The sequence below is a fragment of the Streptomyces sp. NPDC092952 genome (assembly GCF_044754785.1).
Taxonomy (GTDB): Bacteria; Actinomycetota; Actinomycetes; order Streptomycetales; family Streptomycetaceae; genus Streptomyces.
Genome location: NZ_JBIVPT010000023.1, coordinates 1 through 57,671 on the forward strand (window position 1 = coordinate 1; position 57,671 = coordinate 57,671).

At 70.1% G+C, this 57,671-nt stretch carries 36 protein-coding genes and 6 pseudogenes; 28 read left to right on the plus strand and 14 right to left on the minus strand.

Annotated elements, in window-relative coordinates:
* Nucleotides 1-99, minus strand: a pseudogene (locus tag ACIQGQ_RS32820) (IS5/IS1182 family transposase); the annotation flags it as partial.
* Between the two features lie 410 nt (nt 100-509).
* Between ACIQGQ_RS32820 and ACIQGQ_RS32825 the strand changes: the two are divergent.
* Complete coding sequence (locus tag ACIQGQ_RS32825; RefSeq protein WP_402402945.1) at nt 510-941, plus strand: hypothetical protein; 432 nt, start codon at nt 510-512, stop codon at nt 939-941.
* Between the two features lie 112 nt (nt 942-1,053).
* Nucleotides 1,054-1,287, plus strand: a complete 234-nt coding sequence (locus ACIQGQ_RS32830; RefSeq protein WP_402402948.1) for a hypothetical protein — start codon at nt 1,054-1,056, stop codon at nt 1,285-1,287.
* A 30-nt stretch (nt 1,288-1,317) separates the two neighbouring features.
* On the opposite strand, the gene ACIQGQ_RS32835 is transcribed toward ACIQGQ_RS32830, so the two are convergent.
* The 8 genes from ACIQGQ_RS32835 to ACIQGQ_RS32870 all read right to left on the minus strand — a co-directional run bounded on the left by ACIQGQ_RS32835 (nt 1,318) and on the right by ACIQGQ_RS32870 (nt 12,355).
* Entirely contained in the window at nt 1,318-1,896 is a 579-nt protein-coding gene (locus ACIQGQ_RS32835) for a hypothetical protein (protein ID WP_402402950.1), read from the minus strand.
* Entirely contained in the window at nt 1,883-2,020 is a 138-nt protein-coding gene (locus ACIQGQ_RS32840; protein ID WP_402402953.1) for a hypothetical protein, read from the minus strand. The genes ACIQGQ_RS32835 and ACIQGQ_RS32840 overlap by 14 nt, the downstream gene beginning before the upstream one ends.
* 632 nt (nt 2,021-2,652) lie before the next feature.
* A complete protein-coding gene (locus tag ACIQGQ_RS32845; RefSeq protein ID WP_402402956.1) occupies nt 2,653-3,549 on the minus strand; it encodes an ACP S-malonyltransferase in 897 nt (298 codons plus the stop codon).
* Between the two features lie 466 nt (nt 3,550-4,015).
* Nucleotides 4,016-4,837 carry a hypothetical protein gene (locus tag ACIQGQ_RS32850; RefSeq protein ID WP_402402959.1) on the minus strand — a complete coding sequence of 274 codons (822 nt, stop codon included), beginning with the start codon at nt 4,835-4,837 and terminating at the stop codon, nt 4,016-4,018.
* A gap of 26 nt (nt 4,838-4,863) precedes the next feature.
* Nucleotides 4,864-5,844: a LysR family transcriptional regulator gene (locus tag ACIQGQ_RS32855; protein ID WP_402402961.1), complete on the minus strand. Its 981-nt coding sequence runs from the start codon at nt 5,842-5,844 to the stop codon at nt 4,864-4,866.
* A 767-nt stretch (nt 5,845-6,611) separates the two neighbouring features.
* A complete protein-coding gene (gene car, locus ACIQGQ_RS32860; protein ID WP_402402964.1) occupies nt 6,612-10,055 on the minus strand; it encodes a carboxylic acid reductase in 3,444 nt (1,147 codons plus the stop codon).
* Between the two features lie 137 nt (nt 10,056-10,192).
* Complete coding sequence (locus ACIQGQ_RS32865; protein WP_402402967.1) at nt 10,193-11,389, minus strand: cytochrome P450; 1,197 nt, start codon at nt 11,387-11,389, stop codon at nt 10,193-10,195.
* A gap of 159 nt (nt 11,390-11,548) precedes the next feature.
* Nucleotides 11,549-12,355 (minus strand): oxidoreductase, encoded by an 807-nt coding sequence (locus ACIQGQ_RS32870; RefSeq protein ID WP_402402969.1) that lies wholly within the window; start codon nt 12,353-12,355, stop codon nt 11,549-11,551.
* A gap of 336 nt (nt 12,356-12,691) precedes the next feature.
* Between ACIQGQ_RS32870 and ACIQGQ_RS32875 the strand changes: the two genes are divergently transcribed.
* Complete coding sequence (locus tag ACIQGQ_RS32875) at nt 12,692-13,780, plus strand: NADH:flavin oxidoreductase (RefSeq protein ID WP_402402972.1); 1,089 nt, start codon at nt 12,692-12,694, stop codon at nt 13,778-13,780.
* Nucleotides 13,781-14,034: 254 nt separating this feature from the next.
* Here ACIQGQ_RS32875 and ACIQGQ_RS32880 read toward each other — a convergent pair whose 3' ends face one another.
* Nucleotides 14,035-14,406: a nuclear transport factor 2 family protein gene (locus ACIQGQ_RS32880; RefSeq protein ID WP_402402975.1), complete on the minus strand. Its 372-nt coding sequence runs from the start codon at nt 14,404-14,406 to the stop codon at nt 14,035-14,037.
* A gap of 292 nt (nt 14,407-14,698) precedes the next feature.
* Here ACIQGQ_RS32880 and ACIQGQ_RS32885 point away from each other — a divergent pair, with 292 nt between their 5' ends.
* Nucleotides 14,699-15,916, plus strand: a complete 1,218-nt coding sequence (locus ACIQGQ_RS32885; protein ID WP_402402978.1) for a cytochrome P450 — start codon at nt 14,699-14,701, stop codon at nt 15,914-15,916.
* Nucleotides 15,917-15,984: 68 nt separating this feature from the next.
* Here ACIQGQ_RS32885 and ACIQGQ_RS32890 read toward each other — a convergent pair whose 3' ends face one another.
* On the minus strand, nt 15,985-16,647 hold the full coding sequence (locus tag ACIQGQ_RS32890; RefSeq protein ID WP_283855560.1) for an NADPH-dependent F420 reductase: 663 nt from the start codon (nt 16,645-16,647) through the stop codon (nt 15,985-15,987).
* Nucleotides 16,648-17,053: 406 nt separating this feature from the next.
* Between ACIQGQ_RS32890 and ACIQGQ_RS32895 the strand changes: the two genes are divergently transcribed.
* The 20 genes and pseudogenes from ACIQGQ_RS32895 to ACIQGQ_RS32990 all read left to right on the plus strand — a co-directional run bounded on the left by ACIQGQ_RS32895 (nt 17,054) and on the right by ACIQGQ_RS32990 (nt 52,181).
* Nucleotides 17,054-17,302: an acyl carrier protein gene (locus tag ACIQGQ_RS32895; protein WP_402402980.1), complete on the plus strand. Its 249-nt coding sequence runs from the start codon at nt 17,054-17,056 to the stop codon at nt 17,300-17,302.
* Nucleotides 17,290-19,281, plus strand: coding sequence for an asparagine synthase (glutamine-hydrolyzing) (asnB, locus tag ACIQGQ_RS32900; protein WP_402402983.1), 1,992 nt, complete (start codon nt 17,290-17,292; stop codon nt 19,279-19,281). The genes ACIQGQ_RS32895 and asnB overlap by 13 nt, the downstream gene beginning before the upstream one ends.
* Nucleotides 19,278-39,068, plus strand: coding sequence for an SDR family NAD(P)-dependent oxidoreductase (locus ACIQGQ_RS32905; RefSeq protein WP_402402985.1), 19,791 nt, complete (start codon nt 19,278-19,280; stop codon nt 39,066-39,068). Before asnB ends, ACIQGQ_RS32905 begins: the two co-directional genes overlap by 4 nt.
* A gap of 507 nt (nt 39,069-39,575) precedes the next feature.
* Nucleotides 39,576-40,831 (plus strand): annotated as a pseudogene (locus tag ACIQGQ_RS32910) (IS256 family transposase).
* 305 nt (nt 40,832-41,136) lie between these two features.
* Nucleotides 41,137-41,649, plus strand: coding sequence for a methylated-DNA--[protein]-cysteine S-methyltransferase (locus ACIQGQ_RS32915; protein WP_402402988.1), 513 nt, complete (start codon nt 41,137-41,139; stop codon nt 41,647-41,649).
* Nucleotides 41,650-41,698: 49 nt separating this feature from the next.
* Nucleotides 41,699-42,208 (plus strand): RNA polymerase sigma factor, encoded by a 510-nt coding sequence (locus ACIQGQ_RS32920; RefSeq protein ID WP_402402991.1) that lies wholly within the window; start codon nt 41,699-41,701, stop codon nt 42,206-42,208.
* Nucleotides 42,195-42,803, plus strand: a complete 609-nt coding sequence (locus tag ACIQGQ_RS32925) for a methylated-DNA--[protein]-cysteine S-methyltransferase (protein WP_402403061.1) — start codon at nt 42,195-42,197, stop codon at nt 42,801-42,803. Before ACIQGQ_RS32920 ends, ACIQGQ_RS32925 begins: the two co-directional genes overlap by 14 nt.
* Entirely contained in the window at nt 42,800-43,540 is a 741-nt protein-coding gene (locus ACIQGQ_RS32930; protein WP_402402993.1) for a 2OG-Fe(II) oxygenase, read from the plus strand. Before ACIQGQ_RS32925 ends, ACIQGQ_RS32930 begins: the two co-directional genes overlap by 4 nt.
* Before the next feature lie 20 nt (nt 43,541-43,560).
* Nucleotides 43,561-43,851, plus strand: coding sequence for an Ada metal-binding domain-containing protein (locus tag ACIQGQ_RS32935; RefSeq protein WP_402402996.1), 291 nt, complete (start codon nt 43,561-43,563; stop codon nt 43,849-43,851).
* On the plus strand, nt 43,839-44,363 hold the full coding sequence (locus ACIQGQ_RS32940) for a hypothetical protein (RefSeq protein ID WP_402402998.1): 525 nt from the start codon (nt 43,839-43,841) through the stop codon (nt 44,361-44,363). Before ACIQGQ_RS32935 ends, ACIQGQ_RS32940 begins: the two co-directional genes overlap by 13 nt.
* The gene (locus ACIQGQ_RS32945; protein WP_402403001.1) at nt 44,360-45,031 is read left to right on the plus strand and encodes an alpha-ketoglutarate-dependent dioxygenase AlkB family protein; all 672 of its coding nucleotides are present in this window, start codon (nt 44,360-44,362) and stop codon (nt 45,029-45,031) included. The genes ACIQGQ_RS32940 and ACIQGQ_RS32945 overlap by 4 nt, the downstream gene beginning before the upstream one ends.
* A 4-nt stretch (nt 45,032-45,035) precedes the next feature.
* Entirely contained in the window at nt 45,036-45,671 is a 636-nt protein-coding gene (locus ACIQGQ_RS32950) for a DNA-3-methyladenine glycosylase I (RefSeq protein ID WP_402403004.1), read from the plus strand.
* Between the two features lie 105 nt (nt 45,672-45,776).
* A complete protein-coding gene (locus tag ACIQGQ_RS32955) occupies nt 45,777-46,577 on the plus strand; it encodes a DNA-3-methyladenine glycosylase family protein (RefSeq protein WP_402403064.1) in 801 nt (266 codons plus the stop codon).
* Nucleotides 46,574-47,449 (plus strand): menaquinone biosynthetic enzyme MqnA/MqnD family protein, encoded by an 876-nt coding sequence (locus tag ACIQGQ_RS32960; protein WP_402403007.1) that lies wholly within the window; start codon nt 46,574-46,576, stop codon nt 47,447-47,449. Before ACIQGQ_RS32955 ends, ACIQGQ_RS32960 begins: the two co-directional genes overlap by 4 nt.
* A 244-nt stretch (nt 47,450-47,693) precedes the next feature.
* Nucleotides 47,694-48,272 (plus strand): hypothetical protein, encoded by a 579-nt coding sequence (locus tag ACIQGQ_RS32965; protein ID WP_402403010.1) that lies wholly within the window; start codon nt 47,694-47,696, stop codon nt 48,270-48,272.
* Nucleotides 48,273-48,508: 236 nt separating this feature from the next.
* A complete protein-coding gene (locus ACIQGQ_RS32970) occupies nt 48,509-48,958 on the plus strand; it encodes an ester cyclase (RefSeq protein ID WP_402403012.1) in 450 nt (149 codons plus the stop codon).
* 213 nt (nt 48,959-49,171) lie between these two features.
* Nucleotides 49,172-49,684, plus strand: coding sequence for a methylated-DNA--[protein]-cysteine S-methyltransferase (locus ACIQGQ_RS32975; protein ID WP_402403014.1), 513 nt, complete (start codon nt 49,172-49,174; stop codon nt 49,682-49,684).
* A 55-nt stretch (nt 49,685-49,739) separates the two neighbouring features.
* Nucleotides 49,740-50,279, plus strand: coding sequence for a hypothetical protein (locus ACIQGQ_RS32980; RefSeq protein WP_402403017.1), 540 nt, complete (start codon nt 49,740-49,742; stop codon nt 50,277-50,279).
* The gene (locus ACIQGQ_RS32985; RefSeq protein ID WP_402403019.1) at nt 50,225-50,920 is read left to right on the plus strand and encodes a hypothetical protein; all 696 of its coding nucleotides are present in this window, start codon (nt 50,225-50,227) and stop codon (nt 50,918-50,920) included. The genes ACIQGQ_RS32980 and ACIQGQ_RS32985 overlap by 55 nt, the downstream gene beginning before the upstream one ends.
* Nucleotides 50,921-51,569: 649 nt before the next feature.
* Complete coding sequence (locus ACIQGQ_RS32990; protein ID WP_402403067.1) at nt 51,570-52,181, plus strand: lipase; 612 nt, start codon at nt 51,570-51,572, stop codon at nt 52,179-52,181.
* Nucleotides 52,182-52,316: 135 nt separating this feature from the next.
* Here ACIQGQ_RS32990 and ACIQGQ_RS32995 read toward each other — a convergent pair.
* Nucleotides 52,317-52,660: pseudogene (locus ACIQGQ_RS32995) on the minus strand (alpha/beta hydrolase); the annotation flags it as partial.
* Between the two features lie 357 nt (nt 52,661-53,017).
* On the opposite strand from ACIQGQ_RS32995, the gene ACIQGQ_RS33000 reads away from it, so the two are divergent.
* From ACIQGQ_RS33000 to ACIQGQ_RS33010, 3 genes and pseudogenes are all read left to right on the plus strand, one after another.
* Nucleotides 53,018-54,415 (plus strand): hypothetical protein, encoded by a 1,398-nt coding sequence (locus ACIQGQ_RS33000; RefSeq protein WP_402403021.1) that lies wholly within the window; start codon nt 53,018-53,020, stop codon nt 54,413-54,415.
* 326 nt (nt 54,416-54,741) lie between these two features.
* Nucleotides 54,742-55,412 (plus strand): annotated as a pseudogene (locus tag ACIQGQ_RS33005) (transposase family protein).
* Between the two features lie 11 nt (nt 55,413-55,423).
* Nucleotides 55,424-55,609, plus strand: a pseudogene (locus ACIQGQ_RS33010) (transposase); the annotation flags it as partial.
* A 21-nt stretch (nt 55,610-55,630) separates the two neighbouring features.
* Here ACIQGQ_RS33010 and ACIQGQ_RS33015 read toward each other — a convergent pair.
* Nucleotides 55,631-55,777, minus strand: a pseudogene (locus ACIQGQ_RS33015) (tetratricopeptide repeat protein); the annotation flags it as partial.
* A 294-nt stretch (nt 55,778-56,071) separates the two neighbouring features.
* Here ACIQGQ_RS33015 and ACIQGQ_RS33020 point away from each other — a divergent pair.
* Complete coding sequence (locus tag ACIQGQ_RS33020; RefSeq protein ID WP_402403024.1) at nt 56,072-56,860, plus strand: transposase; 789 nt, start codon at nt 56,072-56,074, stop codon at nt 56,858-56,860.
* A gap of 178 nt (nt 56,861-57,038) precedes the next feature.
* Here ACIQGQ_RS33020 and ACIQGQ_RS33025 read toward each other — a convergent pair whose 3' ends face one another.
* Entirely contained in the window at nt 57,039-57,470 is a 432-nt protein-coding gene (locus tag ACIQGQ_RS33025) for a hypothetical protein (RefSeq protein WP_402403027.1), read from the minus strand.
* Nucleotides 57,471-57,671: the final 201 nt, after the last annotated feature.

A 57,671-nucleotide genomic window follows, 5' to 3' on the forward strand; every position in this document is an offset into this window, starting at 1 on the left:
CGGCAGTCGGCCCGGATACCGCCGACGCCTCGGCGGTCGAGTAGGAAGCAGCGGGGCGACACGCTCCCACAGATCATCAGGCACAAGATCATCCGGCACTCGCAAAACTCTGCCGCCCGCCAACCTAACTGCCAAGACCCTGAGCCGAACTCATTCTGAAATGATCAGTAAGTGAGTGCCGCCAACCACTTGGGCGGCGCACTGACCAACTACGAGGGCACTCGCCGCAGGTGATTCGGCACATGGATGGGCGGCTTGTCCGCGGATGGTCTGTCGTCGCCGCCGTGGCTGTGCGCGCTGTCGGATTCGCCATGCAGCAAGCGCCGAGCCCCGCCCAGGAACGTACCGCCCGTGCCGAGCGGCTGGCCGTCCTTCGCTGCCCCAAAGTCGGGGCCATGAGCAAAGCCGTACGTGATGGGCCGCACGGCACTTCGAGATCGCACTCCGCGATCCGGCAGTTACCGCGATGTAGTTCGCCGGGCCGGTGGGTGGTGGCAGGATGCCTCGTCATGGCAACGAGAGATGGCCGCGACGAGACGTACGTCGTTAGGCTGTGCAACCGGATTCTCGAGGAGAGTGCTCTGCCGCAGCACAGGTTCGACTGGCTGCTGGAAGATCCCGGAGCAGGCGGCCGACAAGTCAAACTGCCGGTTGACGCCTACTGGCCCGGGCATCAGCTGGTGGTCGAGTACCGCGAACTACAGCATGACCAGCCAACGCCTCATTTCGACAAGCCGGACCGCCTCACCGTCAGCGGTGTCCACCGTGGCGAACAGCGAGCCCTGTACGACGCCCGGCGCGATACGGGCATTCCCACGCACGGGCTGCGCCTGGTCGTTATCCGCCCTTCCGATCTGGACGCGGACAGTCGCGGACGACTGCGTCGCAATGAAACGGCCGACCTGGCAACGCTGAAAGAAGATCCTGGCGCGCAAAAGTGACGAGGACCGGGTCACCGACACCTTCCGCGCCTGGCTCCTGGCCGACGGCCGGACACCCGTCGCTCCCACGGACCGGTGGACCGATCTCGAAGCCGTACGCGGCGAGGAACGGATGATCTGCGAGGCCAAGGGCCGCACCATCGAGAAGGGCGTCGACACCGACATCGCATACGGCCAACTACTACGCCGCATGACGAGCCAGACCCCAGACACGCGATACGCCCTCGTCGTACCGTCCTCCTCTGCAGAAGCCGCCACACGCGTCCCGGCCCACGTCCGCCGGCTCCTGCGCATCGACGTATTCGAGGTGACGGACGACGACCAGGTATGTCGGCTGACCGACTGAACGGTCCCGTGTACTTCGTCGGAGTCGACTTCACCACCTACGTGGTCTTACGACCTCGTGCGTGATGGCCAGTGACGACGGCTGGCCTGTGTCGCTGGTCTGGGTGTGGTGGGGGTTGAAGCACGCAGGCTGATCGTGCCGGAGCGTCGCGTCACGGGGCTTTCGACGTCCGTAATCGCTGATCCGGTGGCCGGGTTGGGGCCGGTGTGGCAGGCCCGAAGAGATGCCGAGCTGGCTGATCGTCCGCGTCGTCGGGCTGTGGGTGGGGTGAACCTTCTTCTCGTCCAGGACGAAATCATCCACCTCGGACCGGGAGGGACCGCAGTCAAACGGGATGAAACCGATGGGGCTTCCGGTCGCGGCGGCCTCGATCTCCCGTCGGCGACCAGGGTGGCAGGAGAACCACAGATCAGGAACACCGCGGTGGGACAGCTCGACAGCGACGGATATCACCGCGTTCAGTCGGCCGGAGTGAGGAAGCGAGCGAGGAGAGTGGGGCCCTTCGGCGGATTCATCAACGGGGTCTCCTTGTTCTGACTTGATGTGATCGAACTGTGCGAGGTGCTGAGTGATCGCGCCGCACGCCTGGTCGCCGTCAGCGCCGGGCATGGACCCGGATCGCGGACACGGACGGGGTCGTGAGGATCTCGCAGGCGTATCCGAGGCCGCTGATCGCCGCGGCCAGCCACGCGGAGTCGGTGGCGAAGTCGACGCCTTCCCCCCATCTCGACACCGGCGAACTGCTTGTCGAGCCTGGCGATCGAAACGAAATACACCCTCCGCGCGGCCCCGGTCGTCTCTGCGAGGGTCTCCGAGACGTGATGCCAGTGGCAGGAGTTGCCAGACATCAACATTGACGGCGCTCCGGGCGGAGGCGTCGGCGACCGGCAACTGCGTTCCGCAGAAGCTCGGCACCGAGGTGTCCCCCCAGTCGCGCAGCGAGGACCGGGGGCCGGGTGCCACCGTGCGCCACCCGGGCAGCGGGCCGGTGCCGAGCAGCCAGGTCGTCCCGTCCGCCGTATCAACGCGCCACTGTTCGATCTCGATGAGTTCGCCCTCACCGTGCCGGTGTCCGCGGCGACCGCCTCGGCCGCGCGTTCGTGGACGCGGCGTCCCGTCAGGCGCGCGCCGCCCTCGCCACCCTCAGCATCATGTGGCGGGTGTTGAGGAGTTGGCGCTCTATGGCCTCGACCAGCGACGCCGGATCCTGGTCGTCGCGCTTCGGCGGTGACCGCCGGACGGGGTGTTCTTCTCGGTGTGCCGCAGGCCCAGCACCGCGCTCACCAGGCCCGCATGACTCGCAGCGAAGGCGGCGCGCTCAGGGTCGCCGGTCGCGCGGCGGTCCCGGCACTGCGCCCGGGGTCGTCAACGAATTCCCCGTTCCCCTCGCCCGGCCGTCGGGTCCGTCTCACGATCCCGCGCGTCACTGATCTGACCCACCATTTTCAGCAGGGACCGCCCGCATATTTCCTCGCATTCCAGCGGGGAACCGCCGTCCAGCAGAAAGCGCACACTGTCGGACCAACGGACCGGCTGCACAAGCTGATCGCAGAGCGTCCGGACGATTTCGCTCTCCCGGTACGGGAGTCCGGTGGCGTTGGCGATCACCGGTGTGTGGAGTTCCCCGAATGCGAAGGCCTTCAGATACTTCTCGAATTCAATACGGGCCGGGTCCATGTACCGCGAGTGGAACGGCCCGCCGACCCGCAGCGGGACGAAGCGCACCCCTCGGCGTGCCAGCGCCGCGTGTGCGGTGTGCAGTGCCTCGGCGGGGCCCGCGACGACGGTCTGGGTGTCGGTGTTAAGGCCGGCCAGGTCCACCGCCTCGACCCCGTCCTGCCGGAAGACCTCGAGAAGCTTCTCCACGGGTAGGTCCAGTACGGCCGTCATACCGCCGTACGGGGCCGCCGCCATGAGTTCACCGCGCTTCTTGACCATTCGCAGACCGGTCTCGAAGTCGAAGGCTCCGGCGGCCAGCAGGGCGTTGTACTCTCCGAGGCTATGCCCGAGGTAGCAGTCGGCTCGGCGCTCCTCCCTGCGCACCCTCTCGAAAAAGTGCAGGGAGTTGACGACGAAGAGCGCGGGCTGGGTGTACTCCGTCCGTGAGAGGACGTTGTCCGGGTCGTCCCGGCAGAGCGCGACGAGGTCGTATCCCAGGAGGTCGCAGGCGAACTCCGTGAGTCCGGGATAGCGGTCGAATAAATCCCCGCCCATTCCTCGGGACTGCGCCCCCTGCCCAGGGAAGAGAACTGCAAATGGCATGGCGTCTCCCAGAATAGAATCCGCCGAACTACCCGTCACGGCGGTACATCGGCCGAAGAACCCGATCGGTTCTTCGGAAACATCGTTTCCTGGTGGCGACAAGGGTGGTCTCCACCGAATCTCCGAGGCGTCCTCGGTCTCACGTCCCCGATGCCGGTGCGGCGACGGCGTACGGCCGTGCCCGGGACCCGCTGTCCGCGGTGGTGGCGGGGGCGGCGGGGCCGAGTACGTCGAACAGCACTAGGGCGTGTTTCGGAAGTCCCGTCTGCCCGGGGGCGCCCGGCACTTCCCCGAGCTCTCGGCTCCGCTCGAGCAGGGGAGACCCCTTTGCTCGCCGCGTTGTCGGGATCACCCCGATACATCCAGTATCGGGGCGACCCTCCGCCTTGCGATCGCACGCACCGGACACCCCCGGGCCTGCCCTCCGGGCAGACGACGCCACTTTCGAAGCACGCCCCAGCGCGCTCTACAACCGCAGGCAGTTGTCCTTGACCGGTCGGCCCAGGAGGTGTTCCGCCTTCCGTATCCGGTAGGCGACGCGACTCTTGGCGATGTGCAGTCGGCCGACGGCGGACATACTGCGTTCCGTGTCCAGGTAGCACTTGACGGTGGCCCTCAGTTCGGACATCCCGTCGTCGGCCAGCGGTCCGAGTTCACGGTGGCCGAACGCGGCGCTGCGATCCCGCCGCGATCTCAGCGGAATGACCAGCTCCAGATCGGCGTAGTTGTACGGCGACGACCGGACGACGGCGCCGGGACCGACCGCGCGGATCAGTTCGGCCGTCTCGCCGACCTGGCGGTGACTGGTCCGGAATCCCTCAATCCCCTCCCCCGGCAGGCCCGCCGCGATGTGCACCCCCGCGTGCCCAGGACGCCCGGGGCGCCGCGGCGCGGCGCGACCGCCGGAGCAGCAGGGGTCTCCGCTGACCTTCGCCCCCCAGGCCCACAGGGTCGAGAGACCCACGGGCAGGTTCTGCCGGATGCTCTCGCGGACGGACTGACCGGTGACGTCCGGAAGGTCGTCGGTCGGAAATCCCGCCAGGGATCGGAGGAAGTGGAGCGCGAGCGCCTCAGCGCAGCGGGCGGTCAGATCGCCGGAGGTCCTGGACGGTCCTGCGGACCGGGCCGGGGCGGTCGCGTCCGTCGGCCGGGAGGTCTCCACCGCCCGGCCGACGGCGCCGCCGATCTGGAGCCGTGCCTCGCGGAGGGTGGCCTCGTCGCTGACCGCGGCGACGAGCACGGACGTGTCGCAGGGCCGTAAGCACCGGACCCACGGATGTTCCACCATGAGCCTGTGGCTCGCCGGGACGCCGCTCATTGGTCCACCGCCCACCGTTTCCACAGGGATGCGGGTGTGTCGTCCGGGCCCGGCTGCGGGGTCACGTCGTAACCGGCCGAGATCACCGAGCGCAGCACGCTGAGGAATGCCTTGGCGCGACCGCTCATGGCGGATCCGGGCATGATGCCCACACCGAGGAACGACGGGGCCAGGTCGTCGACGATGTCGACCGCGCGGACCCTTCGGCCGTCGAACGTGGTGACTGGCGAGGCGCGTTGGTACATCAGCGCGAATCCGAAGCCGGCGGCCACGAGCCCACGCATGGTCTCCTGCGTCGTTGTCCTGATCACCGGGGGCATCGCGACGCCCGCGTCGACGCACAGCTTCTCGAAGTGGCGGAGGAGCGGTGGGGAGTCCAGGGTGACAAGGGGCTGGGCGACCAGTTCGCCCAGCGAGACCCGACCGTCATCGACCCCGGGAGCGTCCTCGGCCACGAGGGCGTGGACCGGTAGCTCGACGAGCGGGTGGAAGACGGATTCCTCCGCCAGGAAGTCGTAGGTCACGATCATCTCGCATCGGCCAGCCCGCAGGAAGTTCATGATTTCCTCGGCGGATTCCTCGTGCACGTTCAACTGGAGCACCCCATGGCGTTTTTCGATCAGCCGGCAGACCAGCGGCCGGAGGAACGGGGCGATCGGATAGAAGAAGCCGACATCGAGGGGACCCGTGATATCGCTCGCCAGGGAGTCGCTCTGCGCCTTGAGGCTTCTGGCCTGCCTCAGCAGTAAATGGGCTTCGTGCAAGAGGTGACGCCCGCTGGGGGTGAGGCTCACCCCCCGAGCATGGTGGCGAAGCAGCAACTGGACGCCGAGATGGCGTTCGAGGCGGCGGACGGCCGACGACACCGTCGACTGCGAGGTACAGAGTCTCTCCGCCGCCTCGGAGATGTTGCCGAGTTCGGCGGAGACCACGAAGTACTGGAGTTGAGTGAGACTGAATCCCAGCTGATCGGTCATAGCACGCATCCGGCGAAAACCTCCTGGAGGGTAACACTCGAACTTGGGTGCAGATCTTCTTAGAGTGCTGTCGATCAGTCGGTGGGTACGGTCTGGTCGCGTTGACGCGTCTGGTGGCTGCCGATGAACCCCTGCTGCTGGTACAGGCACCTCTTCCACCGTCTCCCGCGCGATCTTCAGCCGCGTCAGCTGCTTCTCCGCGCGAGACAACTCCTCCGACAGACCAGCGATCTGCTCACGCAGCCGCTCGGCCCCGCCTGTGCCTCAGCCCGCCTTGGCCTCCAACGCCTCCATCGACGACGGCACACCGCACCCTCTCTGGCTCAGCATCGGCACGTCTCATGGCTGGCTCGGCCCCGGCGACGGCAGAAGTCGGCAAGAACGGCCACATCCCGAATCTCTGCGAATCACCCTAACGAGGCACCCTCAAAAGATGTGTGCACCTTTTCGGACTTCACGTCCAGTCATGTTCTTCCTGCGAGGGACTCAAGGGCAATCGGCTCCCCGGGCTTTCGACCGCCTGGAAGTCCCCGGGCTGTCAGCTATCTCCTCGCCACCGCCAGAACCTTCCTGTGCCTCTCGCTGCTGGGGACGGCCGCCGCGCTCGGCCGACTTGTCCGGGGCGGGCCACCCGCTCGCCCATCCGGCGCAGACGGTCATCGTGGCCGCAGGTGACACCACCGCCACGGAACACGAGACCGAGTGGCTCCGAGCAGCGGACACCGCTTCCGTGCGGTCCGGACCCCCGCCGGGCCGCATGGAAGTTCTCAGAGCAGGCCGTGCAGCCGCAGATCCGTGACGTACTTCCGGATCAGGTCGGCCGACAGATGGGGGATGTCCCCGTCGGAGCCGACCTTTTCGGCGCGTACGGCGGCGCGGAACCGCTCGGCGGGGAGTGCTGAACCGCCCAGCGGCGTCTCCGGCTCGGCGAAGGCGTGCAGCAACGGGAGCAGCGAGTGCCGGCGCTGACGTTCCGGCAGGGTCCGGAGCGCGACCGTGCAGCGAGTGAGCCACTGGGCGTGGTCGTCGATCCGCTGGACCGGATGGCCGGCGTCGATCAGCCATTCGACACAGGTGTCCAGCGAGACACCGTCGTCGTGCGGGTTGACCACGTTGAAGATCCGGTAGCCGTAAGTGGCCAGCGCGCCCAGCACGGTGACGGCCTCCGCGGTGAACTCGACGGGCAGTCCGTCGTAGTGCGCGCGTGCGCCGCCGCCGTCGCCGTAGAACGAGCCCGGCGCGACACCGGTGGCAAGCAGGCTCAGCAGCAGACGGGTGAAGGTGTCGGACACATTGAGCTGCCCGGGGTGTGTGCTGTGCGCGAGGATGTTGTCGGACCGGAAGACGGCGACCGGCAGACCGCACCGGTCGTACGCCTCCCGGAGCAGGACCTCACCGGCCCACTTGCTGGTGGCGTAGCCGCCCGCGTAGCTCTCGTCGAGGTGCCGTACCGGCCTGATGTCTCGGATGTCGGCGTCCTCGTCCAGGGAACCGCCTGCGGTCCCGAGGCCCACGGCGACGGTCGACACATAGGAGACGGGCTTCAGCCGTGCGGTGAGGGCGAACCGGATCACCTCGGCCGTGCCGGCAACATTCGGGCCGAACAACTGGCTGTAGGGCAGCAGATGGTTCACCAGGGCGGCCGAATGGACGACCAGGTCCACGGTCTCGGCCAGAGTGCGCCAGGTGTTCTCCTCCAGTCCCAGCAGCGGCTCGCCGACATCCCCCGCGAGGACGTCCAGGGTTCCCTCGGCCAGGTCGCGGAAGCGCCGGGACAGTTCGGTGTCACCGCTGCCGAAGCTCTCCTCCAGCCTGCGTCGGGCGGCGGCCGGGTCGCCGCCGCGCACGACGCAGACGAGCCTGCCGCCCGCGGGCGCCAGCCGGCCCAGCCACTCCAGGCACAGGAACCGGCCGAGGTAGCCGGTGGCTCCGGTCAGCATGACGGTCCTCGGGGGGCCGTCGGAACGCGGCAGTTCCGCCGCCCCGGCCAGTGTGGCGGCGTCGATGAACTTCTCCAGGGTGAGGTCGGCGGCGCGGACCTCGGTGCTGTGCTCGCCGTGCACGGTGGCGAACGTGGGGCACCCAGCGCGGGCGCGGCGCCGCGCCTCGATGTATGCGGCGACCCGTCTCAGATCGCGGGCCGGGCTGATGATCACCCCGACTGGAACCTCCACCTGGAAGATCTCCTCCAGCAACCGGGAGAAGGAGAGCGCGGACAGCGAGTCTCCGCCCAGGTCGGTGAAGTGGGTGTCGGCGCTCGGCTCGGCGTCCGCGCAGCCCAGCAGCGCCTGGGCGGCCCGGCGGACGGTCTCCGCCACCGGCCGGTCCGGCCCGCACCGCCGTACCTCGCGCAACTGCTCGGCGTACCCCTCGGCCAGCTCGTCATACAGACGCTCGAGAGTGGCACCGTAGCGTTCCTTGAGCCGGACGCGCGGCAGTTTGTGACTCTCAGTGTAGAGACCGTTCTCGATGCTGAAGGGCTCGGCCTCGATCAGGAAGTCCCTGGGGATCTCGTACGAGTCGAGGCCTGCCTCCTTGGCGGTCCGCCGGAGCGATTCCGCGAGCAGCGGCTTGAGGGACGCGGGGTCGCCTCCGCACCCGGCCAGCGCGTCCTCGGTGGGTACCACCACCGCGAGCAGATAGGCACGCTCACTGTTGCCGTACACATAGATCTGCCGGATCAGCGGACCGCCCGCGAAGACCGCCTCCAGGCGGGAGACGGCCACGAACTCCCCCTGGGACAGCTTCAGGGTGTCCTTGGTGCGATCGACGTAGATCAGCCGGTCGGGCCCGGTCTCGGCGAAGACGTCGCCGGTCCGGTAGTAGCCGTCCTCGTCGAAGATCGAGGCGGTCAGCTCGGGGCGCTTGTAGTAACCAGGAATGAGTGTCTTGGACTTGAGCAGCAGTTCGCCTCGCGGATACGGCAGGTCGGTGCTGTAGTAGCCGAGTTCGGGAACGTCCGCGAGCTTGTAGTCGATGACGGGCGGGCGCTGCACCACCGTGTCCAGGAGGACCCCGCCGGCCTCCGTGGAGCCGTAGCCGGTGTACAGGTGGAAGCCGAGACAGGACTCGACGAAGGACGCGATCTCGCCCGAGACGGGGGCAGTCCCGACGAACGCCTTGGCGACCCGGCCGCCGAGGAAATTCTCCCGGAGGTCCTTTCTGACCGCCGCCTCGACATCGCCGGGCTCCCCGGCCCGCCGGTCCAGTTCGGCGCGGTACCGCTCGAACAGCATGTCGCAGATCCGGGGGACCGCGGTCAACTCGGTGGGACGCATCAGCGTGATGTCCTCGAACAGCGTGGACAGGTCGCTGCGCGCGGTGAAGTAGCCGACACCGCCCTTGACCAGGGAGCCCATCAGCGCGTAGCGGCCGGCCAGATGACTGTGCGGCATATAGAGCACGCTGACCGGAGGCGTGTCCGCCGCCCCGTAGCTGAACCCGTACCAGGCGGTGCCGACCAGCCGTTGGGTGTACATGGCGCCCTTGGGGGCGCCAGTGCTGCCGGAGGTGTAGATGAGCAGGGACAGCGGGTCCTCGCCGGGGGCGGCGGTGAACAGGGGCGCGGGCGGCAGTCGGCGTCCGCGGTCGATCACCTCGGCCAGGGTGTCCACAGCCACCGGCCGGCCGGCCTCGGCGAGGCGCCGCCGGGCGGCCTCCAGCGCGTCCCGCCCCTCGGGTCCGGGGCGCTGATCGAACACGGTCACCCGCTGGACGGAGGGCGCCGCCAGGACGGCCAGGACCGCGACCTCCAGATATTCGGCGCTGACGGCGAGGACACGCGGTTCGGTCTCCGCGATGATCGGCCCGAGCTGCGACAGCGGCGCGCTGGACTGGAGGGGGACGGGTACCACGCCGGCATGGATACAGGCCAGGTCGAGGGTCGCGTAGTCGACACCGGTGAAACCCAGGGTGCAGATACGGTCGCCCGGCCGCAGCGGGTACTCCGGGTCGTGGTGCCACCGGCTCGCGACGGCGCGGACCCGCGCCCACAGTTCGCGGTAGGTGAGGGTGTCGAAGCGCGGCAGCAGCTGTCCGGTCGCCGGGTCCACGGCGCGTTCGCCGAGGGCCGGGAGGTCCCTGTGGTTCTCGAAGATGGCCGCCATGACCTCAGCGAGCGCCTCGCCCAGGTCCACGGACGCCAGAACCTCGGCGAGTCCCCGGCCCGGCTCGGATGCGGCCGCGGTGCTCGCGTCCCGTGGTTCTGCCATGAACAGCTCTCCCTTGGCTTTGCGGCGAGGTCGCCGGGTCATATGCGAGCGGGTGGGCGCCGGGACGGCCCGGCGGTGTGCCCCTGCCGAAGCCGGCTCCGGCACCTGTCACGGTGCCGGGCGCACGGCGGGGTGTCTCACCAGCCGACCGGCAGTGCGGCCACGCCCCGAACGAGGCGCTCGGTCCGCCAGGCCAACTGGTCCGACTCGACCGCGAGATGGAGTCCGGGCAGCCGCCGGACCAGGATTTCGAGCACCACGTTCAGCTCCATCCGGGCCAGTTGGGCACCGAGGCAGTGGTGGATGCCGAATCCGAAGGTGACATGGGGGACCCGCTCGCGCCCGAAGTCGATCTCCTCGGGACGTTCGAACACCTCGGGGTCGCGGTTGGCCATGCCCAATTCGGCGACCACCGCGTCACCGGCCCGGATGATCTGCCCGCCCAGTTCCACGTCCTCGGTGGCGATCCGGGTGAAGCCGGCGGTGGCGCTGATCGGGATGAACCGGGAGAGTTCCTCGACCGCATCGGGGATGAGCACGGGATCGTCGACGAGCCGCCGCCAGAGGCCGGGCCGGGTCAGCAGGGTGTAGACGAAGTTGCCGATCTGGTTGGCGGTGGCCTCCTGACCGGCGGAGAGCAGGCTCACTCCGAGGCCGACGAGTTCACCCTCGCCGAGCGGCTCTTCCTCCTCCCCCGCGACCAGCTCGCCGAGCAGGTCCTCGGTGCGGGCCGTACGGCGCCGCGCGATCAGATCGGCGAGGTATCCACAAAGCTGCTCCCGGGCCGCGGCAGACTGCTCCGGGTCGGAGAGCATCAGCAGGCCGTCCACCCACTCGGTGAACCGGTCGTGGTCGGTCTTGGGCACGCCCAGCATCTCGCAGATCACGGTGATCGGCAGCGGCCAGGTGAGGGCCTGGGTAAGATCCGCATGGCCGCCGGCGGACACCATGGTGTCGAGCAAGCCGTTCACGATCTCCTCGACGCGCGGGCGCAGTTTCTTCAGCCGGCGGGTGGCGAACGCGTTCGCCACCCGGCGGCGCAGCCGGGTATGATCCGGCGGGTCCATGCTCAGCATCGAGGTGGCGGGCAGTCCGACCGCGACCGTGCGGGGCACATGGTCGCCCACGGCGGCGGCCCGGCTGAAGCGCGGGTCGGCCAGCACGGTCCGGACATCCGCGTGCCGGGTGACCAGCCAGCCGTCGCCGCCGAAGGGCAGACGCACCCGCAGCACAGGCTGCTCACTGCATATCTCGACCAGATTCGGGTCGATGTCGAGTCGGGTTACCGGTCCGAACGGATACGCCCGGAGGCCGCCCGCAGCTGTCTCGGTCATGGTGTCGGTCCTTCCAGGACAACGTGTGCTGAGGCCGGGTTTATCCGGCGTACGGACGGGCCGGTTCCCAGCCTCTAAAAAGCTGGCCGGATTTCCTTCGTCGAGGAAAGGAAGGGGCGGATTCCTTTATTCGCGAATGACGGGGCAAGGTCCCGGCGTTCAGGAAAGTCCGGCCGTCTTTCCGCCGTCAATGACGATATTGCTGCCGGTGATCCATGAAGCACGCGGGGAGACCAGGAAACCGACCGCTTCGGCGATGTCCTCGGCCGCGCCGAGCCGCCCCAGCGGAATTTCCGCAGCCCATTTCCCGGCGAGGGCTTCGAGGCCGGCCGGGTCGGCCACGCCGCCGAAATACTCGACCGCCTGTCCTCGCGCGATCTTCGAGGCGGGTGTCTCCACATTGCCCAGGCACAGGGAGAGGACCCGGATGCCGTCCGTCGCCAGCTCGGCGGCCAGACCCTTGCTGTACGTCTCCAGCGCGGCCTTGGCGGCGGCGTAGTGGTAGAGGATCGGGTAGGCCGCGATGGTGGCGATGGAGGAGACATGCAGGACGGCCCCGCCGCCGCTCTCGCGCAGCGAGGGCACCAGTGCCGCGTTGAGCCGGACCGCGGCCAGGAAGTTGATGTCCATCGTGTACTGCCAGTCCTTCTCCAGGTCCAGCACACTGTGGAAGGAACGGCAGCCACCCGCGTTGTTGACCACGATGTCCACGCCGCCGAGCGTCTCCAGCGCGGCGTCGGCGAACTCGCGCACCCCGTCGGAGGTACTGAGGTCGGCCTTGACGAAGGTGACGCCGGACGGCGTCCCCTCGTCCGGTTTGCGAGCGGAGGTGACCACGGTGGCACCGGCATCGAGGAGGTTGCGCACGATCGCGGCGCCGATCCCGCGGCTGCCGCCGGTGACCACGGCCCGCTTGCCTTCCAGCTCCCCAACGGACGGCACGAGAGAACGGCCATGGCTCGTCATACGGGTTCCGCTCTTTCTTTCTCGGGCAGCCCTGGGAACAGCACGCATCGTGCCGGAATTCCCTGGCTGCGATAACGAAATAAGTAGCGCACCAACTGCCCCCGTGATGCAAAGCCACGGGATCAACTGTCGTCGCCCTCGTGCACCGGGTCAACCCAATAATTTCGTTGCAGTGCATCGCATCATGCAATGCAGGAGTCCGCTCGTGCGGATCTGTTATTTTCCGTCAGGGCGGTGTGGCCAAAGACGCCGTCGATCGGGCACTATCCAAGCGTGACCGAAGTACTTCCCCACCGGAAATCCTTCGTCGGTCCGCATTCGACTCGGAAGGAAACGATGGCCAGTCTCGATGAACCGTTCACCGTGGGCAGCCTCACGGTCCCCAATCGGATCGTCATGGCCCCGATGACCAGAACCGCGTCCCCCGGCGGGGTGCCGGGTCCCGATGTGGCGGAGTACTACGCCCGGCGGGCTACCCACCAGGCCGGACTGATCATCACCGAGGGCACCTACATCGACCGCCCCGCTGCCGGGGCCTACGACAACGTGCCCGACTTCCACGGGGAACGGGCGCTGACCGGCTGGGCCCATGTGGTGCGCCGGGTGCACGAGTCAGGCGGAAGGATCATTCCGCAGCTCTGGCACACGGGGCTCACACGTACCGCCACCGGGCCGCCCGCCGAGGGCCCGTCCGGCATAGGGCTGGACGGCGGGCCGGCCGGTGTGGCCATGACCCGGCGGGACATCGACGACACCGTCGCCGCCTACGCGGAGGCCGCGCGGACCGCCGAGCGGCTCGGGTTCGACGGCGTCGAGGTACACGGCGCCCACGGCTATCTGATCGACAGCTTCCTGTGGAGCGAGACCAACCGGCGTACGGACGGCTACGGCGGCAGCCCCGCCGCCCGCGTTCGGTTCGGCGCCGAGGTGGTACGGGCCGTCCGCGCGGCCGTCAGCCCGGGTTTCCCGGTCTTCTTCCGCTTCTCCCAGTGGAAACTGGGCCGTTACGACGCCCGTAACGCGCGGAACCCCGGCGAGCTGGAGCAGTTGCTCGTACCGCTGGCCGAGGCCGGGGTCGATGTGTTCCACGGCTCCAGCCGCCGCTACTGGCTCCCCGAGTTCGAGGGCAGCTCCCTCAACCTCGCGGGCTGGGCCCGCAAGCTCACCGGGAAGCCCGCCGTCACGGTCGGCTCGGTCGGCATGGTCCGGCAGTACGGCGATGGCGACTTCACCTCGGGCTTCACCACGCCGTCCGACACGACTGGCATCGACGAACTGCTGGCCCGGCTGGAGCGCGACGAGTTCGACCTGGTGGCGGTCGGCCGGTCGCTGCTGGCCAACCCCGACTGGGCGGCGCGGGCCCTCCGCGGCGAGTTGGAGTGGACGGTCGCGTACGACCCTGCCGTGCTCCAGAGCCTGGTCTGACGGCCGTCCGGCACCGCGTCGACGCGGCCGGAGAAGCCGACCGGTCGTCAGCGGGCGCCGGCGGCATCGGTCCCGCGTCGGCCCGGGGCAGCGCGGGACCGGGGAGTGGTACCTCACTCGTCCGGGGAGAACCGGATCGCCCCGGCGGGGACGGACGCCCCGCACCGGATGCGTTGCACCGAGTCCTGCCTCCCGGCGGGCGGAAGGTCACGCGACGCTTCCGCAGGCCGTGTGAGTGTCCGCCGTGGGCGGCGTCATCGCCCGTTCTTCTCCGGCGCGGTGTAGACGTACTCCTCGATCCGGTCGATGTGATCGTCCTCGAACCGGAAATACACCACGGCGTGGACCTCATCGGAGGAACCGCCGGCCAGATTCAGGCGCAGCACATGCTGCTGGAAAAGCTCGCTCCCGTTGTGAACCTGTCGGGTCACCTCGTACCGGAGGGAGTCGACGTTGGTGACAAAGGACTTGAAATGGTCGAGGCGGTCACTCATCGCCACCTCCCCCTCACCGTCGTTCTGCCATACGACGGCCTTTTCGGTGCACAGCGCCAGGGCACCGGAAAAGTCGTACGCCTCCAGCCGCCGCAGAAACTCATTGACGAGCACACGCAGGCCCTGTGTCATGCCGGACCACCTTTTCACGTCGAATGATTGCTCTCACACTATCGAGGAGTCACATTCTCACGGTCAAGATGATTATTTCGATGCATTGGATCGCCTAGGTCCATCAAGCGCTGCGGCCGGACTGGATCGCAGAGTGCGATGCGCTAGATCGACAGAATGAGTTTGACTTGTGCCGGCCGACTCATCAGCAGTAGCCAGGACGCCTCCGCAGGAATATCGGAATTCACTCAGGATTCACACCACCACGGACGCTGGAAATCCCAGCGACCCCGCCGTTCTGGAGCTTTTCACCATGACGAACATTCACCGTTCCGCCGGTGTTAAGATTCCCGATTTCCCGGTCGGCAGACCGGAATCCTGCCCTTTCGACCCCGATGAGATCTACACCCGGCTGCGCGCCGAGGAACCCATGACGCTGGTCCACTGTCCTGCCGGAATGGACGCCTGGCTGATCAGCCGGTACGAGGACATGCGGCACATGCTCGCGGACCGAAGTCTGAGCTCCCGCGCCGCCGGCTCGGACCACATGCTGCCGTCGTACGACGGGCACGAGCCGCTTCCCGGCTTCATGATCCAGTTGGACGGCCAGGAGCACGCGCGGCTGCGTCGGCTGCTGATCGGGGAGTTCACGGTCCGCAAGATGGAGGCGCTACGACCCTACGTCCAGAAGATCACCGACGAGCACATCGACGCGATGCTCGCCGGGGCCGGTGCCGATCTGGTGCCGGACTTCGCCCTGCCGATCCCCTCGAAGGTGATCTGCGAGATGCTCGGGGTGCCGTACAAGGACCACGAGATGTTCCAGCTCGACAGCCAGGTGCTGATGAGCTTCGAGGCGGACGAGGTCAGCCGGGGCGCGGCCAGCCAGCGGCTGGAGGCGTATCTCGGCGAGCTGATCAGGCAGCGGATCACCGAACCACAGGGCGATCTGCTCAGTCGGCTGATCGCCCGGAGCAACGGTACCGACCGGCCGCTGGAAGTGGGCGAGCCGGCCACGCTCAGCGTGCTGCTGCTGGTCGCCGGGCACGATACCACCGCCAACATGATCACGCTGGGCATGCTGATGCTGCTGGAGAACCCCGGGAAGCTGGCCGAGTTGCGGGCCGATCCGGACCTGATCGGTACCGCCGTGGAGGAGCTGCTGCGCTATCTGTCGGTGATCCAGTTCGGCCTGCTCCGCTATGCGACCCGGGACGTCACCATCGGTGGTACCGAGGTGAAGGCAGGCGAGTGGCTGGTCGCGGCAGTCCCCTCCGGCAACCGGGACGAGAGCGTGTTCCCGTCCTCGGACACCCTGGACCTCGGGCGACAGGTCCGTACCAACCTGGCATTCGGCTTCGGCGCACATGTGTGCATCGGCCAGCACCTGGCCCGGATCGAGCTCCAGGTCGCGCTGTCCACGCTGCTGCACCGCATACCGGAGCTCCGGCTGGCCGAACCGCTGGCGCAGTCCGAGTTCAAGCGCAACGACATCGTCTACGGCCTGCAGAGCATGCGCGTCACGTGGTGACGACCGGGCCGATGAGGCCGTCCGGCCACGCGGCGAAGACCTCGGCGTTCTCCACCCCGAAGGCGGGTTCAGCCGCGAAACTCCGCCGGGCGCTCGGGGGACGCCTCGGACAGCGCTCGGGCGACCGCGTCGGCGCCGGCCTGCAGCCCGTACACCGGGGTGCCCGGCTGCTGGCGCCAGGAGTCGTCGAGGGAGCCCGCGTCGACGGTGTCGAAGCCCAGTTCGTCGATGAGGGCCCGGACGGTCTTCTTCGCGGCCGGGTCGTCGGCGGCGACCGGCAGGGCGAGCCGCTCGGGCGAGCCCGCCGGGCGGAACGCGTTCAACAGGTCCTCCGCGTAGGTGCCGTTGAACGCCTTGACGACCGGGCGGCCGAGCTGGCGCTCGGTCCAGCGGCTCTCGGTCAGCTCCTCGTCCTCGATGCCGGCGATACGGCCGTCGCGGGGCCTGGGGTAGTAGTTGCCGGTGTCGATGACGACCAGGTCGCCGGACGCGCCGTCGAAGAGCCCCGAGGGCAGGTCGGGCACGCTCTTCAGGGGGAGAGCGACCACCACGACCTCGGCGTCGCGGACGGCGTCGGTGACGGTGGCGGGGGTCGCGCCCGTCTCCTCTGCCAGGGCGGTCAGCGTCCCGGGGCCGCGCGAGTTGGCCACGGACACCTCATGACCGAGCGCGCTGAGCCGCCGGGTGAGGTTGCCGCCGATATTCCCGGCGCCGATGACACCGATCTTCATGAAAACCTCCCGCAGGACATACGAACTTCGCTGCCGCATGACTTTACCCAGGCAACGTGAATTTATGTAGCTGTTTCCATTGAATCGTACGAAGCGATCCAGTCCATCAATAAGTTCCGCTTGACCGGCATCAGCGGAACCATTGATAGTGAAATTTAGTGTGACCGCGGCCGGTCAATGGGAAGGGACACCGGATGAGGGGCGGCCATTTAATTCCGGACCGCCGACCGATCTCGTCGGCGGTATTCGCCACGATCGATACGGATGAGTGATGGCGCAGTCGCACTCTCCCAGCGACCATCGCGCGGCCCGGCGGATTTCTCGCACGCCCCCGCGGGCGCCGCGCGACGTCCCCGTGATGACAAGGAATGGGTCAGTGACCAGGACGGACAAAATCATTCGGTTCGTGGAAGAACAGTTCTTGATCGACTTCGGTGACGACGTGACACCGCAGAGCGATCTCTTCAAGGAAGGGATCATCGATTCCTTCGGATACGTCCAACTGATGTCCTTCCTGAAGAAGGAATTCTCGCTGGAGATCGAGAGCGCGGAGTTCCTGCTGGAGGTCCCGGCCTCGCTGGAGGCGATCGACAGGTTCGTGGCCGACCGGATGGACCGCAGCGGTACGCCGGGAGGCGCCCCGTGTGCGGAGTAGCGGGGTACGTCCCCTCCTCGCCCCGTGCGGAGCCCCGCCCCGAGGTCGTCGCCGGCATGCTGTCGGAGATCCGCCACCGCGGACCCGACGAGGTGGGCTACTACCTGGACGACGGTCTCGCCATGGGGACCGTGCGGCTGGCGATCGTCGATCTGGCGACGGGTGCGCAGCCCATGTCGGATGCCACGGAGCGCTACTGGATCTGCTTCAACGGCGAGTTGTACAACCACATCGAGCTGCGTGAGGAACTGCGCGGGCTCGGCCGGCCGTTCCGTACCCGGTCGGACACGGAGGTCGTCCTCCAGGCATGGATCCAGTGGGGGCCGGACTGCCTGACCCGGTTCAACGGGGCGTTCGCCTTCGCCGTCCGGGACGCCGTCGCCGACGAACTCCTCCTCGCCCGCGACCGGTACGGCAAGCGCCCGCTGTTCTACACGAGCGGCCCCGGCGGGTTCCTCTTCGCCTCGGAGATGAAGGCGTTCCGCGCCGTCCCGGGTTTCCGTTTCGCACTCGACCCCCATGAGCTGAAGACGGTCTTCGGGATCTGGACCCCGCTGCCGGACCGGTCCCCGTTCAAGGGGGTGAGCCAGCTTCCCCCCGGCAGCTTCCTCACCCTCCGCGGGGGCCGGCCCGCGGTGCACACGTATGAGGAACTCTCCGTCACCGCCGAGCCGTTCACCGGTACGGCGGCCCAGGCGGCCGAGCTGGTGCGCGACACCCTGCGCACCAGCGTCGATGTACGGCTGCGCAGCGATGTCGAGGTCGGGGTCTATCTGAGCGGCGGCCTCGACTCGTCCGTCGTCACCAGGCTCGCCACCGACCTCTCCTCCCACGAGGTCCGCACCTTCTCCGTGGAGTTCGAGGACCGGGCCCTCGACGAGTCGGGCAGCCAGCACTCCGTCGCGGACTACCTGGGCACCCGCCATTCCGCCATCACGATCTCCACGGCCGACATCACGGAGAACTTCCCCGCCGCCGTCCACCACGCCGAGTTCCCCGTCTTCCGTACGGCCCTCGTCCCGATGTACCTGCTGTCGCGGCACGTACGCGACGCCGGGATCAAGACGATCCTGAGCGGAGAAGGCGCGGACGAGGCCTTCCTCGGCTACTCGCTGTTCCGCGAGACCATGCTGCGCGCCTCCTGGAACGGCCTCTCCCCCGAGGAGCGGCAGCGCCGGATCGCGGTGCTGCATCCGGAACTCGGCCACTTCGGACCCGAGCACCGGGTCCATGTGGCGGGGCTGCTCAGCCAGTTCTCCGAGGAGCGGCTGCCGGGGCTGTTCTCGCATGAGCTGCGCTACCAGAACGGCCGGTTCGCCCAGCGGCTGCTCCAGGACCGCACCGAGCCGTTCGCCGATCTGCTCGCGCTGGTCGGGAACACGCCCGGCTATGCCGGCCTGTCCCCGACCCAGAAGGCGCAGTGGCTGGAGTTCCGGACCCTGCTGGCCGGCTATCTGCTGTCCAGCCAGGGGGAGCGGATGGGGCTCGCCCACGGGGTGGAGAACCGCTGCCCGTTCCTCGACCCGGCCGTGGTGCGCGCCGCCGCCTCGGTCAATCTGCGCTTCGACGACGGATGGGAGGAGAAGGCCGTGCTCAAGGAGGCGTTCCGCGGACTCCTCCCGGCGGATCCGCTCTCCCGGCGCAAGCAGCCCTACCGCGCCCCGGGCGGCGTCGCCTTCCAGGAGCACCGGCCGGACTATCTGGAGCTGGTTCTCTCGGAGCGGGAACTCAAGAAGATCGACGGTATCGACCCGGTCTTCGCCGAGCGGCTGGTCCGCAAGGTCCTGGCCACTCCCCCGGACGGGATCAGCACCAAGGAGGACCAGGCGTTCGTCCTGCTTCTCTCGACCGCCCTGCTCAACCAGCAGTTCGTGACGGACGGGAACGGCCCCATGCGTATTCCATCGGACGCCCAGATGAACCTGACCACGGTGATCGACCGCCGCGGGTCCTTACTCCTTCCCGGAGGGCGGCGATGACCACGCGCGCGTACGTTCCGGCCGAGGACGGCGTCGCAGTGATCGGGCTGGCACTGCGGATGCCCGGCTCCGAGACCCTGCCGGAGTTCTTCGGGCATCTGGTCGCGGGCCGGTCGCTGATCTCCGAGGTGCCGCCCGAACGGTGGTCCAAGGAGCGCTGGTTCGGCAGCCCCAGGCGAGGCGCCGAGAAGACGAACAGCGTCTGGGGCGGATTCATCGAGGAGGCGGACCGTTTCGACGCCGCCTTCTTCAGCATCTCCCCGCGCGAGGCGGCGAGCATGGACCCCCAGCAGCGCTTCGCCCTGGAACTGGCCTGGCACGCCATCGAGGACGCGGGCTACCGCGCGGGCGAGCTGGCGGGCACCCGGACCGGCGTCTTCATGGGGGTCTGCCACGCCGACTACGCGGAACTGATGGAACGCGACGGGGCCAGGACCGACGCCTATTTCCCCACCGGCACCGCGTACTCGATCATCTCCAACCGGATCTCGTACCACCTGGACTTCCAGGGCCCCAGCATCACCAATGACACCGCGTGCTCCAGTTCGCTGGTCTCGGTCTACGAGGCGGTGTCCGCGCTGCGCAACGGCGACTGCGCGCTGGCCCTGGCCGGCGGGGTGAATCTGTGCTGGTCGCCCAAACACTTCGTCGCCTTCAGCCAGGCGAGCATGCTGTCGCCCACCGGCCGCTGCCGGGCCTTCGACCAGGGGGCCGACGGGTATGTGCGCGGCGAGGGCGGCGCAGTGCTGCTGCTGAAGCCGCTGGCACAGGCGGTCGCCGACGACGATCCGGTGTACGCGGTGATCAGGGGCGTCGCCACCAACCACGGCGGCCGGACGAATTCGCTCACCGTCACCAATCCGGTCGCGCAGGCGAGCCTGATCGAGGGGCTCTACACCCGGGCAGGCATCCGTCCGGAGACCGTGTCCTATATCGAGGCCCATGGTCCAGGTACGCCGGTCGGCGACCCCATCGAGGTGCTCGCGCTCAAGCGCGCCTTCCGCGAGCTGCACCGGGCGCAGGGCACGGAACCCGTGCCGAGGACCATCGGCATCGGCTCGGTCAAGACCAACATCGGGCATCTGGAGGGCGCGGCGGGCGTCGCCGGGATGGTCAAGGTGATCGCCGCCCTCCGGGAACGGGTGCTCCCCGCGACCGCCGGTTTCACCGAGCCGAACAAGCTGATCGAGCTGGATGGCAGTCCATTCCGGATCGTGAGCGAGACCGAGCCGTGGGCCGAGCCGCCCGCGGGTCCGGACGCCGCCCCGGTGCCCCGGCGTGCCGGGGTCAGCTCCTTCGGCTTCGGCGGGACCAACGCTCATGTCGTCCTGGAGGAGCATCTGCCCGGCGACCGGCCGGACTGCGGGGCCGAGGAGCCGGGCGCCTGTGTCGTACCCCTCTCGGCACGTACCCCGGAGCGCCTGCGCCGGGTGGCGAAGGACCTGCACACGTTTCTGACCGCGTCCTCCACCGCCGATACTCCGGCCGGTGCGTCGCCGCGCCTCGCCGATATCGCGTACACCCTCCGGACCGGCCGTGAGCCGATGCCCGCGCGGGTCGCCTTCGTGGTGACGGACCGACGGCAACTCCTGCTCGCTCTGGGCGAGTTCGCGGATGGAATGCTGAGCGACACCGCCGCGCACGACCGTACCGGGGCACCGGACACGGATGGTCTCGCCGAGCTGTCGGAGACCGCCCGGCGGTGGGCCGAGGGCGGCGAGACGGGCTGGTCCCCGCTGCCGGGCCACCCCCACGGGCGCCGAGTGCGGCTGCCCGGCTACCCCTTCGCCCGGGAACGCCACTGGTTCCGGACCCGCCCCGAGAACGAGAACGCCACGACCACCGGCACGCTCCACCCCCTCGTGCACCGCAACACCTCCCGCCTCGGCGAACAGCGCTATACCTCGGTCTTCACCGGCGACGAGCCGTTCCTCGACGACCACCGCGTGGACGGGGCGCGGGTGCTGCCGGCCGCCGCCCAGCTGGAGATGGTCCGCGCCGCGGTGTCGTACGCCACCGGTCACGAGGACCCGGCCGCCACGGCACTCCGGCTGACCGACACGGCCTGGCTGCGCCCGCTGGTGGCGGACGGGCAGCCGCTCCAGGTTCGGGTGGTGCTCACCCCCGGGGACGACGGCGCCCTCGGGTACGAGATCCGTACCGGGGACGAGGAGGCCGGCGCCGCCGTGGTGCACAGCCGGGGCATCGCCTCGGTCGGCCCGGCGGAGGAGCGCGAGACGCTCGACCTCGACGCGCTGCGCGCGTCCTGCGCCGCTCGCCGCGACCCCGCCGAGGTGTACGCGGGCTTCCGCGAGGCGGGTCTGCGGTACGGGCCTGCCCTGCGCGGACTCACCGGGATCCACCTCGGGTCGGGGGAACTGCTCGCGCGGATCGAGCGGCCCGCGACGGACATCGCGGTGGCGCTGCCGCCGAGCGTGCTGGACGCGGCGCTCCAGGCGTCGCTGGTCCTCCGGTCCGCCCTGAACCCCGGGGCGGAGCAGGCGCTGACGCTGCCGCTCGCCCTTGACCGCCTCGATGTCCACGGCACGTGCGGGGACGCCGTCTGGGCCTGGGTCCGCCACCGGCGCGGCGGCAAGGAGCTCGCCGTCTTCGACATCGACCTGTGCGACGGCAACGGCACGGTCCTGGCCCGGCTGCGCGGTCTCGCGCAGCGGACCGTCACCGAACCGGCGGAACCCGCCGGGCCGTCCGCCCCCACCGGACCGGGCGTGGTGGCAGCCACCTCGCGCTGGGTGGAGGCTGCGCCCGCCGGCACGGCCGAGCCCGGCACGGTGCACGGCTTCGTCGCCGGGATGCCCGAGCCGTTCGTCTCCGGACTGTCCGGTGCGACCGGCCTCCCCTTCACCGCCCTGCCCGGCGTCCCCCTCGACGCCGTGGCGGACGGTGTCACCGTCGTACTGGACCGTGTCCTCGGGCGGATCCAGGAACTGCTGCGCTCGAAACCGAGGGGAACGCACCGCTTCCTCGTACTGGTCGACGACCGGGTGCCGCGCTTCTGCCACGCGCCGCTCGTCGGCCTCTTCCGGACCCTGCACCTGGAGAACCCGTCCGTGTCCGGGCGGGTGGTCCGGGTCGCCGGCCTCGGCACCGCGCCGCCCGGGCGGATCGCGGAGATCGTGCGCCAGGAGGCCGCCGATCCCGTCGTCGCCGACGCCGAGATCCGTCGCAGCGACGACGGCGTCCGCCGCACCTGGCGTCCGGTCGCCGTCGAACCCGCCGCCGGTCCGGAGGTCCCGCCGCTGAAGAAGGGCGGGGTCTACTGGCTGACCGGGGGCCTCGGCGGCCTCGGCCGGAACGTCGCCCGCTACTTCGCCCGGCAGGACGGTGTCACCGTGGTGCTCAGCGGCCGGACCCCGGCCGGGGCGGCGACCGACGAGGCTCTGGCCGGGCTGCGCGCGGCCGGGGTCGACGCGCGCTACCTCGCCGCCGACGCGGGCAGCGCGCAGGACGTGGAGCGCGCCGTCCGCACCATCGTGCGCGAGCACGGGTCGCTGGACGGAATCGTGCACGCGGCGGGGACGCTGCGGGACGCCTATCTCCTCACCAAGGACCCCCGCGAGGTGGCGGAGGTGCTGGCGCCGAAGGTGGCCGGTGTCCTCCACCTCGACGCGGCCACCCGCGGCCTCGCCCTCGACTTCCTGGTGCTCTTCTCCTCCGTCGCCGGGGTGTACGGCAGCGCGGGCCAGGGCGACTACGCGGCGGCCAACGCCTTCCTGGACGCCTTCGCCCGACACCGGCAGACGCTGGTGGACGCCGGGGAGCGGACCGGCCGGACCGTGGCGGTGAGCTGGCCGCTGTGGGCGGACGGCGGGATGACGATGGACGAGGTGACCCTCGCGTCGATGCGCCGGCAGCGCGGCTGGGAGCCGCTGCCCACGGAGGACGGTCTGCGGGTCCTGGGGCGCGCGCTGCTCGACTCGCCGGAGCACCTCGTCCTCGCGTACGGCGCCGACGCCTCCCTCACCGCCGAGCCGCAGGCCGCGCCCGCCGCGGTGCCCGCCCCGCCCGTCCGGGCCCCGGGCGGGCTCTCCGGGGACGACCTGGTGGCGCGTACGACGGAGGTGCTGAAGCAGGTGCTGGGCGAGGTGCTGCACCACGACCCGGCGGCCCTCGGCACCACCGTCGGCCTGGTCGACTACGGGATCGACTCGCTGGCCATCCTGGAGGCCACCGAGCGGCTCAGCGAGGTCACCGGGCCGCTGCCCAAGACGCTCTTCTTCGAGTACCTCGACATCGAAGGCGTCGTCGGTTATCTCGTCGAGGAGCACCGGGCGGCGCTTGAATCCCATTTCGGCGCGGCACCGGAGCGGACGCCCGAGCCGGTGGCGAAGACCGAGCCGTCCGCCGTGTCCGGAGCGTCAGCCGAGCCCAAACCGTCGGCCGTCCCCGGGCCGGTTGAGGCGTCCGTACGCCGGGACCTGGCACCGGTGGAGGTCCGGGCCGCGGCGGCCGGGGCCCCGGCCGCCGCCTCGTCCGACGACCGCCACGACATCGCGATCATCGGTATCTCCGGCGCCTACCCCGGCGCCGAGACCCTGGACGAGCTGTGGTCGGTCCTCGAAGAAGGGCGCCACCTCTTCCGGGAGGTGCCCCGCGAGCGCTGGGACCACGACACGATCTACAGCAGCGAGCGCAGTGTCCCCGGCAGGAGCGCCATCCGTACCGGGACGTTCCTCGGGGAGATCGACACCTTCGACCCCCGATACTTCCGGGTCTCCAAGCGCGAGGCGGAACGGATGTCACCGGAGGTCCGCCTCTTCCTGCGGGCCGGTGTCGAGGCGCTGGAGGACGCGGGGTACTCCCGCGAGACGATCCAGCGCCAATACCAGGGCGACGTCGGCGTGCTCGTCGGCTCCATGAGCAACCACTACGGTCTCTACGGCTTCCAGAACAGCCTGGCCCGCGGGGCCCCGGCGACCGGCAGCTACACCGGCACGCTGCCCAACATGCTGTCGTACTTCTACGGGTTCACCGGGCCGTCGATCTTCCTCGACACCATGTGCTCGGGTTCGTCGACGTGTGTGCACCAGGCTGTGCAGATGCTGCGGGCCGGCGAGTGCCGGATGGCAGTCGCCGGAGGGGTGAACCTCCTGCTGCACCCGTACAACCTCATCACCTCCTCACACGAGCACTTCACCACCTCGACCTCCGATGTCATCCGGAGTTTCGGGCTCGGCGCGGACGGGACCATCCTCGGCGAGGGCGTCGGCGCCGTGGTGCTCAAGCCGCTGATCGACGCCGAGCGGGACGGTGACCGGATCCACGCCGTCATCAAGGGCACCGCGATCACCAACGCCGGTGTGCGCAACGGGTTCACCGTGCCCAACCCGCGGATGCAGGCCCGTGCCATCGAGAAGGCGATCGACGACGCCGGCGTCGACCCGCGCACCATCAGCTATGTGGAGGGCCACGGTTCCGGCACCTCGCTCGGCGATCCGATCGAGGTCAGGGCCCTCACCACGGCGTTCGGCAAGTACACCCGGGACACGCAGTTCTGCGCCCTGGGGTCGGTCAAGTCCAACATGGGACACCTGCTGCACGCGGCCGGCATGGCCGGCCTGGCGAAGGTGGTCCTCCAGCTCAAGAAGCGCACCCTCGTCCCCTCGCTCCACAGCGAGCAGCTGAATCCCGACATCTCCTTTGCCGACACGCCCTTCCGGGTGCAGCGGGAACGCACCGAGTGGGAACCGGCAGTCACGGTGGAGAACGGATCCACGACCGTCCATCCACGGCGGGCCGGTATCACCTCCATCGGCGCGGGCGGTATGAACTCGCACATCGTCGTGGAGGAGTACATCGACCGGACCGCCCCCCGGGCACCGCGGCCGGACGGGCCCGAGTTGTTCGTCTTCTCCGCGATGACCGACACCGTGCTGGAGACCTCGCTCCGGCGGTTCAGGGACTTCCTGGCGGCGGCGGACGAGGCAGACCTGCCCTCGATCGCCCATACGCTCCGGGTCGGCAAGAACGAACTGCCGTGCCGCTGGGCCTTCCTGGCCCGGAACCTCGCCGATGCCGTCGCGGCCGTCGACCGCTATCTGGCCGGTGCCCGTGACCAGGCCGCCGCGCTCACCGCTACCGGCCCGCGCGCCTCGGCCGCCCGTGAACTGGCCCTCGCCTGGACCGGTGGCGGTGGCGTCGACTGGGCCCCGCTCACCGGCGCCCGCCCGCCCCGGCGGATCTCGCTGCCGGCCTACCCGTTCGAGCGGGTACGGTGCTGGGTGGACCCGGAGCCGGGCGCACCCGACGTCACCGCGCCGCTGGCCCTGAGCGGGAAACCGCATCCGTTCCTCGGGGCCAACCACTCCGACATCGACGGGCTGCGCTACGGTCTGGACGTCCACCTCGACGACCTCGCCGACTACGGCTGCCCGCAGGACAAGGTGCGGGGCATCGTCCCGACCTTCGCCGTCGATCTGGCGCTCGCCGTCGGGAAGGTCTCCGGACTCACCGGCACCCCGCGCGTCAAGGGCCTGCGCCTGTACGGCCCGGTCCCCTGGGACGCCACCGCCCGTCTGGTCACCACGGTCACCGTCCGGGGCCGGGAGGAAGCCGTCGGGGCCGTGTTCCGCGAGGACGGGACGGGAGCGCGTACCCCGGTCGCCGACTTCGCGGTGTACCCGGACAACCGGCGGGCCGCGCCGGACACCGTGCGGCTCGGCGGCGACGGTACGCGCGCCCTGGACCGGGAGGAGGTGCTGGCCGAACTGGCCGAGGGCGGCATCACCCCCGACCCCTTGCTGTGCGGGGTGCACGGCGCGCACTGGGTGCCGGACGGACAGCTCGTCCTCGATGTGTCCGTCCCGGAGCTTCGCCGGGATCACACCCGGAGAAACACCAGTATCGCCCCGCATGTCCTCGCGGCGATCGCCCATGGTGTCCAGCTCTTCGCCAGGCGGGCCGGTGAACCCGCCTGGGCACGGCAAGTCCCGTACCGGATCGACGACATACGTCTCTTCGGTGACGCACGGGACGGCGACGACGTGGCCCAGGTGTTCCTCGACCTGCCGACGCGGCCCGATACCCCCGGCGGCCGGGTCCGGCTGGCGGACCGCGACGGCCGGGTCCTGGCCGAACTGGTGGGCGTGCGGTGGGGCGAGGGCGGTACGGAGACCGCGGGCACAGAGGCGGAGCGCAGCAGTACGCCGGTGCCTGCCGTCGCTGAGCAGCGGGCGCTCGCGTCCGGCCCTCCGGAACCGCCCGAGGACGAGAGCGGGGCGCTGGTCGCCTTCACGGTCGGTGAACTCCGCCGTATCGCGGCGGACATCCTGAAGTTCGATGCCGAGGAACTGGATGTCCACACCGGTTTCGACGCCTTCGGCTTCGACTCCATCTCGCTCGTCGCGTTCAGCACGCTCATCAAGGAGTCGCTCGGTGTCGAGCTGACCCCCGCGGTCTTCTTCGATCTGACCACGCTGGACCGGCTGGGCCGCCATCTGGTCACCGAGTTCGGGCACCGGCTCGACACCGCGCGGGAAGGCTCGAAACCGCCGGTCCCGTCGATGCCTCCGGTACCGCGGACGGCTGTGACCGAGCCGGCTCCGTCCGCCGCGACCAGCCGGGAGAGCCGTGCCCCGGAACGCCGCGACGGGCCGGTGCCCATCGCCGTCATCGGTGCCGCCGGGCGCTTCCCCGGCTCACCCGACCTGGACACCTACTGGTCGCGGCTCGTCGAAGGCCGGGACTGCGTCTCGGAGTTCCCCGTCCACCGCTACGACGACGCCTACCGGCGGATCGTGGAGAAGGCCGATTTCCCGCGCCACGCGGGTGTCGTCGACGATGTCGACGCGTTCGACGCCGGCTTCTTCCAGATCTACCCGCGGGAAGCCGAGCTGATGGACCCCCAGCACCGGCTCGCCCTGGAGACGGTCTGGAGCGCGATCGAGGACAGCGGGTACACCCGGGCCGGACTACCGAGGAACACCGGGCTCTACTTCGGTGTCTCGGGCACCGACTACGCCACTCTGCTCACCACCCACGGCGTCGAACCGGACGCGTTCACCTCCACCGGCAACGCCCATTCCATGCTGGTCAACCGGATCTCGTACATCCTCGACATCCGGGGCCCGAGCCAGCCCGTGGACACGGCCTGCTCCAGTTCCCTGGTCGCCGTGCACCGCGCGCTGGAGGCCATCCGCTCCGGCGTGTGCGATCTGGCGATCGCCGGCGGGGTCAATCTCCTGCTCAGTGTGGACACCTTCGTCAGCGCCCACCGCGCCGGGATGCTGAGCCCGACCGGCCGGTGCCGGACCTTCGCGCGGGACGCGGACGGCTATGTGCGCGGGGAGGGCGTCGGCGCGCTGGTGCTCAAGCCGCTCGACGCCGCCGAGCGGGACGGTGACCCGATCCTCGGCGTGCTCGTCGGCAGCGCCGAGAACCACGGCGGCCGCGCCAACTCCCTGACGGCGCCCAACGCGGACGCCCAGGCCGAGCTGGTCCAGGCGGCGATGGCGGGCATCGAGCCGGACACCGTCGACTACATCGAGACCCACGGCACCGGAACCGTGCTCGGCGACCCCGTCGAGGTACGCGCGCTGCGCACCGCCTACAAACGGCTCGGCAGCACCCCCCTGGCGGACGTCGTGCTGGGCTCGGTGAAGACCAACATCGGCCATCTGGAGGCGGCGGCAGGTGTCGCCGGGCTGCTGAAGGTGCTGCTCGCCCTGGAGCACGGTGTCATCCCGGCGACCCGTAACTGCGCGGACCTCAACCCCTATCTCGAACTCGAAGGAGGCCCTTTCCGCGTCGGGCGCGAGAACGAGCCCTGGCGACGCCGCTCGGTCCCGCGGCGGGCCGGGATCAGCAGCTTCGGCTTCGGCGGCGCCAACTGCCATGTGGTCGTCGAGGAGTACACCCCGGGCACCCTGCCCGACCCGGACGCCGAGGACACCCCTGTGATCGTCCCGCTGTCGGCTCGTACCCCAGGACAACTGAGCCAGGTCGCGCACAGGCTGCTCGCCCATCTGGAACGGACGCCCGAGCCGCCGTCGTTGCGCGCGCTGGCCTGGACCCTCCAGTCCGGACGGGAGGCGATGGCCGAGCGCGTCGGCTGGGTCGTCGGATCGCTGCGTGAACTCACCGACCGTCTGCGGAACTTCACAAAGGCCGACGAGAACATCGGGAACGGGGCCAGGGGCAGTGCCGTCCGGCCGGTCACCGATTCCGTACCCCTGGTGCCGAACGGCGACCCGGTCCGTCTGCTGGCCCGCTGGACCGCGGGGGCGGCCGTGGACTGGCGGCCGCTGTACGGGGCGTCGGCGCCCCGGCGGGTGCGGCTGCCCGGCTATCCCTTCGCCCGTGAGCGCTACTGGATCCCGGGTGCCGCGCCGGAGCGGCCGGACGACCCGGGCCGGGCCTGGAGCGGCACCGCGCTGCTGGTCCCCCGCTGGAAGCCGAAGCCCGCGCCCACGAGCGGCCCGCAGCGGCCGGAGCGCCATGTGGTGATCCTGTGCGGGGCGCTCGCCGCCGCGCGGGAATCCGCCGAGCGCCAGGTGACGGGCGTGCGATGGGCGACGGCCGAAACCGGCGCACAACGCCTCGACAGCTGCTTCGGCGCTGTCTCCCGGCAGGTCTTCGAGACCGTGCGCGAGCTGGCCGCCGACACCTCGGCCGGCCGCACGCTGGTCCAGGTGGTGGCGCCCATCGGTGGCGACGACATCGTTCATCTGGCCCTCGCCGGTCTGCTGCGTACCGCGGCGGCGGAGGACCCCACCCTCACCGGGCAGCTCATCGGCCTCGACCTCACTGGTCGCGACGGGCCGGACGGCCCGGCGCTCGCCGCCCTGGTGGCGGAGAACGCGCGGGCCACCGGGGACGAGGTCGTCCTCCAGCGGGACGCGGTGCGCTCCGTCCTCACCTGGGAGCGGGCCGAGCCCGCGCCCGGGGACGACGCCTCCGGACCGTGGCGCGACGGCGGCGTCTATCTGATCACCGGCGGCGCGGGCGGCATCGGTGCGGTGATCGCCCGTGCCATCGCCCGGGACGTCGCCGGCGCAAGGCTGGTCCTGGCCGGCCGCTCGCCCCGGGACGCGCGGATCGACGCGCTCCTCGCGGAGCTGCGTGCAGCGGGGGCCGCCGCCCGGTACGCGCGGGCGGATGTCTCCCGCTGGGAGGAGGTGCGCCACCTCGTCGAGGACGTCCGGGAGCGGGACGGGGGCCCGCACGGGATCGTGCACTGCGCGGGGGTGGTGCGCGACGGCGCCCTGGTAGGCAAGACGGAGCGGGAGTGGGCGGACGTCCTCGCGCCGAAGGCGGACGCCGTCGTCCACCTCGACCGCGCGGTGGGCGAAGCGCCCCTGGACTTCCTGCTGCTGTGCTCCTCCGGATCGGCGGTCACCGGCAATCCCGGTCAGGCGGACTACGCCACCGCCAACGCCTTCCTCGACGCCTTCGCCGTACGACGCAACGCGCGTGCCACCGCCGGGGAACGCTTCGGACGCGCCCTGTCGCTGGCCTGGCCGCTGTGGCGCGAGGGCGGAATGACCGTCGACGACGCCGTCCTGAAGCGTCTGCGGCAGAGCCGGGGCCTGGCCCCGATGGATTCCGCGGACGGCATCGACGCGCTGGTCCGTGCCTGGCGGCTGGACGGCGAGGGGCAGGTCTGGATCCACCACGGAGACCTTGACCGGATCCCTGTCACCCCCTCACCGGCAACCGCCGTGCGGAACGCAACAGAAGCACCGGCGACATCCGTGCGCACCGCCGCGGAGGCGCTGCGCGGCCTCACCGGTCTCTTCGCCGAGGTCACCAAGGTCCCACCGGGCGACATCGACCCGGACGCGCCGCTGCACACCCTGGGGCTGGACTCGATCATGGTGGTGCAGCTCAACAAGGAGCTGGCCCTCAGACACGGAGAGGTGTCGAAGACCCTCTTCTACGAGCTTCCGACGCTCCGGGCGATCGCCGGGCACCTCACCCCTGCGCAGGACGGGCCGCGTGATACCGACGGCAGGTCCGGCGAGCCCACCCGGGACTCGGGGCCGGCGCCGTCCGAGCCCCGGCCGCTGCCCGCCACGCCCGCCGGGCGGCGGGAGCCCATCGCCGTCATCGGGATGAGCGGACGCTACCCGGGCGCCCCGGACCTCACCGCGTTCTGGGAGAACCTCAAGGCGGGGCGCGACCGCATCGGTGAGATCCCGGCCGACCGCTGGCCGAGGGAAGGCTTCTACGAGCCGGACCGTTCCAAGGCGATCGCCACCGGGCGCAGTTACAGCAAATGGGGCGGGTTCCTCGACGGCTTCGCGGACTTCGACCCGCTGTTCTTCCGGATCGCCCCCCGGGACGCCTACGCCATGGACCCGCAGGAGCGGCTGTTCCTCCAGGCGGCCTGGGAGGTCGTGGAGGACGCCGGTTACACCCCCGGGGAACTCGGCGGCCGTCATGGCGGCCGGGTCGGGGTCTTCGCCGGTGTCACCAAGTCCGGCCACGCCCGCTACGGCGCGCGCAGACTGCCCTCGGGCGAGACGGTGGTCCCGGCGCTGTCGTTCGCGTCGCTGAGTTCCCGGACCTCGCACGTCCTTGATCTGCACGGGCCGAGTCTGACCATCGACACGATGTGCTCGGCATCCCTCACCGCGATCCACGAGGCGTGCGAGCATCTGTACCAGGGCTCCTGCGAGGCGGCCATCGCAGGCGGGGTGAATCTGTATCTCCACCCGCTGGACTACATCGAACTGTGCCGTTCCAACATGCTGTCGACCGGTCCCGAGCTGCGCAGCTTCGGCAGCGGCGGTGACGGCTTCGTACCGGGCGAGGGTGTGGGCGCGGTGCTGCTCAAGCCGCTCTCCCGGGCGCTGGCCGACGGCGACCGGGTGCTGGCGGTGATCCGGGGCACGAGCGTCAACCACGGTGGCCGCACACACGGTTACACGGTGCCGAGTCCCACGGCCCAGGCCGAGGTGATCCGTGACGCGCTCGACCGCGCGGGTGTCTCGGCCCGGGACATCGGCTACGCCGAGGCGCACGGCACCGGCACCGAACTCGGTGACCCGATCGAGGTGGCCGGTCTGACCCTGGCCTTCGCGGCGGACACGGACGACCGGGGCTTCTGCGCCCTCGGCTCCGTCAAGTCGTCCATCGGGCACCTGGAAGCCGCCGCCGGCATCGCCGGACTGACCAAGGCCGTCCTGCAACTGCGGCACGGGCAGTTTGCCCCGAGCCTGCACGCCGAGGAACTCAACCCCAACCTCGCCCTCGAACAGACCCCGTTCTTCGTCCAGCGTGGCCTCGCCCACTGGCCGGGCGACCGCCCGCGTCTGGCGTCGGTCTCGTCGTTCGGTGCCGGAGGCTCGAACGCACATGTCGTCTTGGAGGAACACGTGTCAGAGCCCGTAGCCGACCGGGCCACCGCCGAACACCTGGTCGTCCTGTCCGCGCGCACCCCGGACCAGCTGCGTGCTCAGGCCGCCCGTCTGGCGGAGCATCTGGACGGCGCGGGCGCGCGGGAGCGTCTCGCCGACATCGCCTTCACCCTCCAGATCGGGCGGGAGCACCGGGAAGAGCGCCTCGCCCTGGTCGCCACCTCGGTGTCCGGACTGCGCGCCGCGCTGCGCGCGCACCTGAACGGGGAAACGGACACTCCCGGCGTCCACCGGGGCACCGTCGGTAAACCCCGGAGTGCCGTCGCCGAACTCGCGGCCGACGAGGAGCTCGGGCATCTGCTGGTGGCCCGCTTGGCCAGGCAGGGGAAGCTCGCGGAACTCGCGGAGCTGTGGACCCAGGGGGTGGCTCCGGACTGGTACACCCTGCACGGTCCGGACACGCCCCGCCGGATCTCGCTGCCCAGCTATCCGTTCGCCCACGACCGCTACTGGGCCGGCGACCTCGAGCCTCTCGGCACACCCGACTCGCCCACCGTTTCCCCGGGGTTACGCGTCGAAGAGGCCGCGCCCTTCGTGTCCGACGTCCACCACCAAGCCGCTCCCGGGGTGCCCGACGTCCGGGAAGCCGCCCCCTTCGTACCCGGAGCCGTATCCGCGGCACGGCCCGGCCGCCCGGCACCGGCGCCCGCGGTGGCGGACGCGCGGCCCGCGCCGCCGCTCGACGAACGGGTCCGGCAGGTCGTGCTGGAGAAGCTGGCCGACGCTCTGGCCATGGAGGCCGGGGCGGTCGCGAGCGGCCACGCGTTCGCCGACTACGGGCTGGACTCCATCCTCGGCGTCCGCTTCGTCCACGAACTGAACGAGACCCTGGGCCTCGATCTCACTACCGGCGTCATCTACGACCACAGCACGGCCGACCGCCTGATCGCCCATCTGCTGCACGAGCACCGCACGGCCATCACGCTGCCCGTCCCGGACGCCCCGCCGGCCGCCGGGCCCGCTCCGGCGGCCGAGGTCGAGGCCGAGGGCCCGGCTCCGGAGGCGGGGGGCCGTGAGCCAATCGCGGTCGTCGGCATGAGCGGGCGGTTCGCCGGCTCCGACTCCCTGGAGGAGCTCTGGAAGCATCTGGCGGCCGGTGACGACCTGATCGGCGAGGCGACCCGCTGGCCCCTCCCGGCGGCCGACGACACCGGCAGGCCGCGCTGCACCCGCGGTGGATTCCTCGACCGTATCGACGAGTTCGACCCGCTGTTCTTCAACATCTCCGGGGTCGAGGCCGCCGTCATGGACCCGCAGCAGCGGCTGCTGCTCGAAGAGTCCTGGAAGGCCCTGGAGGACGCGGGCTACGCAGGACGCGCGGTCGCCGAGCGCACCTGCGGTGTGTATGTCGGCTGCTGGGACGGCGACTACCAGCAGCTCGTCGGCGAGGACGCGCCCGCGCAGGCGTTCTGGGGGAACATGGCGTCCTTCATCCCGGCCCGCGCCTCGTACTTCCTCGATCTGAAGGGACCGGCCATCTCGGTCGAGACCTCCTGTTCCAGTTCCCTGGTCGCGATCGACCTGGCCTGCAAGGACCTCTGGTCGGACGAGACGGACATGGCCCTCGCCGGCGGTGTCTACGTCCAGACCTCCCCGCGTCTGTACGACCTCGCCGGACGCGCCGGGATGCTCTCGCCGACCGGGCGCTGCCACGCCTTCGACCACCGCGCCGACGGCTTCGTACCGGGCGAGGGTGTCGGTGTCCTGGTCCTCAAGCGGCTGGCGGACGCACTCGCCGACGGCGACCACATCCACGGTGTGATCCGGGGCTCAGGCACCAACCACGACGGCGCGACCAACGGCATCACCGCCCCCAGCTCGCTCTCGCAGGAACGGCTGCTGAGCGAGGTGTACGACCGGTTCGGCGTCGATGTCGAGACGATCCAGGTCGCCGAGGCCCACGGGACCGGCACGAGGCTCGGTGACCCGATCGAGTTCCAGGCGCTGACCCGCGCCTTCCGCAAGGGCACCGACAAATCCGGTTTCTGCGCCCTCGGTTCGGTCAAAACGAACCTCGGGCACACCCAGTCCGCCGCCGGTGTCGCCGCCGTCTTCAAAGTCCTCCTCGGCATGAGGCACGGCCAGATCCCGGCCTCGCTCCACTTCGAACGGCCCAACAACGCCGTGCAGTTCGACGGCAGCCCCTTCTATCCCAGCACCCGCACCCACCCGTGGCCGAAGCCCTCGGGCACCCCGCGACGCGGTGTGGTCAGCTCCTTCGGGGCCAGCGGCACCAACGCGCATCTCGTCCTGGAGGAGCCGCCGGCGGTGTCCCGGCCGCGTCCGCAGAGCCCGGCCCATCTGGTCGTACTGTCGGCGCGTTCACGTGAGCAGCTCCAAGAGCAGGTGACGCGTCTGGCCGCGCATCTGCGCCGGGAGACCGCCCTGGACTGCGGTGACATCGCCTGGACGCTCGCCGCCGGACGCGAGCACTTCGCCCACCGCTTCGCCTGCGTGGTAAGGGACCGCAACGAACTGCTGGACGTCCTGGACCAGGGGATCGACGGGCCGCAGGCGCACACCGGGGAGGCCGCCGGAGCAGGGCTGCCGGACGCCGAGGAGGCGCTGCGCCGCTGCGCCACCGGGACGGCCCTCACCCGCGCCGCGGACCTCACCGTGCTTGCCGAGCTGTTCGTCGGGGGCTCGGTGCTCGACCCCGCCCGTATCTTCCCGGGTAAGGGGCCGCGCCGGGTCCCCCTGCCCACCTACCCGTTCGCCCGCGAGCGCCACTGGGTCGGCGGAAGCCCTCTGCCGGGGCCGGCCTTCACCGAGGCCGCGTCCGACCGGATCGCGCCCCTGGAGCCCCGCCATCCAATCCTGGTCGGTACGGGCCCGGTGCCGGGCGAACCAGGCGCCGTACGGGGCACAGCGAAGCTGACCGGCGAGGAGAGCTTCCTGCGCGACCATCTGGTGCGCGGCGAGCGGGTCCTGCCCGGGGTGGTCCATCTGGAGCTGGCCCGTGAGGTCGCCGCCCGTGCCCTCGGCACGGACACCGCGAGCCCGGTCACCCTGCGGAACGTCACCTGGGTCCGCCCGCTGGTCGTGGAGGGCGCTCCGCTGGCGGTGGATGTCACGGTGCGGCCGGAGGGCGACGGCGTCGCCTTCCGGGTGGCCTCCGCGACGGACGGCACGGACCCGTTCTGCGAGGGACGTGTGCTGCCCTCCGCCTCCCCGCGTCCGGCCCCGCTGGACCTGGCCGCACTGCGCGCGGGCTGCCCGGTCCGGGTGCCGGGCGCGCGGATCGCCGAGGCGATCGCCGCCAAGGACATCACCCATGGGCCGAGCCTGCGCGCGATCGAGGAGGCCCGGGTGGGGCCGGACCTGGTCGTCGCCCGTCTCTCGGCGGCACCGGGTGAGCCGTATCCGTACGGTCTGCATCCCACGCTGCTCGACTCGGCGATCCAGGCGTCGGCGGCGCTGGACCTCGACGGTGCGCAGACCCCGCCCGGTGCGGTGATGGTGCCGTTCGCCCTGGACGCGCTGGAGCTGTACGGCCCCTGCGTGGACGCGATGTGGGCCGTGGTCCGTACCGCGCCGGGTCGGGAGGGGCCGGACGCGCTCAGCAGGCTCGACATCGACCTGGTCGACCCAACGGGGGCGGTCCTGGTACGGATGACCGGATACACCTCGCGGGCCGTGCCCGAGCCCGTGCCCTCGCTGTTCGCCCCGGTGTGGGAGCCGGTGCCGGAAGAGGACCTCGGGGTGTCCCCCGCGCCGCTGCCGGAGCGGACCCTGGTCGTCGGCGCCTCTGACCGGCAGTTCGCCGAGATCGCCCGGCGCTGCCCCGGGGCGCGGGCATGGCGGCTTGCGCCGAGCGCGTCGGTCGAGGAGAACGCCGCCGCGCTGCGGCCCGGCGGCCCGGTCGGACATCTGCTGTGGGTCGCCCCGGACACTGCGCCGCACCCGACGGACACCGCCGCCTTCGCCGCCGCCCAGGAACAGGGCGTCCTCGCCGCCTTCCGGATGGTCAAGGCACTGCTGCTCACCGGTCAGGACGCCCGTCCACTCGGCGTCACCCTGGTCACCCGCGGCGCCCAAGCCACCCATCCGGCCGAGGAGATCCGGCCTGCCCAGGCGGCCTTGCACGGCCTGTTCGGCTCGCTCGCGCAGGAATACCGCCACTGGGAGGTCCGCCGCTTCGACCTCGGGACCACCGACGGTCCGAACGCCTTCACGGACCTTCCCGCGCGGTCCACCGGCGGCACCTGGGCGCGGCGCTCGGGCCAGTGGCTGCGCCGGCGGCTTGTGCCGTGCGCGACCGAGCGGCCGACGGTGGCCCCGTACCGGGAGCGCGGTGTCTACGTCGTCATCGGCGGCGCGGGCGGCCTCGGTGAGGCGTGGACCCGGCACGTGGTGGAGCGCCATGGCGCCCGAGTGGTGTGGATCGGCCGCCGCCCGCAGGACGCCTCGATCGAGGCGCGGACCCGGGCGGCCGGACCCGGCGGCGAGGTCAGCTATCTTTCGGCCGACGCCACGGACCCCGAGGCGCTGCGCGCGGCCTGTGCGGAGATCAAGGCCCGGTACGGGCGAATCCACGGTGTCGTCCACGCGGCCCTGGTGCTGCGCGACCGCGGCCTCGCCACCATGGAGGAGGCCGACTTCCGGGCGGGCCTGGCGGCGAAGACCGACACCAGCGTCGCCATGGCACGGGTCTTCGCCGGGGAGCCGCTCGACTTCGTCGTCTTCTTCTCCTCGCTCCAGTCGTTCGTCACGGCGGCGGGGCAGAGCAACTACGCGGCCGGTTGCGCCTTCTCCGACGCTTACGCGCGTCTGCTGGCCACTCATCTGGACTGCCCGGTGAAGGTGATGAACTGGGGCTGGTGGGGATCGACCGGCAGCGTCGTCTCCGCGTTCCACCGGCAGAGCATGGCGCGGTGGGGCCTGCTGTCGATCGAACCGCCGGAGGCGATGGTCTCGCTCGCCACCCTGCTCGGCGGTCCCCAGCCGCAGGTGAGTTTCGTCAAGATGACTGATCCGGAGGCGATCGAGCCAATCGACATGACGCTGCGCACGACCGTGTACGAGCGTTCGCCCATGGGTGTGCCGTCCGGGGCGGCGCTGGCCCCGGCGGACCTCGCCGACGGGGACGAGTGTTTCCTACGGAGCGTGGCCGACTGGCGCCGCACCGAGCGTGATCCGCTGCTCGCCGAGCTGATGCGGGCCCATCTGGAGGCGCTGGGTGTGCTGCGGCCGGGGGAGCCGGCCCCCGCCGATCCGGCGGCGGCGCGTGAGCGCGGCGGCATCGACGAGCGGTACACGATGTGGCTCGCCCATGCCCTGCGGGTCGTACCGGACCGGGCGCGGCCTCTCGATGTTCTCGGACAGCGGTGGGCCGAGCAGTGCAAACGCTGGTCCGCCGATCCCGACAAGAGGGCGGAACTCGCCCTGGTCGACGCCACGTTGAAGGAGCTGCCGCATATTCTCATCGGGCGTGTCCCGGCTACGGACAGCATTTTCCCGCGCGGCTCGGTGGAGCTGGTGGAAGGCTGCTACCGGAACAACCGGGTGGCCGACACCTTCAACCGCACCATGGCGTCGGCCGCCTCGGGTATCGTCTCGGAGCTGCTGCGGAGGAACCCGGGTCACCGCATCCGGATACTGGAGATCGGGGCGGGCACCGGGGGCACCAGCGTCGGCATGTTCGCCGCGCTGCGCCCGTACTGGCACAGTGTCGAGACCTACACGTACACGGACCTGTCGAAGGCGTTCCTGAACCGCGCCCAGGCCCGGTTCGGTCCGGATGTCCCCTACCTCGACTGCCGGCGCTTCGACGTGGAGCAACCGCTCGCGGGGCAGGGCATCCCGGAGGGCGGCTACGACCTGGTCATCGCCGCCAATGTCCTGCACGCCACCCGGAACATGCGCAACACGCTGCGCAACGCCAAGTCGGCGCTGCGGGACAAGGGCTGGCTGCTGCTCAATGAGCTGACCGCCTTCGATGTGTTCAGCCATCTCACGTTCGGGCTGCTCGAGGGGTGGTGGCTGTCCGAGGATGTGCCGCTGCGTGTGCCGGGCTCGCCCGCGCTGGCGCCGGAGACCTGGCGGGAGGTGCTGCACGGCGAGGGGTTTTCCTCGGTGGTCTCCCTGCTGCCGCACGCCCGCGACCTGGGCCAGCAGATCCTGGCGGCCGAGGGCGACGGTGTCGCGCACCGGCGGGTGGCCGCGCGGGCCCGCGCGGCCACCGTGCCACCGCGGCCCACCGCGGCCGTCCCCGCGCCCCCCACCCCGGCCCCGGCCGTCGTCCCCCCCGCCCCCGCCGCGACCCGGGCTTCGCTCCTGGCCGCCTATCTCACGGACAAGGCGGCGGAGACACTGCGGATACCGGCGAAGAAGATCGACCCGGGGACGTCCTTCGCCTCGTACGGGATGGACTCGATCCTGGTCCTCCAGTTCGCCAACGCGCTCCGGGAGGATCTGGGCGAGCTGTCCTCGGCTCTGCTCTTCGAGGAGGACTCGGTGGACCGGCTCGGCGCCTACCTGCTGGAGCACCAGCGCGCTGAGGTGGACGCGCTGACCGGGGCCCGGCTGCCGGACAGCGGCAAGGACGCAAACCCCGATGCCGTACGGGGGCCGTCGGCCGCGTCCATCGGCTCGCTGTTCACAACGCTGGCGGGGTCGGGTGACCCGGCCCTGAGCAGCTCCCTGCTGACGGCCGCCGCGCGGCTGCGGCCCGCCTTCGCCTCCGGCGCGGACGGCCGGGAGCCGGAGACCCTGCATCTGGCCGACGGCGCGGACGGAATCGGGCTGGTCTGCCTGCCGTCGCTTGTCGCTCCCACCGGGGCGCACCAGTACCTCCGGTTCGCCCTCGCGCTGCGTGGTCTGCGGTCCGTCTGGACAGCCGGTGTGCCGGGCTACGGCGCGGGCGAACCGCTGCCGGGGACCCTGGACGCGGCGATGGACCTCCAGGCCGATTTCCTGCAACGCCGTTTCGCCGGCAGCCTGTTCGCGCTGGTGGCTTACTCATCGGGCGGGTGGGCCGCCCATGAGGTGCTGCGGCGGCTGGAGGCCGCCGGAGCCGCCCCGGTCGCGCTGGTGCTGCTCGACTCCCCCGGGCGGCCCGACGACGATGTCGCCGGGGGCATGGCCACCATCGCCCACTGGCTGACCAGTCGGTTCCCGCAGTTGCCCGTCGAGGACGAGCAGCTCACCGCGATGGCCCGGTACGCGGAGCTGTTCGACGGCTGGCGGCCCCGCCCGGTGTCGACCCCGACGCTGTTCGTGGGCGCGGCTTCGGAGGGACCCCTCTTCGAGGTGCTCGGTGACAGGTCGGGACCGCTGTGGCGGCCGGAGTGGCCGCTGGAGCACACCCGGCTCGAGGTTCCCGGCAGCCACTTCACGATGCTGGACGAACACGCAAAGTCCACGGCGCTCGCCGTCCACCAGTGGCTGGTCCAGCGGTCCGGCTGATCGGAGGTTCCGCGACACGAGGGACGCGAAGGCGGCTTTCGTCCGGTTCCGCTCCTGCCCGGAGCGGAACCGGACGAAAACCTGTCGACACCGCTACACCGGCGAGATGTCCCTCTACCGCTGCTGGACGCCCGGCGACGTCACCCTCGGCCAGCTCTCGGAGGCCGGCTCCGTGGAACCTTGTGGTCGGCGACGATGGCCACTGGGCCTTCATCGACTGGGACACGGCCGCCCCGGGTCCCAGGCCGTGGGATGTTGCCCATGCCGTGCACGGCTTCATCCCCCTGTCCGCGCATCCTGACTGGCAGCGCACCGACGCCGCAGACAGGCTGCGGATTTTCAGCGCAGAGCGGTGAACCGGGCCTCGATCCGGTTGAGCCAGGAACTGTTGGTCGGGAGCAATGCTCAGGATCTGCGGATCAGTCTGGGAGGACGTACTTTCCCGGGTGAGATCGATGGGTCACCGAGCAAGGCCGACGTTGCAGCGTCGGCCTGGAAGGCACGTCCGTGCTCAGCGTGGTGAACAACGACGGCACCACGGTCAACGGCTCCTCCTTGATCGACGAGATCGTCCGGGAGGGCGCGAGGCGGACGCCGGCCGCCGCGCCGGAGGCCGAAGTCAACTGCTGCATAGCTGAGTTGGCGCACGAGAAGGACGAGCGGGACGCCGGATCGTGGTCCGCAACGGTCACCACCAACCGCGGCAGGTAACCACCGCCGCGGGAGCCGTCGAGGTGCGGGCCGCGCGCGTCAATGACAAGCGCATCGATGAGGGAACGGGTGAGCGCAAGCGGTTCTCCTCGGCGATTCTTCCGCCCTGGTGCCGCAGTTCTCCGAAGATCGGCGAGGTGCTGCCGCTGCTCCACCTGCACGGCCTGTCATCAGGCGACCTCGTGCCCTCTCTTGAGCAGTTCCTCGGCAGTTCGGCGGGCCTGTCACCGGCGACGGTCACCCGGCTCACTCGGCAGTGGCAGGCCGATCACCAGGCGTTCGGCGAGCGCGATCTGTCCGGCAGTGACGACGTCTACGTGTGGGCCGACGGCATCCATCTGCGCATACGCCTGCGGGAGTCGAAGTCGTGCGTGCTCGTGTTGATGGATGTGCGCGCGGACGGCACCAAGGAGCTGATCGCCATGCGCGACGGCTACCGGGAATCGGCCGACTCCTGGGCCGACCTGCTGCGCGACGGTCAGCGGCGCGGGATGCGCGCCCCTGTCCTGGCGGTCGGCGACGGTGCGCTCGGTTTCTGGAAGGCTCTGACCGAGGTCTTCCCCGAGGCACGGCACCAGAGGTGCTGGGTTCACAAGATCGCAAACGTCGCGAACGCCTTGCCGAAGTCGGCCCGGCCCGGGGCGAAGAAGGCGCTGCGGGAGATCTACAACGCCGAGGACCGCGACCACGCGCTCAAGGCTGTCGCGGCGTTTGAGAAGACCTACGGGGCGAAGTTCCCCAAAGCCGTCAGGAAGATCACCGACGACACTGACGAACTGCTCGCGTTCTACGACTTCCCCGCTGAGCACTGGATCCACCTGCGCACCATCAACCCCATCGAGTCCACCTGCGCAACGGCCCGGCTCCGCACAGAGGTCACCAAGGGCTCCGGCAGCGCGGCCGCCGCCTTGGCGATGGTCTTCGAACCGGTGGAGTCCGCCCAGCAGCGGTGCCGGGCCGTGAACGCACCGCACCTCGCCGCGCTGGTCCGCGCCGGAGCCGGCTTCGAGCGGGGCATCCTCGTCGAGCGATCGGCGACCCGCGCGGCCTGAACACCACCGATGGCCGCCGACCGGAAAACCGGTGGCAGACCTGCCGGCCCATGGTGAAGATCGCGACATCCCCAACTTCCTGGAGACCGACCGGCTCGTCCTGCCCGCGTCACCCGGTTCCCGCGTCGAGGGCATCGCGTGCGGTATTGCGGATGCCGGATGTCAAGGTCCCCGCGTCAGGCTGACCGGCGTACCGGAAGCCCATGATCACCGGCGTGGCGTTCACCGTCGTCCTACTGTGCTCCAAAGCTGATCTCACGTTCTGGGGGTGGCGTGCGTCTACGGGGTGAGAGAGGGAGGCGCGGATGAATACCCGACATGTTGTGATCGAGACGCACCTTGGACGGATCACGGTCGTCGCCAAGGGTGAGGCGATCAGCGGTCTGTACTTCAGGCACCATGTCCGCCGGCCTTCGCGGGAGGCGTTCGGCCCCGAGGTCGTTGACGGGGCGGATCCGCTGCTGAACGAGGCGGTCCGCCAGTTGTGCGACTACCTGGCGGGGCGGCGCAGGGACTTCGATCTTCCGCTGGGGGCCGAGGGCGATGCGTTCCAGCATGCCGTCTGGGACATCGTGAAGAGCATCCAATGCGGGGACACGACCACCTACGGCCGTATCGCGGAGCAGATCGGTGACCGTTCCCTCGCGCAGAAGGTCGGGCAGGCCGTGGGCGCGAACCCGCTGTGCATCTTCGTCCCGTGCCACCGCGTCGTCGGCTCCACCGGGGCCCTGACCGGGTACGCCGGCGGACTCAAGCACAAGCAGGCACTGCTGGCACTGGAGGAGCCGCCCGCCCGCGAGGTCGGACGATTGTTCTGACCGGGAATCTCACGTTTGCCGCCGCACGCACGTCTTCCATGGGATGAACATGAAACAACCGTTCGAGAGTGTGGTGGCGCAGCACGGCGCGACCGTGCTGCGCGTCTGCCGCGTCGTTCTCGGCCCGCACGACGCGGACGACGCGTGGTCGGAGACCTTCCTGGCCGCCATGCGCGCCTATCCGGAGCTGCCGGAGACGGCGAACGTGGAGGCGTGGCTGGTGACGATCGCGCACCGCAAGGCGATCGACGTGCTGCGGGCTACGAAGAGGAACCCCCTGCCGGTCGACGAGGTACCGGAGACGCCGGCGGGGCACGACGTCGTGGACGTCGAGGCCGCGGGTTTGTGGTCCGCGGTGAAGGAACTGCCCAGCAAGCAGCGCCAGGCCATCGCCTACCGGTATGTGGCGGGCCTGGCGTACGCCGAGATCGCGGAGATCCTCGGCGGCACCGTCGAGGCGGCCCGGAGAGCCGCTGCGGACGGACTGAAGAATCTCAGGAAACATTATCCGGGCGCGATCACGAAAGGAGCACGTCGTGAGCGACATGCGCAACGATGACGACATGGCCGTCCTGCTGTCGACGGCCGTGGACGCCAGCACTCTCAGCCGTCTCCACCGCCGTCTGGAGCAGGCTGCGGAGCAAGCCGACCTGATCGATGTCGCCTACACGACCATCGACTCGCCCGTCGGCAGGCTGCTGCTCGCCGCCACCCCGAAGGGGCTGGTCCGCGTGGCGTACGACGGCGAGGACCACGACCGGGTCCTGGAGACCCTCGGCGAGAAGCTCAGCCCGCGGATCCTGCGCGCGCCCAAGCGGCTGGACGAGGCGGCTCGCGAGATCGACGAGTACTTCGCCCACCGCCGCAGGGTCTTCGACGTGCCGCTGGATCTGTCCCTGTCGCACGGGTTCCGGCGCCTGGTGCAGACGCACCTGCCCGAGATCGGGTACGGGCAGACCCGCAGCTACCGCGACATGGCCGAGCTCGTCGGCAACCCCAAGGCAGTCCGGGCCGTGGGCACCGCGTGTGCGACCAACCCGCTGCCGATCGTCGTCCCCTGCCATCGCGTGCTGCGCACCGACGGCACCCTCGGCGGCTACGTCGGCGGGCTCGACGCCAAGACCACGCTGCTGGTCCTGGAGGCCGCCGCATGAGCGCCACGAAGACGGCCAGGCGGAAGGCGGACCTGTGGGCCCACCGAGTCGAGTCCGGCGACTGGGAGGCGATCACCTCGGAGGTCGACGAGTACGGCGGCGCGCTGCTGCCGCAGTTGCTGACCCCGCAGGAGTGCGTGGAGATCAGGGAGCTGTACGAGCAGGACGGCCTGTTCCGCAGCACCGTCGACATGGGCCGTCACCGCTTCGGCGAGGGCCAGTACCGCTACCTCGACACGCCTTACCCCGAGCCGGTCGAGCGGCTCAAGCAGGCGCTCTACCCCAGGCTGCTGCCCATCGCCCGCGACTGGTGGGACAGGCTCGGCCGACCTGCGCCGTGGCCCGACTCCCTTGATGAGTGGCTCGAGATGTGCCACGACGCCGGTCAGACGAAGTCCACCGCGATCCTGCTCCGCTACCAGGAGAAGGACTGGAACGCCCTGCACCGCGACCTGTACGGCGACCTGGTCTTCCCGCTCCAGGTCGTGATCAATCTCAACGAGCCCGGGGTGGATCACACGGGCGGCGAGTTCCTACTGCTGGAACAGCGCCCCCGAGCCCAGTCCCGGGGCACCGCCACGCTGCTCCCGCACGGGCACGGATACCTGTTCACCACCCGCGACCGCCCCGTCCGCTCCGCGCGGGGGTGGTCGGCCGCGCCGGTCCGCCACGGAGTGTCCGCCGTCCGGTCCGGCGAGCGCACCACGCTCGCCCTCGTCTTCCACGACGCCGCATGAACAACGCATAAGAGCGCCTCATGAACGACACCATCAAGACCTACACCCTCCTGGGCGCCGAAGGCCGGTCCTATCGGTCGCCGGCCAGGGGGGAGTGGGGCGGCCACCGGGGTTCGAAGATCTACGGCCGGCTCGACTGCCCCGCCGCGCTGCGCGCCATCGCACGCGGCGGCTACCTGAGGCACCGGGTCTTCTTCGCCGACGAGGCCACCGCCGTCGCCGCCGGGTTCCGCCCGTGCGCCGCCTGCTGCAAGGACCGCTATCAGCAGTGGAAGACCGCCCGAGAGGAGAACCGGCCATGGACCCCTTGACCAGCCCCCTGCTGAAGATGCCGGCGAGTCACGACGCGGACCTGACGGCCACGGACGCCGAGGTCGCGGCTCTCGTCCGCCTCGCCCGCGCCCGCCGCGCCCAGAACATCGCGATCGGCTCCGGCCGCACCCCGCACGCACTCGCGACCGCGACGCTCATCGGATCGGCCTGGGAGCGTACGGGAGGCACCACCCTCGCCACGATCACCTGGCCCGAGACCGGGGCCTCCTGGCTGCGCCACGCGTCACGGTTCGCCGACGCCGACCCTGACCTGTGGGTGATGACCGGGCCCGTGATTGGCTGGGCGCAGATGACCCGGCGGCTGCTGTGGTCGACGCCGTGGCGCCCCGAGCGCACCCTGGCGGCCGCCGCGATCGGCGATCCGCGCACGCTCGCGCTCGTCGGCCTGGCCAACCTGAACGGCCTGGCCGGCACGACCGCCCACGGCACCGCCTGGCGCGTCGAGGACGGCGCCTTCCACTACCCCGTCCACACCCAGGAGGGATCGTGACGGCGCTGTTCGCCCCGCAGCTCCCCGAACGCGGCGCGCGGGAGGTCGCCCCGGGCGCCGTCCACGTCCCGGACTGGCTGCCCCTGGAACAGCAGCGGTGGATCACCGGACAGTTCCACGCGTGGGTGCGGGGCCCGGTTCCGTTGCGCGCGGCGGCCGTCCGAGGACACGAGATGTCGGTGCGGACCGTGTGCCTGGGCTGGCACTGGCAGCCGTACCGGTACACGCGAGCGGCCACCGACGTGAACGGAGCCCGTGTCCTCCCCTTCCCCGGCTGGATGATCCGGCTGGGCCGCCGCGCCCTTCAGGCCACCGGTCACGACGCGGCGACAGCCGGCTCGTACACGCCGGACACCGCGTTGGTGAACTACTACGACACCAGCGCCCGTCTGGGGATGCACCAGGACAAGGACGAGCAGTCCCGTGCACCGGTCGTGTCACTGTCGATCGGCGACAGCTGCACGTTCCGCTTCGGCAACACCGAGAACCGGGCGAAACCCTATACGGATCTGCTGCTGGCCTCCGGTGACCTCTTCGTCTTCGGCGGGCCCGCCCGCCTCGCCTACCACGGTGTGACCAAGGTGCATCAGGACACCGCCCCGGCGGAGTGTGGCATCAGCGACGGACGGATCAACATCACGATGCGCACGACCGGGCTCGACGGGTGAACACATGACACAGGAATCCAGCTCCACCACCACGGCCTGCGTTCCCGATCCCGGGGTCGTCGTCGGGGAGGACGGACTCGCCCGCCCGGCGTGGGCGTCCGCCGATCCCCTGCTGCGGGACTACTACGACACCGAGTGGGGCATGCCCGTCACGGACGAGCGCGGCGTTTTCGAGCGCGTCAGCCTCGAAGGGTTCCAGGCGGGCCTGTCCTGGGCGACGATCCTGCGCAAACGGCCCGCGTTCCGCGAGGCGTTCGACGGCTTCGACCCGGACGTCATCGCCGCCTACACCGAGACGGATGTCGAACGACTGATGGCCGACGCCGGTATCGTGCGCAACCGGCGCAAGATCCAGGCGGCCGTCGCCAACGCCCGGGCCACCGTCGAACTGCGCGGGGAGATGGGCCTGGCCGGCCTGGTGTGGTCCTTCCAGCCCGACACCACCCCCCGCCCCCGGACCTTCGCGGAGATCCCGACGACGTCGGACGAGTCCATCGCCCTGTCGAAGGAACTACGGCGCCGCGGCTTCGCCTTCGTGGGCCCGACCACCATGTACGCGCTCATGGAGGCGATCGGCATCGTCGACACCCACCTGCTCGGTTCGCACCGGCGCGGCAGCTCCGGGGTCTGGCCCTCGTGACCCTGCTCCGCCTCTTCCCCCACGGCCCCACCGACTCCGAGACCGCGCTGCTGATGCTGGCCGCCCACGCGATCCCGGGAGCCGAGGAAACGGACCTCGCGGGCCATACTCACACCCGGCGGGCCCGTGCGGGTGACGGTGGCCTTCGCCGAGGACCAGATCACCGTCGCCCTGCCCGACGAGACCCCCGCCCCCGACAGTCTGGCGGGACTGATCCGCCGCTGGCTGGACCTCGACTCCGACACCGAACGGATCGAGCGCGAACTCGCCGCCGACCCGCTGATCGGCCCGCTGGTCGAGCACCGGCCCGGCATCCGGCTCATCGGCTACCCCGACGAATTCGAAGCAGTCGTCGCGACGGTCGCCGGCCAGCAGGTCTCACTCGCCGCGGCCCGCACCTTCATGGGCCGGCTCGCCGCCGACTACGGAACCCCGGCGGCCGGACTGAGAACCCTGCCCACACCACAGGAACTCGCGGCGGTCCCCGACACGGAGCTCCAGTCGGCCGTCGGCCTCACCGCGCACGGACCCGTACGCTGCGCGCCGTCGCCGAGCGGACGGGTTCACCCTCGCACACCTCACCGCCGACCAGGCCCGCAAGGCCCTGCTCGAACTGCCCGGCATCGGCCCCTGGACCGCGGACTACCTCACCGTGCACGCACTGCAGCACCCCGACACCTTCGCCCCCGGCGACCTGGTCGCCCGCAGAACACTCGGATCCGTCACCGCCGACCAGGCCAGGACCATCGCCGAGAGGTGGGCGCCATGGCGCTCCTACGCGCTCATGTACCTGCGGACGGACGCTGCTTACGCAGCGCCGGAGAAGGGGACGGCGCATCCTGGGCAGTGTGGGGAGGTGAGGGCCGAAGGGCCTCAGTGTCACGGGGCACTAGGGTGACGCCGTGAACAGTTCCGCCACGTACCTTCCTCTCACGCCGGGGAAGCGGCCCAGGGTCGGGCACATCCAGTTCCTCAACTGCCTGCCGATCTACTGGGGGCTGGCCCGTACGGGCAGTCTGCTCGACCTGGAACTGACCCGGGACACGCCGGACCGGCTGAGCCGGATGCTGGTCGAGGGTGCCTTGGACATCGGGCCGATCGCCTGTATGGAGTCTCTCCGGCACACCGACGACCTTGTTCTGCTTCCGGACATCGCGGTCGGCTCCGAGGGGGCCGTGACCTCCTGCCTGATCGTCAGCAAGCTGCCCCTGAAGGAGCTGGACGGGCGGCTGGTCGCCCTCGGATCCACCTCTCGGTCGTCAGTGCGTCTGGCCCGGCTCCTGCTGGAGGAACGCGAGAGGGTTCAGCCCCGGTACGTCACGTGCCCGCCGGATCTGCCGTCGATGATGCAGGACGCGGACGCCGCGGTCGTGATCGGCGACGTCGCGCTGCGCGCCCATCTCTACCAGGCCGAGGAGATGGGCCTGGCGGTGTACGACCTGGGCGCGATGTGGAAGGAGTGGACCGGGCTGCCCTTCGTGTTCGCGGCCTGGGCTGTCCGCAAGGAGTATCTGGCCGAGCACCCCGGGCTCGTACGCGAGGTGCACCGGGCCTTCCTGGACTCCCGCGATCTCGCGATGGCCGAGGTCGACAAGGTCTGCGAGCAGGCCGCCCGGTGGGAGGTCTTCGACGAGCAGGCGCTGCGCCGCTACTACACCGAGGCCCTGGACTTCTCCTTCGGGCCGCGCCAGGTGGCGGGCGTCCGCGAGTTCGCCCGGCGGGTGGCCCCGGACTCCGGCTTCGGCCCCGAACTGGCGATCACCGTCCTGCGGCCATGACACCCCTTCCGCGCGGCGGAGGAGAGCAAGGTCCGGGACGGCCCGCAGGCACGCCCGGCTTCCGGACCCCGAACAGCATGGATTCCGCCGGACGCAGACGGCCGTCCCGGCCGATGGGCCGCCTTGCGGACGACTTCCGGGCCCGGCGGCCCGGAGTGTTCCCGGCCGTACTGGTTGAAGCGGATCCGTATCTCACGCTTCCGCCCCCGCCGGCGTCTTCCTCGTACCGGGAGGCAGTCTCCCGGTGCCGCTGGCACAGGTCAGCTCCACGATGCCCGTGGCCGTCACGCTCCCGACGGCCACGGGCATCGCTGCGACAAAAGACGTGCGGGCACAGGAGGAAAAGAAAATGGCCGAACGGCAGGGAAAGACATACGACCTGACCTTCTTCGACGCCCACAAAAACGGGGCACAGAAGCACCGGGCGACCGCAGCCTCATACTCCTTCCTGCCCCTCTCGGAGAACAGAGCCCGGTCGGCCCAGTTCGGCGGAGCGATCGGAGATCTGCTCCAGTCCGCCATGTTTTTCGGAGGCATCGACGTCCTGCCTTTCACGATCCGCGACGAAAGCCTCGTCGTCGTGGCGTGCCAGGGCAGCGACATGGTCGGCATCTCGGTCATCGACCCGACCGGCGACACCGCCCGTGACGCCGTGACATGGACGCAACCCACCCGGGAAGACTGGGTGGCACGCGCGCTCAAGGTCGAACTCCTGCGCAATGCCCGAGCGGCCGGTATCGACCACGTGCTCGTCCAGAGCGGCACTGCGACCGAGGCCGTCTACGAAGCCCTCGGCCTGCACCCCGTTCAGGCAGCCGCCTGACCAAAGCCCCCCGCGCTCCTTTCCCGCCGGATCCGTCGGGCCCGGCCGGTGAGAGCGGCACGGCGGCCCCGCAGCCGCACCGGGATCCCCCGGGTGAATGCACACCCTTCATCACGCACTCGCCAGCTCGATCTCTTGATTTCCATTCCAGATCTCACGTTCCGGCCCCGGCGAACGTCTTCGGAATGTCATCACGCCACAGGTGAAATGGTGACAACAACAGAAAGGAAAAACCCATGTCGCTCGAAGAGAACAAGGCGATCGTCGGCCGCTGGTTCACCGAGTTCTGGGGCAACCCCTTCAACCCCGACGTCATCGACGAACTCGCCGCCCCGGACATCCGGTTCGAGTACTCGCTGCACAAGCCCATGCGAGGCCGGGACGAGGTTCGTGCCTTCGCGACCGACTTCCGCACCGCGTTCCCGGACCTCAACTTCTGGGGCACCGCAGACCTCATCGCCGAAGGCGACTACGTCGTCGGGCAGTGGGAGGGCGGCGGCACCCACACCGGGCCGGTCGTCTTCGACGACCTCCCCATCGGCTCTGCGCCGGCGGCGTCCGGCAAGACGCTCCGCTTCACCGGCACGACCGTCCTCAAGGTCCGAAACGGCCTCATCGTCGAAGAGGTCGGCCTCGACGACGGCGTGAAGGTTCTCCAGCAGCTCGGCATCATCCCGACCGTCTGACCCTCAGGCACCGCACCGGCTCCGGCAGTTGACCGGAGGGGCCTCTGCGAAGCAGGTCCCTCCGGTCACCCTCGGGCGCGGGCCGGGCAAGGCGGGCGCACGGCGAGATGCCCACAGGTCCCGCCCCGTTCCTTCGCCAAGACCCGTCTCACGTTTCGGGGCCCCGCGCGTCTTCATCTCTGACAGGCAACCGGCCGCACACAGGAGGCAACCATGGACATCCGACACGCCCACGTGGACAGTCCCGTGGGGCCGCTCTTGCTCGTCGCCGCCGACGGCGCGCTGGCGGGGCTGTACTTCCAGGGCTACCGGTACACGCCCCCGCCCTCGGCATGGGGCTGCCGCCGCGACATCGCCGCCGATCCCGTCCTGGCCCAGGCGCGCGCCGAACTCGGCGAGTACTTCGCCGGAGAACGGCAGGTGTTCGACATCCCGGCCGTGACGAACGGCGACGGGTTTCAGGAACAGGTCTGGGCGCGGCTGCGGGAGATCCCGTACGGCGAGCGGATCACCTACGGCGACATCGCGGTCACGTTGGGAGGCAAGGGGCTCTCCCAGTCCGTGGGGCAGGCCGTGGGGCGCAACCCGGTGAGCATCGTCATTCCCTGCCATCGGGTGCTGGGCGCGGGAGGCAAGCTCACCGGATTCGGCGGCGGACTCGAACGCAAACAGCTTCTGTTGGACCTCGAAGAACCCGCCGAGAAGCGGGCGGAACGCCTGTTCTAGGCACTGTTTCTCGGATCACCGGACGCCGGTGGCGCGTTGGCGTCAGGCTGGCTGCATGGGCCGCGGTGATCTGACGAACGCGGAGTGGGATCGGCTGGAGAGCCACCCCCGCACCCACCAGGCGCTGCGGATGATGAGCGACAGCTGGAGCCGCCTGCGCGCGGGCCAGGCACGCGACACCGGCCAGGAGGGGCGGACCGGGACGTCCCTGGAGCAGGCCGTCGCGGTGCACGGGGCCAGGACCGCCGACGACCTGCGCGGCGTGTTCTGCCTGCCCGTCCTGTTCACCGACGCCATCAGCGAGCAGGTGGCGGCAGTCGGTCGGTACGGTTTCCACTTCGGCATGGCCGCGCAGTACCACAACGACCTGACGGACGTGTGGCCGACGGCGGCCGGGGCCACGGGCTCCTGTTCCGCCCGGCGGATGCCCTTCGGCAGAAGTCGAAGGCGAGTCGGATCGAGGTGGTTTCCTCATTCCCATGAAAACCAACTCGCTTTAAAATCATGCGACTTGCACGATCAGGAGAATCGGGAGCCTGCGTGGAGATTGTCACTCTGGTCCTGTGCGTCGCGGCCGTATACGGACTCTTCCTGAAGACCCGACACATGCTCCACACCTGGAAGCTCCCCGAACAGTCCATCAATACGGAGCGGTTGGACATCTATCAGAAGCAGGCCTTCCAGGAGATCTGCCGAAGATCCCCGAACCTCGGCACCCGAGTCCGCCTGGGACCCTACTTCGACGAGCGACGCTGGAACCGTGCCGACGCCCTGCTCGTCCTCGCCGAGCCCGTCAAGCACAAGCTCATACGCGTCGAGGGATGGAAGTTCGGTTCCTACGCCCTGACCCGCAAGGGATGGCGCGAGTACCGGAAGCACTTCATGTGGACAGGAGTCAGTGACGAATCCATGCATATAACGGCCTCAGAGGGCGGCTTCGCGGCAGTCAACGTCAACAGCCCCAATGGAGTGGCCCAGAACAGCGGGCGTGACAGCAGAGCCGACCTGTCCAGCATCTCGTACCACGAACTGGCCACCGCGCTCAGGGCCGACTCGGAAGGCGCCCGCCCCGAGGAGGCGGTCAGGGCGCGGGAATACGCCGAAGACCTGACGGACGCGGCCGATGCGCAGGACACCGACCGGGCCAACCGTGTCCTCGGCCGTGTCAACGCCCTTCTTTCGACCGCGAGTTCCGCCTTCACCCTCACCAGGAACCTGCTGCCGCCCGGCAACTGAGCCCGGACTCGCCTCGCACCGCTCGGTTTCCAGGAAACACAGGAAACAGTGGTCGAGGCGGGTCCGGTGTTCGATGCCGGGACGGCGATCACCGCGTGTGGCAGAACGACGGGCCGGCTCCCCCTGTACGAGGTCGGGCACGAAACGAACTGATGAAGCGCCGACTCCGTGCGCGCCCTCGACGGCGGGCCGGGCCGGGATCGTTAGGGCCTTCGACCAGGACCGTGACGGCGCGGCCCTGGGTGATGGCCGCGACCATGTACTGCATCACGAATCGCTCCTCGACGGGCTCGCCCGCTTCGCTCCGGAAGTCGACGCACACGGCTACACCTGGTAGCCCACTCCCTGCGCCGCGACGCCGGGACACCGCACCAGTGCTCTCCAGGAGCGGTGCCCCGGCTCCGCACGCCGCCATGCTTGGGACCCCACGGCTGCGATATCAGCACCGGTCATCCGCACAAGGTCTTCCATGAACGCGGGGTAGCTGGTGGCAACGGGCTCCCACCCGGTGATCAGCGTCTCGCCATCGGCCGCGCACGCTGCGGCAACGGCCGCGGCCATCGCCAGCCGGGGCAACGTCGTCGCCGTCGTGGACCACGCCTACGAGGCGGCCGGGGTCTCCTTCCCCGGCAAGGGCATCCTGCGCGGCGTGCGGAAAGGTCGGGCCCACCACTTTCCAGCCCGCCGCCGAGGGCCGGGCCAAGGACCTGTCCTTCACTCTGGACCGGCTCCTGTCGCGCACCTCGCCCTGGAAGCACGCCGGCATGGTCGACAAGAAAAGGTCGGGATGGCCGGACACTCCCTGGGCGGTGCCAGTACCGGCGCCTCGATGGAGAAGGACTCGCGGGTGCGTACCGGAGTCAACATGGACGGCCCCTTCATCAACGCGGGGAAGAGCTCCGACCTGTCGGGGCGCCCCTTCATGATGCTGGGCACCAAGGACGACCACAGCCCCGGTGACGACACGACCTGGGACACCGCCTGGAAGCAGCTCAAGGGCTGGAAGCGCTGGGCCACGCTCACCGGGGCCGAGCACATGTCCTTCACCGACCTGGTCTCCCTGGCCGGACAGCTGGGCGCGGACGACCCCGAGGGGCTGCCCGGCGAGCGCGCGGCGGAAATCACCCGCGACTACGTCGGTGCCTTCTTCGACCGGCATCTGCACGGCAGGCACCAGGCGCTCCTCGGCCACCCCGGCGAAACCCGCCCCGAGGTCACCCTCCAGCACCGCGACTCCCGGGATCCCTCCCCGCGATCCTGACGTCCGCGCACAGCAGGTCCCCGTCCCGCCCCGGTATCGCCGTTGCGGGACGGTGCGGGCAGATCGGCAAGTCGTCCACACCTTCGGCACCTTCCCAGCCGAAGCGCACCGCCGCGCCCTGGCCCGTCCGGTACAGCCCCACATCGTGGCGAGCCAGTCGGTCAGCGGGCTGTTGACCTCGTCGGGGCGTTCTCCGCTGGATCCAGTGCCGCAGCCGTCCAGGAGGCGGGAGGCGGGAGGCGGACAGGGTGGGAAGGGTGGCGGGGCAGGCATCGATGGTGTCGGCCATCCAGGTGGTGGACGCGTCCAGAGCGCCGCCGACGAACAAGGTGGGCTGCCGGATCAGGGCTCCGCGGTGGGGCGAGGTCCTCCCGGTCCCGGTCCGTGTTGCGGTAGCGGTTGAGGGCGCCGGTCAGGCCGGTGCGCTCGGACTCCCCGGCGTAGGCGTCGAGGTTCTCCTCGCTCAAACAGGCCGGGAGGATTTCGCTGCGGCTGAGGCGCGAAACGCGGGGTTTCTCATTGCCTCGCTACCTAAAAGTGATCAGCTCGGGCTATCTAATACAGATTGTCATGATTCTTCGTCAGGTGTCCCGTGGCGCTTTCGTCTTGTCGTGTGGCGGGTGCGGGACGCGTTGCTGTGAGGAGAGGTGAACTCGCGGATGAGCGCTCGTGCGCGTAGAAACGTTGATCTGTCGTGGTATCGGGTCGGACTTCAGTGGCCCATGACCGTGTTCCGGACCCTGGGTTCTGGGGCGGTCCCGGCTCGTGCCGTCGGTGCGTCCGGTCCGGTCGGCTCGGGAGGACGTCGTGGGGGGCGCGGTGTGGGGGTGGTATCGGTGGGGAGCGCGCTGCTGTCCGGTATGGCGCTGCTGGCGACCACGGCTCCACCCGTGGGCGCCGCGCCGGTCGAGTCCGTGCCAGTGCGGGCGCAGAAGGCTGATCCATCACAGACCTTCACCTTCACCGGCGCCCCGCAGACCTTGACGGTTCCGGCGGGGGCGGTGGTCACGATCACCGCGGACGGCGCCGGCGGCGCCGACAACACCGGCACCCCCTGTACCGTCACGGGGGCCGGTGGGACGGGGTCGAAGGTCGTCACCACCCTCCCGCAAACCACCGCACCGACGACCTTCACCATCAACGTCGGCGGCACCGGCGGCACCGGCTGCAACGGCACCGGGACGCCGGGGGCTGGCGGGTTCAACGGCGGTGCCCCAGGCGGAAGTTTTCCGCTCAGTGGTTTTCATTTCGAGGGTCCGGGTGGGGGCGGAGCCTCCAGCGTCAGCACGGGCGGCTCCTTGCTGCTGGTCGCCGGGGGCGGCGGTGCCGCCGGCGGCACCGGAGCAGGCTCCACGGGAGGCAACGGAGGCAACGGCGGGACAACGCCGGATGCCACCGGCGGTACTGCGGGAAGTGCCACCGGGCCCGGGGCTTCGCCGGGGCAGGGTGGGGGCGGTGGCAGCACCAGCACCAGTACCGGGGGTGCAGGCGGGGCCGCCGGCACCGTTCCCTCCTGTGCGGTCACGAACGGCGGGCCGGGGACCGGGTTCTCCGGTGCCACGGTCGGTACCGGCGGCACCGGGGGCAGCTTCGACGGCGGCTGCGCCGCCACTGCCATCGCCGGCGGTGGCGGCGGCGGGGGCGGGTACTTCGCCGGCGGAGGCGGCGGCAGCGCCGCCGTCAACAACCAAGGCACCTCAGCGGGCGGGGGCGGCGGTGGGGGTGGCAGCAGCTTCGCCACCCCCACCGGTACCGGCACGAGCTATGCGCTGTCGACGATCGGGACGGCGAACCACAACGGCCAGGTGACCATCTCCTACACGGTCTCGTCATTGACCATCACCAAGACCCACACCAAGCACTTCACCCAGGGACGGGACGGCGCCTACACCATCACCGTCGGCAACGCCACCGGGGCCGCACCGACCAACGGCACCCCGGTCACCGTGCACGACACCCTCCCCGCCGGGCTCAGCGCCGACAGCATCAGCGGCACGGGATGGAGCTGCACCCTGAGCACCCTCACCTGCACCCGTAGCGACATCCTCCCCGCCGGAAGCAGCTATCCCCCCATCACCCTGAAGGTCGACGTTTCCTGCCACGCCCCCCGCCGGGTCACCAACACCGCCACCGTCACCGGGGGAGGCGACACCACTACCCACACCGCCACCGACTCCACCGAGATCAAGAACCACGAGCACGACGAGCGCTGCGAGCATCACGACCACTGGTAACCCGACCGACCCGTGCCGACGGCGGGGCCCGTCCATGAGGACGTGCCCCGCCGTCGGCACGCGCCGCCGATAGTGGTGTCGGATGCGAACCCGGCACCGGAGCCCACTCATACCCGTCCGGGGGCTCCAAGTCCAGGTGCCACAGGCCGAAGCGCCGGGCCGGGCGTAACACTGCCGGGAGCGGACGGCGGCGTGGCGGGAGGGGGCCAGCAGTGAGCCGTTTCCAACCTGACGGCGCTGGCCGCGTGTTGGGCGGGTCTACGGGACGACGAAGCTCCTGGTAGACGGGTTCACGATCAAGATCCGCCGTCTGCCAGGAGCTTCGCGTGCTTGTCCACCCGTCGTCGATCGACCTGTCCAGTCGCACCCCGCGGTACCTGACCGGACGACTTGCTGTGCGGCGAGGGGAGATCGGGACCCGGTGGCGGCGTCTGACCGCCGGCCGTCAGACTCTCCCCGCCCCGGCCCATCTGCGGTGCGGTGACACCTACGCCCAGCTTGCCGCCGGGATCGGGATCGGCATCGCGACCGCGTACCGCTACATACGCGAAGCCGTCGACCTGCCGGCCGCGCTCGCACCCACCCTGGCCGAGGCGATGCGCGTCGCGCGGACCAAGGCGTTCATGATCCTGGACGGCACCCTGCTGCCGATCGACCGGATCGCCGCCGACACCCCGCACTACTCGGGCAGACACAAACGTCACGGCATGAACGTCCAGGTCCTCACCGACCCGTTCGGCCGCCTGCTGCGGACCTCACCCGCGCTTCCCGGATCCACCCACGACCTGACCGCCGCCCGCACCCACGGCATCGTCGACGCACTCACCGACGCCGGCAGCGCCGCCACAACAGCACACACGCCAAGATCCGCTGCCTCGGCGAGCAGGCCATGGCCACCCTGAACGGCTGGCGCCTCCCACGGAAGCTCCGCTGCAGCACCACCCGCATCACAGCGATCTTCCAGGCCATCCTCGTCCTTCACCACGCGTCAGCGTGAGGTTGGAAAGGGCTCACGGATCCGGCCTCGGCAAGACCAGGTGGGTCGTCGAGCGCACCTTCGCCTGGCTCCATCAGTTCAAACGCCTGCGGATCCGCTACGAGATACGAGCCGATCTCCACCTCGGACTACTCCAACTCGCCTGCAGCATCATCTGCTTGCGAAGACTCCGAACCTCATTTCGAAATGATCAGTAAGCCGAACTCATTCTGAAATGATCAGTTAGGATCCCCAGAACCACGCTCTGCCGACCGCCGCAAGGACAGGACATCACGAGCAGAACGAGTGTCGGGGTGTTCGTTGCCGAGGAGCCGCTCGCGGTCGGTGAGGACGCGCTCTTCGATTTCAATGGCTTCGGTGAACCGCTGCCGGTTCCTTGAGGATCACTGGCGCCGGTTCGGCGTCAAGCGGCTCCGCCGCATCCTAGGCATCGCCCGCTCGGGCTTCTGCCGCTGGCGCCGCGCAGCCCCGGATCGCTCGGCCAGGCAGAGCGCCGGTGAGCGGCTCGCGGCCCGGATACGCAAGGTCTGCCGCAATTTTGACGGCGCCTACAGAGTCCCGGGAGTTGCTGCCAAGTTCCGCGACGAGGGCGGTCAGCTGGCTGGGCGGTCGGTGACAGGCGTGTCGCCCGGATCATACGCGCCATCGGCCTTGAGGGTGTGTGTCTGCGGCGCCAGCACCGCACCGCCGTCCCGGACTCGGCCGCGGCGGCACCGGATCTGACCGGCCGGGACTTCACCGCCGGGATTCCGAACACGAAGTACGTCGGCGGCATCACCTGCCTGGGCGTCGGCAGCGGGAGGTTCTGCTACCTCGCGACCGTCATCGGTCTCTGCTCACGGCATTCGGCCGGGCGGGCGATCGTCGACCGCATGCACACCAAGCTCGTCACCGACACCCTGGCGGCGGCCGGGTGGATTCGCGGCAGCCTCGCCAGAGCCGTGATGCACGCCGGTCACGAGGCCCAGTGTACGAGCCGGGCCTTCACCGACGCCTGCACGAGCAAGCTGCACCTGGCCGTGGAGCAGAAGCAGAGGCCCATGTCGATCACGGTCACGGCCGGGCAGCGCGGGGACTCGCCGCAGTTCGAACCCGTGCTGGAGAAGGTCCGCGTGCCCCGCATCGGGCCGGGGCGGCCACGCATCCGTCCCCACCGGGTCCGCGCCGACAAGGCGTACGCCGCTCGTAGAAACCGCGCTTACCTGCGCCGCCGCGGAATTCTCTGCACCATCCCGGACAAGGCCGACCAGGCACGCAATCGCCAGAAGCTCGGCTCCCGCGGCGGCCAACCACCACATTTCGACCCAGCTGACTACCGCAAGCGTGACGCGGTCGAGTGCGGGACCAACCGCCTCAAGAGGCACCGCGCCATCGACACCCGGTACGACAAACTGGCGGTCCGCTACGAGGCGACCGTCCTCATCGCGGCCATCAACGAGTGGCTGTGATCGGCACCCCGTTGCTAGGGGGTGTCTGACAAATGCCTGCGGCGTCGCGGGGTCCGGCACGCACACTCGCGGCGTTGCCGAACCGCCCACGTGGCTCCGCCACGCAGACGCCCCGGCGCCTTGCGATCGCACGCACCGGACCCCGCTCCTTCACCCGCACTCATTTATCAGACACCCCCTAGAGCTCGTAGTCCTGGGCCAGCTCCCCCCAGGGAATGCTGCGCAGCACAAGGTCGGCGTCCTCGCCCGACGGGACGTCCAAGCCGGCCTGGAACCAGACCACGGTGAGAGCGGAACGGTGCAGCACCGAGTCGAGCTCTGGGGCGACCGCCGTCGAGCGGAAGGCCCCGATGCAGGCCACGGAAGGCAGCACCTCAACGGGGCCGAAGGCGCCGGCGGTCTGGTCCGGGTACTCACAGGAAGGTGGCACCAGATGGACCGGCGTGGAGGGGAACGCGCGTTCAGCCTGCCGCTGGAGGCCCCCGACCTTCATGTCATTGATGGGCTTGCAGGGGTAGCCCTCCAGCATCCCTCCGTAGGTCGAAGACATTCGCAGCTCGGTGAGCTCGATCGAACGTCCGGACAAGAGGGTCAGGTGGCTCAGCGACATGCCGACACCATATGCACTAGATCCACTTTCGATGCACGGCCTATTGATCAGAAGCTCATGGGGTTCTCGTCCAGGACGTAGCGGACGTGCGGACTGCTGAAGTAGTTGCGGACGATGTGGGCCGGCGCCAGCAGCAGCGGAAGAATCGACGGGGCTCGGCGGCGAGCTCGGCCTGATCGCGGCCTCGGTGCTGCCTGAGCA

Coding starts and splice junctions, on each gene's coding strand:
- ACIQGQ_RS32825 (WP_402402945.1), top strand. CDS start 510: ATGGCAACGAGAGATGGCCGCGACGAGACGTACGTCGTTAGGCTGTGC.
- ACIQGQ_RS32830 (WP_402402948.1), top strand. CDS start 1,054: ATGATCTGCGAGGCCAAGGGCCGCACCATCGAGAAGGGCGTCGACACC.
- ACIQGQ_RS32835 (WP_402402950.1), bottom strand. CDS start 1,896: ATGCCCGGCGCTGACGGCGACCAGGCGTGCGGCGCGATCACTCAGCAC.
- ACIQGQ_RS32845 (WP_402402956.1), bottom strand. CDS start 3,549: ATGCCATTTGCAGTTCTCTTCCCTGGGCAGGGGGCGCAGTCCCGAGGA.
- ACIQGQ_RS32850 (WP_402402959.1), bottom strand. CDS start 4,837: ATGGTGGAACATCCGTGGGTCCGGTGCTTACGGCCCTGCGACACGTCC.
- ACIQGQ_RS32855 (WP_402402961.1), bottom strand. CDS start 5,844: ATGACCGATCAGCTGGGATTCAGTCTCACTCAACTCCAGTACTTCGTG.
- car (WP_402402964.1), bottom strand. CDS start 10,055: ATGGCAGAACCACGGGACGCGAGCACCGCGGCCGCATCCGAGCCGGGC.
- ACIQGQ_RS32865 (WP_402402967.1), bottom strand. CDS start 11,389: ATGACCGAGACAGCTGCGGGCGGCCTCCGGGCGTATCCGTTCGGACCG.
- ACIQGQ_RS32870 (WP_402402969.1), bottom strand. CDS start 12,355: ATGACGAGCCATGGCCGTTCTCTCGTGCCGTCCGTTGGGGAGCTGGAA.
- ACIQGQ_RS32875 (WP_402402972.1), top strand. CDS start 12,692: ATGGCCAGTCTCGATGAACCGTTCACCGTGGGCAGCCTCACGGTCCCC.
- ACIQGQ_RS32880 (WP_402402975.1), bottom strand. CDS start 14,406: ATGACACAGGGCCTGCGTGTGCTCGTCAATGAGTTTCTGCGGCGGCTG.
- ACIQGQ_RS32885 (WP_402402978.1), top strand. CDS start 14,699: ATGACGAACATTCACCGTTCCGCCGGTGTTAAGATTCCCGATTTCCCG.
- ACIQGQ_RS32890 (WP_283855560.1), bottom strand. CDS start 16,647: ATGAAGATCGGTGTCATCGGCGCCGGGAATATCGGCGGCAACCTCACC.
- ACIQGQ_RS32905 (WP_402402985.1), top strand. CDS start 19,278: ATGACCACGCGCGCGTACGTTCCGGCCGAGGACGGCGTCGCAGTGATC.
- ACIQGQ_RS32915 (WP_402402988.1), top strand. CDS start 41,137: ATGAATACCCGACATGTTGTGATCGAGACGCACCTTGGACGGATCACG.
- ACIQGQ_RS32920 (WP_402402991.1), top strand. CDS start 41,699: ATGAAACAACCGTTCGAGAGTGTGGTGGCGCAGCACGGCGCGACCGTG.
- ACIQGQ_RS32925 (WP_402403061.1), top strand. CDS start 42,195: ATGCGCAACGATGACGACATGGCCGTCCTGCTGTCGACGGCCGTGGAC.
- ACIQGQ_RS32930 (WP_402402993.1), top strand. CDS start 42,800: ATGAGCGCCACGAAGACGGCCAGGCGGAAGGCGGACCTGTGGGCCCAC.
- ACIQGQ_RS32935 (WP_402402996.1), top strand. CDS start 43,561: ATGAACGACACCATCAAGACCTACACCCTCCTGGGCGCCGAAGGCCGG.
- ACIQGQ_RS32940 (WP_402402998.1), top strand. CDS start 43,839: ATGGACCCCTTGACCAGCCCCCTGCTGAAGATGCCGGCGAGTCACGAC.
- ACIQGQ_RS32950 (WP_402403004.1), top strand. CDS start 45,036: ATGACACAGGAATCCAGCTCCACCACCACGGCCTGCGTTCCCGATCCC.
- ACIQGQ_RS32970 (WP_402403012.1), top strand. CDS start 48,509: ATGTCGCTCGAAGAGAACAAGGCGATCGTCGGCCGCTGGTTCACCGAG.
- ACIQGQ_RS32975 (WP_402403014.1), top strand. CDS start 49,172: ATGGACATCCGACACGCCCACGTGGACAGTCCCGTGGGGCCGCTCTTG.
- ACIQGQ_RS32980 (WP_402403017.1), top strand. CDS start 49,740: ATGGGCCGCGGTGATCTGACGAACGCGGAGTGGGATCGGCTGGAGAGC.
- ACIQGQ_RS33025 (WP_402403027.1), bottom strand. CDS start 57,470: ATGTCGCTGAGCCACCTGACCCTCTTGTCCGGACGTTCGATCGAGCTC.